The sequence below is a fragment of the Gracilibacillus sp. D59 genome (assembly GCF_052246695.1).
Classification (GTDB): domain Bacteria; phylum Bacillota; class Bacilli; order Bacillales; family Amphibacillaceae; genus Gracilibacillus.
In genome coordinates, this window is the sequence record NZ_JBQQCK010000018.1 from 1 (window position 1) to 57,671 (window position 57,671).

Annotated in this window: 54 protein-coding genes, 1 pseudogene, 1 riboswitch and 1 other annotated feature; of the genes and pseudogenes, 49 read left to right on the forward strand and 6 right to left on the reverse strand. The window is 35.5% G+C overall.

Going from position 1 to position 57,671, the window contains the following annotated elements; genetic code table 11:
- The 4 genes from ACTWP4_RS21045 to ACTWP4_RS21060 all read left to right on the forward strand — a co-directional run.
- On the forward strand, positions 1–97 hold a 97-nt coding region (locus ACTWP4_RS21045; RefSeq protein ID WP_443128304.1), incomplete at its 5' end, for an IS3 family transposase.
- A 798-nt stretch (positions 98–895) separates the two neighbouring features.
- Positions 896–984: riboswitch (SAM riboswitch) on the forward strand.
- Between the two features lie 102 nt (positions 985–1,086).
- Positions 1,087–2,193 (forward strand): 5-methyltetrahydropteroyltriglutamate--homocysteine S-methyltransferase, encoded by a 1,107-nt coding sequence (locus ACTWP4_RS21050; RefSeq protein ID WP_443130750.1) that lies wholly within the window; start codon positions 1,087–1,089, stop codon positions 2,191–2,193.
- A gap of 247 nt (positions 2,194–2,440) precedes the next feature.
- Complete coding sequence (locus ACTWP4_RS21055; protein ID WP_443130751.1) at positions 2,441–3,271, forward strand: metallophosphoesterase; 831 nt, start codon at positions 2,441–2,443, stop codon at positions 3,269–3,271.
- The gene (locus ACTWP4_RS21060) at positions 3,268–3,927 is read left to right on the forward strand and encodes a CPBP family intramembrane glutamic endopeptidase (RefSeq protein WP_443130752.1); all 660 of its coding nucleotides are present in this window, start codon (positions 3,268–3,270) and stop codon (positions 3,925–3,927) included. Before ACTWP4_RS21055 ends, ACTWP4_RS21060 begins: the two co-directional genes overlap by 4 nt.
- A gap of 55 nt (positions 3,928–3,982) precedes the next feature.
- Here ACTWP4_RS21060 and ligD read toward each other — a convergent pair whose 3' ends face one another.
- Positions 3,983–5,716, reverse strand: a complete 1,734-nt coding sequence (gene ligD, locus ACTWP4_RS21065; protein WP_443130753.1) for a DNA ligase D — start codon at positions 5,714–5,716, stop codon at positions 3,983–3,985.
- A gap of 103 nt (positions 5,717–5,819) precedes the next feature.
- On the opposite strand from ligD, the gene ku reads away from it, so the two are divergent.
- The 4 genes from ku (at position 5,820) to ACTWP4_RS21085 (ending at position 9,515) form a co-directional block, all read left to right on the forward strand.
- Positions 5,820–6,668 (forward strand): non-homologous end joining protein Ku, encoded by an 849-nt coding sequence (gene ku, locus ACTWP4_RS21070; RefSeq protein WP_443130754.1) that lies wholly within the window; start codon positions 5,820–5,822, stop codon positions 6,666–6,668.
- Between the two features lie 524 nt (positions 6,669–7,192).
- A complete protein-coding gene (locus tag ACTWP4_RS21075) occupies positions 7,193–7,384 on the forward strand; it encodes a hypothetical protein (RefSeq protein ID WP_443130755.1) in 192 nt (63 codons plus the stop codon).
- 64 nt (positions 7,385–7,448) lie between these two features.
- Complete coding sequence (locus ACTWP4_RS21080) at positions 7,449–7,628, forward strand: H-type small acid-soluble spore protein (protein ID WP_443130756.1); 180 nt, start codon at positions 7,449–7,451, stop codon at positions 7,626–7,628.
- Between the two features lie 342 nt (positions 7,629–7,970).
- Positions 7,971–9,515: a diguanylate cyclase gene (locus ACTWP4_RS21085; protein ID WP_443130757.1), complete on the forward strand. Its 1,545-nt coding sequence runs from the start codon at positions 7,971–7,973 to the stop codon at positions 9,513–9,515.
- Positions 9,516–9,776: 261 nt separating this feature from the next.
- On the opposite strand, the gene comER is transcribed toward ACTWP4_RS21085, so the two are convergent.
- Complete coding sequence (gene comER / locus ACTWP4_RS21090) at positions 9,777–10,598, reverse strand: late competence protein ComER (RefSeq protein WP_443130758.1); 822 nt, start codon at positions 10,596–10,598, stop codon at positions 9,777–9,779.
- 77 nt (positions 10,599–10,675) lie between these two features.
- Here comER and ACTWP4_RS21095 point away from each other — a divergent pair, with 77 nt between their 5' ends.
- The 3 genes and pseudogenes from ACTWP4_RS21095 (at position 10,676) to ACTWP4_RS21105 (ending at position 14,089) form a co-directional block, all read left to right on the forward strand.
- Positions 10,676–11,263, forward strand: coding sequence for a helix-hairpin-helix domain-containing protein (locus tag ACTWP4_RS21095; protein ID WP_443130759.1), 588 nt, complete (start codon positions 10,676–10,678; stop codon positions 11,261–11,263).
- 67 nt (positions 11,264–11,330) lie between these two features.
- A pseudogene (locus tag ACTWP4_RS21100) lies at positions 11,331–11,777 on the forward strand (ComE operon protein 2); the annotation flags it as partial.
- A gap of 38 nt (positions 11,778–11,815) precedes the next feature.
- Positions 11,816–14,089, forward strand: coding sequence for a DNA internalization-related competence protein ComEC/Rec2 (locus tag ACTWP4_RS21105; RefSeq protein WP_443130760.1), 2,274 nt, complete (start codon positions 11,816–11,818; stop codon positions 14,087–14,089).
- Positions 14,090–14,140: 51 nt separating this feature from the next.
- On the opposite strand, the gene ACTWP4_RS21110 is transcribed toward ACTWP4_RS21105, so the two are convergent.
- Positions 14,141–14,275, reverse strand: coding sequence for a YqzM family protein (locus tag ACTWP4_RS21110; RefSeq protein ID WP_443130761.1), 135 nt, complete (start codon positions 14,273–14,275; stop codon positions 14,141–14,143).
- Positions 14,276–14,697: 422 nt separating this feature from the next.
- Between ACTWP4_RS21110 and holA the strand changes: the two genes are divergently transcribed.
- On the forward strand, positions 14,698–15,735 hold the full coding sequence (gene holA / locus ACTWP4_RS21115; protein ID WP_443130762.1) for a DNA polymerase III subunit delta: 1,038 nt from the start codon (positions 14,698–14,700) through the stop codon (positions 15,733–15,735).
- A 150-nt stretch (positions 15,736–15,885) separates the two neighbouring features.
- On the opposite strand, the gene rpsT is transcribed toward holA, so the two are convergent.
- Positions 15,886–16,152, reverse strand: a complete 267-nt coding sequence (gene rpsT, locus ACTWP4_RS21120; protein ID WP_443130763.1) for a 30S ribosomal protein S20 — start codon at positions 16,150–16,152, stop codon at positions 15,886–15,888.
- A 173-nt stretch (positions 16,153–16,325) separates the two neighbouring features.
- On the opposite strand from rpsT, the gene gpr reads away from it, so the two are divergent.
- The 35 genes from gpr to ACTWP4_RS21295 all read left to right on the forward strand — a co-directional run bounded on the left by gpr (position 16,326) and on the right by ACTWP4_RS21295 (position 53,889).
- Positions 16,326–17,417 carry a GPR endopeptidase gene (gene gpr / locus ACTWP4_RS21125; RefSeq protein ID WP_443130764.1) on the forward strand — a complete coding sequence of 364 codons (1,092 nt, stop codon included), beginning with the start codon at positions 16,326–16,328 and terminating at the stop codon, positions 17,415–17,417.
- Positions 17,418–17,493: 76 nt separating this feature from the next.
- On the forward strand, positions 17,494–18,681 hold the full coding sequence (spoIIP, locus tag ACTWP4_RS21130; RefSeq protein WP_443130765.1) for a stage II sporulation protein P: 1,188 nt from the start codon (positions 17,494–17,496) through the stop codon (positions 18,679–18,681).
- Between the two features lies 1 nt (position 18,682).
- Positions 18,683–19,000, forward strand: coding sequence for a hypothetical protein (locus ACTWP4_RS21135; protein ID WP_443130766.1), 318 nt, complete (start codon positions 18,683–18,685; stop codon positions 18,998–19,000).
- 115 nt (positions 19,001–19,115) lie between these two features.
- On the forward strand, positions 19,116–20,936 hold the full coding sequence (lepA, locus tag ACTWP4_RS21140) for a translation elongation factor 4 (protein ID WP_443130767.1): 1,821 nt from the start codon (positions 19,116–19,118) through the stop codon (positions 20,934–20,936).
- Between the two features lie 158 nt (positions 20,937–21,094).
- Entirely contained in the window at positions 21,095–22,237 is a 1,143-nt protein-coding gene (gene hemW, locus ACTWP4_RS21145) for a radical SAM family heme chaperone HemW (RefSeq protein WP_443130768.1), read from the forward strand.
- A 154-nt stretch (positions 22,238–22,391) separates the two neighbouring features.
- A complete protein-coding gene (gene hrcA / locus ACTWP4_RS21150) occupies positions 22,392–23,414 on the forward strand; it encodes a heat-inducible transcriptional repressor HrcA (protein WP_443130769.1) in 1,023 nt (340 codons plus the stop codon).
- A 113-nt stretch (positions 23,415–23,527) separates the two neighbouring features.
- Positions 23,528–24,097 carry a nucleotide exchange factor GrpE gene (gene grpE / locus ACTWP4_RS21155; protein WP_443130770.1) on the forward strand — a complete coding sequence of 190 codons (570 nt, stop codon included), beginning with the start codon at positions 23,528–23,530 and terminating at the stop codon, positions 24,095–24,097.
- Positions 24,098–24,126: 29 nt separating this feature from the next.
- Positions 24,127–25,962, forward strand: coding sequence for a molecular chaperone DnaK (dnaK, locus tag ACTWP4_RS21160; protein ID WP_443130771.1), 1,836 nt, complete (start codon positions 24,127–24,129; stop codon positions 25,960–25,962).
- 230 nt (positions 25,963–26,192) lie between these two features.
- Positions 26,193–27,317, forward strand: coding sequence for a molecular chaperone DnaJ (gene dnaJ, locus ACTWP4_RS21165; protein ID WP_443130772.1), 1,125 nt, complete (start codon positions 26,193–26,195; stop codon positions 27,315–27,317).
- 44 nt (positions 27,318–27,361) lie between these two features.
- Positions 27,362–28,312 (forward strand): 50S ribosomal protein L11 methyltransferase, encoded by a 951-nt coding sequence (gene prmA / locus ACTWP4_RS21170; protein WP_443130773.1) that lies wholly within the window; start codon positions 27,362–27,364, stop codon positions 28,310–28,312.
- A 4-nt stretch (positions 28,313–28,316) separates the two neighbouring features.
- Positions 28,317–29,069 carry a 16S rRNA (uracil(1498)-N(3))-methyltransferase gene (locus ACTWP4_RS21175; protein WP_443130774.1) on the forward strand — a complete coding sequence of 251 codons (753 nt, stop codon included), beginning with the start codon at positions 28,317–28,319 and terminating at the stop codon, positions 29,067–29,069.
- A gap of 4 nt (positions 29,070–29,073) precedes the next feature.
- Positions 29,074–30,411: a tRNA (N(6)-L-threonylcarbamoyladenosine(37)-C(2))-methylthiotransferase MtaB gene (gene mtaB, locus ACTWP4_RS21180; RefSeq protein WP_443130775.1), complete on the forward strand. Its 1,338-nt coding sequence runs from the start codon at positions 29,074–29,076 to the stop codon at positions 30,409–30,411.
- A gap of 337 nt (positions 30,412–30,748) precedes the next feature.
- On the forward strand, positions 30,749–30,925 hold the full coding sequence (gene rpsU, locus ACTWP4_RS21185; protein ID WP_018931586.1) for a 30S ribosomal protein S21: 177 nt from the start codon (positions 30,749–30,751) through the stop codon (positions 30,923–30,925).
- A gap of 18 nt (positions 30,926–30,943) precedes the next feature.
- Positions 30,944–31,390, forward strand: a complete 447-nt coding sequence (locus ACTWP4_RS21190) for a GatB/YqeY domain-containing protein (protein ID WP_443130776.1) — start codon at positions 30,944–30,946, stop codon at positions 31,388–31,390.
- Positions 31,391–31,855: 465 nt separating this feature from the next.
- Positions 31,856–33,193 carry an NfeD family protein gene (locus tag ACTWP4_RS21195; protein WP_443130777.1) on the forward strand — a complete coding sequence of 446 codons (1,338 nt, stop codon included), beginning with the start codon at positions 31,856–31,858 and terminating at the stop codon, positions 33,191–33,193.
- 19 nt (positions 33,194–33,212) lie between these two features.
- A complete protein-coding gene (gene floA / locus ACTWP4_RS21200; protein ID WP_443130778.1) occupies positions 33,213–34,214 on the forward strand; it encodes a flotillin-like protein FloA in 1,002 nt (333 codons plus the stop codon).
- Positions 34,215–34,358: 144 nt separating this feature from the next.
- Positions 34,359–34,850, forward strand: a complete 492-nt coding sequence (locus tag ACTWP4_RS21205) for a hypothetical protein (protein ID WP_443130779.1) — start codon at positions 34,359–34,361, stop codon at positions 34,848–34,850.
- 547 nt (positions 34,851–35,397) lie between these two features.
- Positions 35,398–35,679, forward strand: coding sequence for a sporulation protein YqfC (gene yqfC, locus ACTWP4_RS21210; RefSeq protein ID WP_443130780.1), 282 nt, complete (start codon positions 35,398–35,400; stop codon positions 35,677–35,679).
- Positions 35,680–35,704: 25 nt separating this feature from the next.
- Positions 35,705–36,907, forward strand: a complete 1,203-nt coding sequence (gene yqfD, locus ACTWP4_RS21215) for a sporulation protein YqfD (RefSeq protein ID WP_443130781.1) — start codon at positions 35,705–35,707, stop codon at positions 36,905–36,907.
- Between the two features lie 2 nt (positions 36,908–36,909).
- Positions 36,910–37,863, forward strand: coding sequence for a PhoH family protein (locus ACTWP4_RS21220; RefSeq protein ID WP_443130782.1), 954 nt, complete (start codon positions 36,910–36,912; stop codon positions 37,861–37,863).
- Positions 37,864–38,008: 145 nt separating this feature from the next.
- Positions 38,009–40,150 (forward strand): HD family phosphohydrolase, encoded by a 2,142-nt coding sequence (locus ACTWP4_RS21225; protein WP_443130783.1) that lies wholly within the window; start codon positions 38,009–38,011, stop codon positions 40,148–40,150.
- A gap of 2 nt (positions 40,151–40,152) precedes the next feature.
- A complete protein-coding gene (gene ybeY, locus ACTWP4_RS21230; RefSeq protein ID WP_443130784.1) occupies positions 40,153–40,623 on the forward strand; it encodes an rRNA maturation RNase YbeY in 471 nt (156 codons plus the stop codon).
- Complete coding sequence (locus tag ACTWP4_RS21235) at positions 40,595–40,966, forward strand: diacylglycerol kinase (protein ID WP_443130785.1); 372 nt, start codon at positions 40,595–40,597, stop codon at positions 40,964–40,966. Before ybeY ends, ACTWP4_RS21235 begins: the two co-directional genes overlap by 29 nt.
- A gap of 123 nt (positions 40,967–41,089) precedes the next feature.
- Entirely contained in the window at positions 41,090–41,995 is a 906-nt protein-coding gene (era, locus tag ACTWP4_RS21240) for a GTPase Era (protein ID WP_443130786.1), read from the forward strand.
- A gap of 159 nt (positions 41,996–42,154) precedes the next feature.
- Positions 42,155–42,295: a YqzL family protein gene (locus ACTWP4_RS21245; RefSeq protein WP_443130787.1), complete on the forward strand. Its 141-nt coding sequence runs from the start codon at positions 42,155–42,157 to the stop codon at positions 42,293–42,295.
- Between the two features lie 24 nt (positions 42,296–42,319).
- Entirely contained in the window at positions 42,320–43,072 is a 753-nt protein-coding gene (gene recO, locus ACTWP4_RS21250; RefSeq protein ID WP_443130788.1) for a DNA repair protein RecO, read from the forward strand.
- 48 nt (positions 43,073–43,120) lie between these two features.
- Positions 43,121–43,294: a binding site (T-box leader), on the forward strand.
- 344 nt (positions 43,295–43,638) lie between these two features.
- Entirely contained in the window at positions 43,639–44,532 is an 894-nt protein-coding gene (gene glyQ / locus ACTWP4_RS21255) for a glycine--tRNA ligase subunit alpha (RefSeq protein ID WP_443130805.1), read from the forward strand.
- On the forward strand, positions 44,519–46,606 hold the full coding sequence (glyS, locus tag ACTWP4_RS21260) for a glycine--tRNA ligase subunit beta (RefSeq protein ID WP_443130789.1): 2,088 nt from the start codon (positions 44,519–44,521) through the stop codon (positions 46,604–46,606). Before glyQ ends, glyS begins: the two co-directional genes overlap by 14 nt.
- Positions 46,607–46,637: 31 nt before the next feature.
- Entirely contained in the window at positions 46,638–47,477 is an 840-nt protein-coding gene (locus tag ACTWP4_RS21265) for a pyruvate, water dikinase regulatory protein (protein WP_443130790.1), read from the forward strand.
- Between the two features lie 413 nt (positions 47,478–47,890).
- Positions 47,891–49,714, forward strand: a complete 1,824-nt coding sequence (gene dnaG, locus ACTWP4_RS21270; RefSeq protein ID WP_443130791.1) for a DNA primase — start codon at positions 47,891–47,893, stop codon at positions 49,712–49,714.
- 20 nt (positions 49,715–49,734) lie between these two features.
- The gene (gene rpoD, locus ACTWP4_RS21275) at positions 49,735–50,850 is read left to right on the forward strand and encodes an RNA polymerase sigma factor RpoD (protein ID WP_443130792.1); all 1,116 of its coding nucleotides are present in this window, start codon (positions 49,735–49,737) and stop codon (positions 50,848–50,850) included.
- A 136-nt stretch (positions 50,851–50,986) separates the two neighbouring features.
- A complete protein-coding gene (locus ACTWP4_RS21280) occupies positions 50,987–51,526 on the forward strand; it encodes a hypothetical protein (protein ID WP_443130793.1) in 540 nt (179 codons plus the stop codon).
- 144 nt (positions 51,527–51,670) lie between these two features.
- Positions 51,671–52,030, forward strand: coding sequence for a cytochrome c550 (gene cccA, locus ACTWP4_RS21285; protein ID WP_443130794.1), 360 nt, complete (start codon positions 51,671–51,673; stop codon positions 52,028–52,030).
- Between the two features lie 67 nt (positions 52,031–52,097).
- Positions 52,098–52,790, forward strand: coding sequence for a tRNA (adenine(22)-N(1))-methyltransferase (locus ACTWP4_RS21290; protein WP_443130795.1), 693 nt, complete (start codon positions 52,098–52,100; stop codon positions 52,788–52,790).
- The gene (locus ACTWP4_RS21295) at positions 52,777–53,889 is read left to right on the forward strand and encodes a Nif3-like dinuclear metal center hexameric protein (protein ID WP_443130796.1); all 1,113 of its coding nucleotides are present in this window, start codon (positions 52,777–52,779) and stop codon (positions 53,887–53,889) included. Before ACTWP4_RS21290 ends, ACTWP4_RS21295 begins: the two co-directional genes overlap by 14 nt.
- Positions 53,890–53,925: 36 nt before the next feature.
- Here ACTWP4_RS21295 and ACTWP4_RS21300 read toward each other — a convergent pair whose 3' ends face one another.
- Positions 53,926–54,870 (reverse strand): 4-hydroxy-3-methylbut-2-enyl diphosphate reductase, encoded by a 945-nt coding sequence (locus tag ACTWP4_RS21300; RefSeq protein WP_443130797.1) that lies wholly within the window; start codon positions 54,868–54,870, stop codon positions 53,926–53,928.
- Positions 54,871–55,005: 135 nt separating this feature from the next.
- On the opposite strand from ACTWP4_RS21300, the gene ACTWP4_RS21305 reads away from it, so the two are divergent.
- Positions 55,006–56,319 carry a DEAD/DEAH box helicase gene (locus ACTWP4_RS21305; RefSeq protein WP_443130798.1) on the forward strand — a complete coding sequence of 438 codons (1,314 nt, stop codon included), beginning with the start codon at positions 55,006–55,008 and terminating at the stop codon, positions 56,317–56,319.
- Between the two features lie 18 nt (positions 56,320–56,337).
- The gene (locus ACTWP4_RS21310; RefSeq protein ID WP_443130799.1) at positions 56,338–57,231 is read left to right on the forward strand and encodes a deoxyribonuclease IV; all 894 of its coding nucleotides are present in this window, start codon (positions 56,338–56,340) and stop codon (positions 57,229–57,231) included.
- A gap of 116 nt (positions 57,232–57,347) precedes the next feature.
- On the opposite strand, the gene ACTWP4_RS21315 is transcribed toward ACTWP4_RS21310, so the two are convergent.
- Positions 57,348–57,632, reverse strand: a complete 285-nt coding sequence (locus tag ACTWP4_RS21315; RefSeq protein ID WP_443130800.1) for a DUF2624 family protein — start codon at positions 57,630–57,632, stop codon at positions 57,348–57,350.
- Positions 57,633–57,671 lie beyond the last annotated feature (39 nt).

The following is a 57,671-nucleotide window of genomic DNA, read 5'->3' on the forward strand; positions in this document are numbered from 1 at the left end:
ATATATCTACTGGTATAACAATGAACGTTCAAAATCAAAATTGACTGGATTGAGTCCAGTCGAATACCGAACTCAGTCCAGCCAATTAGCTGCATAATAAAAACTCTAACTTTTGGGGGTAACCACCATCCCCAAGCGTTTTTGTATGCTTTTTGTACTGTTATTGATGTTGCTAAAGTGACTGCGATTTAGTGTGATAATTTAACTGTTATTTAACATTTTCTCCACAGTATCAGAACTACTTAGTCACAGACATCTCTTCTTTTATAAGGTAGGAAAGTATATAAACATTGATATCACAGCGTTTTGGTATCCTATTAACGTTTAAAAATGTGTACTTAATAAAGATATCGTTGACTAGTGATGTTATTTATTATAAATGTTATTGTGTGCAAGGAAACCGTTTCGGCTGCCCACTTCAACTCCTGTGGGACTCGTTTGCCCTGAAGATCCACTTTTTTGAGCGGTTTTTGCTCGAAAAAGTTAGCTGAAGGGCAAACCCCACGGAAAGGGGAATGGGCAGCCGGAGTGGTGGTCATTCTGTTGTTATATTTCAAAATGGCTACTAATAGCAATCGCCACGTATTTACTTAGCATAAAGTTAAGGCTGGGCGGGTTTTGCTCAGTTTTTCTTAGGTTACACAGTAGAAATGCGCATAGGGAGAATAGTTGTACTGGGTACAATTTTGCTGAGAAAGCAGCCTATAAAACAGAGGTGAAAGTATTAGGTGATTAGGTGGTCATCTGATGTTTGGGGGCCATGGTGAAAAACTTATTATAGATTTTTGCTGTAATTCCCAGCTTGCCTCATAGGTCAACCTAAACTCTTCCAAAAATAGGGTTGTATTTTCCAATTGGTTGGTGTATGATTAAAACATGGTAAAAATTGCATATATTCTTATCCAGAGAGACGGAGGGATTTGGCCTTATGATGTCTCAGCAACCAGTCATTTTTGACACGGTGCTAATTCCAATAGATAAGAGGATTGACTTTCGTTCATGGTAAAGGCCTTCTTCTTAGAAGGTCTTTTTTTACTGGGTAAGATATGCTAACCAAAAATTATTTTCATTATAAGGAGAGGTAGTATGACAACAAAAACAGTAACAGCACCATTTAGAGCAGATCATGTAGGTAGTTTATTACGCCCGGATAATTTATTGAAGGCGAGAAAGGATTATCAGGAAGGTAATATCACAAGAGATCAATTACGTGAAGTGGAAAATAAAGAAATTGCTCGCATTGTTGACAAGCAGATTGAAGTAGGATTGGACCTCGTATCAGACGGCGAATTCCGCCGTCGTTTCTGGCACACAGACTTCTTAGAACATTTAAATGGAGTTGAAGGATACGTACCAGAAGTAGGTTATATTTTTAATGGGAATGAAGAAACAGAACGATATAATATTCGAAACAATGGTAAAATTTCATTTAATCCCAATCATCCATTTATCCAGGACTTTAAAGAATTTAATGCATTTGTAGATGGTCGTGCGGTAGCCAAGCAAACTATTCCAAGTCCTAATCAGTTATTCAATGAAGGAATTCGTGATGTTAGCATTTACCCGGATATTGAGGACTTTGCTGAAGACGTAATCCAAGCATATCGTGATGCGGTTAAAGCCTTTTATGATGCAGGTGTGCGTTATTTACAGTTTGATGATGTCTATATTGCAGGATTGTCTTCACCTGATATTCCGTTTAACGATGGTGATTTTTCACGCGAGTTTTTAATTGATCTTGCATTAAGAGTAGTTAATGGAGTCTTAGAAGATAAACCAAGTGATCTTGTTGTCACTACTCATTTATGCCGAGGAAACTATCGTTCGAATTGGGCCTTTGAAGGAAGCTATGATTTAATTGCTCCAACCCTTTTTGCAAAGGAAAAAGTGGATGGCTTTTTCTTAGAATATGATGATGATCGTTCTGGCGGATTCAAGCCATTGGAACATATCCCAAATAACGGAGCACGTGTTGTTCTTGGATTAATAACATCAAAAAATGGTGAACTAGAAGACAAAGAACAAATTAAAGCACGAGTGGAAGAAGCATCAAAATACGTACCACTTGAACAACTATGCCTAAGCCCACAATGTGGTTTTGCATCTACCCATCATGGAAATAAATTAACCGAACAAGACCAATGGAACAAACTTCAATATATCGTCCAAATCACAAAAGAAATTTGGGGTTAATGAGATACAGCATATTCTACTTTATCTAGTTTAATTTCTTTTTCGTTCGATATCTGTAGACGAGATTTTGAGAGTAAACAATTATAAAAATTAGAATCAAAAAGGAATCAGAAAGAATAAAGTAAGAAGCCATTGGCCTTAGTGCTGATGGCTTTTTACTATGATATAATGGCTTTTCCTAACGATTACATTTTTATACAGCTGTGTTAAAATGATGGTACAATAACCATAAAAAAGAGGTAGTAAGATGAGGCGAATCCGTATGTATTTAATGATTTTTTTGTTTTTGGTTGTTTCAGGCTTAATTGCAAAAGCATATTACGATACGAATTTTTTTAAGGTTGAAGAACTTACTATAACGACATCAAAGCTGGGAACAAATCAGTCTTTTACTGTTTTGCAATTAACTGATTTACATAATAAACAATTTGGAAATCATAATGAGCAACTGTTGCATGAGATCGAACAATTAGATGCTGATGTCATTGTTATTACAGGAGACTTAATTGACAGAAAAACGGATGATTTAAAAAATACTTTTGAATTTGTGGAAAAATTAACAGCGATTAATAACAGTGTCTACTTTGTATCTGGAAACCATGAATGGGAAAATCCGTTGCAAGAATCTTTTTTTCAAGGACTTACTGCTAAGGGAATTGAAATAATCGATAATCAAAACCGTTTCATGGAAATTGGCGAGATTCCTTTCCAATTGATCGGTGTAGGAGATCCTTCCACTGAACATGACAATCTCGACCATGCTATGGAAGGGCTGAACAAGGATTATGTTACATTTCTGTTATCTCATGCACCCGATCTATCTCGTACTTCTTATCCAGATCCGATTGATTTAATATTAAGCGGTCATACTCATGGAGGACAAATACGTTTTCCATTAATCGGTGCTATTGCCGCTCCTGGACAAGGTTTTTTCCCGAAATTTGATAAAGGGTTATTTGAATTGAAAGAACGTCAACAGTTATACATTGATAGTGGATTGGGTACGAGTGTGATTGATGTGAGAATGTTTAATCAAAGTCAGATGACGCTGATTACAGTAAAGGGTGTTGATAAATGAAGCGATTAATGTTGTTCGTCGTGCTTGCATGTATCTCGATGGCAGCAATTGAACTATACATTGCTCCTAATTATCTGGTTAAATCAATTTGTAAATTGTTACTTTACTTGTTAGTCCCTTATCTATATATTCGGTTTGTTGCCCATTTATCGTTTAAAGACATATTTTCCTTTAAAATGAAATACATGCAACTACCGATTATTCTCGCAAGTGGTGTGGCTATTATTATTTTATCGGCGTATTGGATCATCGGTGGTTTCTTTGACTTTTCCAATGTGACCGTTATGTTGAAGGACAATATGGCAGTTAATAAAAGTAACTTCCTTTTTGTTGCGATCTATATTGCACTCGTTAATTCGTTGCTAGAGGAATTTTTCTTTCGTGGCTTTGCATTTTTAGCATTGTTAAAAATGACCACTAGACGAATAGCATATCTGTTTAGTGCGGGGGTTTTTGCTCTTTATCATGTTGCGATGATGACAGATTGGTTTTCTATTTACTTATTTGTCCTCATCCTATTTAGCTTATTTGTTGCCGGCCTGCTATTTAATAAACTGGATGAAAAGGCAGACAGTATCTTGCCTTCCTGGCTTGTTCACATCAGTGCAAATATTTCTATCAACTTGATTGGGATGATGTTATTCGGAGTCATTTAAAGTAAAGTTGTAATCAAGCAAAGGTAATAATAACCGCAGAAAATTTGAATTAAAGTTAAATCATTAAGTTAAACGGACATCCTTTTTCCTTAATTCGTGCTGGTACAGTTTGAATCGTAAATTTCCTAGGGTCTAATGTTTCATTTACTTCATTCCAATATAATGGTGTAGCGACAGTTGCTTCTTTTGTTGCTCTTGTAGAATAAGGAGCAATGATCGTCTTTCCTGCTGCGTGCTGTACATAATCTATATAAAGACGGTTACCACGATTTTTCTTTAAGCGCTCAATTGTAAAAAGATCCGGGTTAGAGTCAACTAATACTTTTGCAGTCGCTTCCATCAATGTTCTCGTTTCATTGTAGGTCATATTATTAATTGGTATATGAATTTGCAAACCAGTTCTTCCTGATGTTTTGACGAAAGGTGTAAAGCCTTGATGCTCCATCATTTCTTTAATTAAACGAGCAGCTTGCACAGCAATAGGAAACTGATTCAACGATGGTGGATCAAGATCAAAGACAATTTCTTCGGGATCCGATTTATTCATTTTATTAAATGGAACATGAAATTCTAAACCACCATGATTTCCAAACCAGATTAAGCTTTGCAGATCCTGACAGACTATATCCATTTCTTCATCATCACCTGGGATGGTTTGAATAAAAGATGGCGCATAATCTGGTAAGTGTTTTTGATAAAACGAGTGCTCATGAATGCCATCCGGATAACGGATTAATGTCAGCCTGCGATCTCTTAGTCCTGGTAACATAAGAGGTGCGATCCATCTTAGGTAACACAAGTAATCCAATTTGGTGACAGCAGGAAATAATTCTTTTTCTAATCGGGACAGGTTAACCGTTGCTGGGAATTGTGCCAATCCCTGATCAACAGTATTTTGATTACAATCTGTCGGTTCGATATCAAAACGAAATTGATGAAAAACTGGTTCGCGAAGTTCTTGATCTTTAGCATTCAGACAATTGATATCCATACAAATAGAAGGATCGATTTTCCAAGTTGTTCCGTTTACCTTCTGACCATAGCGTTTAAAAAAAGTTGTTAACGTTACTTTTTCTTGTTGTTCCAAACCATTTTTACATTTTCCAAGAACATAGAGTGTTTCGTCCTGAAAATATTGCAATGTAAAATAATCATTTTCGGTATTCCAATTGGTAACGATACTTGGGATAGTCCGGAAATTTTTTATTTTTAGCCACGTTTTGCTGCGTTTTCCATCTGTATAAACAGCTTTCTTTTGTTTGGCAACCACTCCTTCTGCTTGATGTACATCGACGACTTCGTGAATAGCTGCCAGATTTTCAAAGGTAGGAGCCTTTCGAATCCTTCCCGTTACACTGTCCAGAATAGAGGATAACAACTGATCTCGTTTCGAAAAGCTTTTCTTTCGTACATTTTGATTTGCAGATTCTAATATATCAAAGGCTACAAAAGTAGCAGGACGCTTTTGACTATATATTTTTATATTCTTTTTTAACCTGGACCGTGTTTGTATTTGCTCAAAATCCGTGCGATAGTCTGTGATCGAAATGATTAATTCACCATCAAAAAATAATGGTAGGTATGCTTGGAATGTAGAGATGTGTTGTTGACACCATAAAATAATTTCAGGAAATGAACTGTTTAGATTATGGCCGTTTCGACTCCATAAGTTGACTTCTTCATCGGTCCATTGTAAACCACAGCGAAATCCATCGTATTTCACTTGATAGATCCACTCCTTACCTGAGGGTGCTTCGTTAATAAGTGTCGGCAGCATCGGTTTCCACATAGCATAGACTCCTTTTATCGATCATTAGTTAGCAATATTTTTGTCAAACTATTGCATGATTATGTCATAAAAAGAAAAACTACCGATAAAAGAGGTGATAAATATGCATACGATGTGGAAAGGAACCATTAGTTTCGGTCTTGTTAACATACCAGTCAAACTTCATTCAGCAACGGAAAACAAGGATATTAAGCTCAGAAATTTGCATAAGGAATGTCAATCCCCTGTGAAATATGAAAAAGTATGTCCTGTCTGTGAAAAAGAGGTAGAACAAGATGATATTGTGAAAGGGTTTGAATATACGAAAAATAAATTTGTTATACTGGAAGATGAGGATTTAGAAGCGTTAAAGGAAGAAAAAGAGGATAAGGCGGTCGACATTGTTGATTTTGTGAAATTAGAAGAGATTGATCCAATCTATTTTGATCGCAGTTATTATTTGTCCCCAAATGATGGTGGGTCTAAAGCATATGGATTATTACGTAAAGCTCTCGAAGAAACTGGGAAAATAGGTTTGGCAAAAATAACAATCCGTTCTAAGGAACACTTAGCAGTAGTCCGGATTTATCAAAATACGCTAGTGATGGAGACGATCTATTATCCTGATGAAGTCCGGGACTTTCAAGAAGTGCCTAATGTTCCAGAGGAGTCAAATATCGTTGAAAAAGAATTGGAGACCGCTAAGTTATTAATTGATCAATTATCGACAGAATTTGAACCTGAAAAGTATCATGATGAGTATCGAACGGCATTAATAGAACTAATTGAACAGAAGAAAAATGGTGAAGAGATTTCCACAGCAAAAGAACCTGCAAAAAAAGACAATGTTACAGACCTGATGGAAGCTCTCGAAAAATCATTAAACAAAACGCAAAAAGGGAAAAAGAAAACGACAACGAAGCGGAAGAAAACAACCAAAAAAACAGCTTCACAAAAAGCAAAGGCAAACTAAAACCCGGACAAAGTCCGGGTTTTCTTACATTAAAATAAAGATAAAATGGCACTGAATTCATAAACTGCGAAGTTTTTACTTTTATATTTTGCTTCTTCCATTTTTTATTGATGAGTGCTTGATCGTCGCCGTGGAAAAAATACTCTCTTTCACCCAAGTGCAACATCTACTCAACCAAAGGTCGCTTTCTTTGTGTTTTCTATGCGTCAGCCTCCTCAGAAGCCCAAAAGCTTCTTGCGGTGTCTTCAGTTGCTGTTCCGCAGGAGTGTCGCATTATCCGAAGCGGTTATTCTAGCGCTCCATATGGAAAAGAAAGGAAGAAAGTCTTGCTCTGAGAATTCCCATATCTAATTCGAATCAAATAACTAGCGAAGCATCGTCTGGTTTTTTCGTTTTAAAAATACATATTTGTATTTCTTTCACCACATTTATTTTTTTCGAGTTATGGGAAGGGCCTCATTCTGTTGGTAAATATGAATACATGATATCATAGAAATAAGATATTTAATAAAGGAGAAATAATTATGAGTATGAAACGAATGATTATAATGGAGATCATTTACTCGATTATTTTAGGCATTGTTTTCGGAATCGTATTTAAAAATTTTTGGTTAGGTATGCTTGGAGGTTTAGCTGTAGGAGTAACTATGATCGTGATCATGAGCGTGTTCATTAAGAAAAATAACAATAATCAAGAAAATAATTCCACACAATAAAGTACATAATTTAACGTTAAACATAGAATACTATCCTCAATAAATAGGTAAGGAGGATTTAAAAATGGATGCACAGCGCGCTCAAGAAATTTTGGATTCACCTGATATGCGTAATGTTACGTACAATGGGAATAACGTATATATAGAGCATGTCGATCAAGGTACAGGACATTGCACCGTCCACCCGATCGAAAATCCCGAACAAAAATATATGGTGACTGTAGAACAATTACAGGAGCATTAAGAAAAGCTTAGTGGCTCTCCTTTAATACGTATGTCTTTCACACGTATACACGACGAAGATTAGACATCTTCATTTATACTTATTTTGCTATAATAAAAACAACACCTCATTTATTAGAATAACTTAATGTAATGAGGTGTTGTTTCCTTACGAGTTAATATAATTATAAAATAATTTATATTTTATAATTATATTGCAGGAATTAGCCGATTCATATCGAATATTATATAGTATAACGAGCAAAATTTTGCACTAGTGAAAATTTATCCCGTTTATTTGTGTCTATATTAGTGTCTAGTTAGTTTGAATTCAAAAGGTTATTTTCTACTCGGGGGATGCGTAATGCAATGGTTTGAACCTTATCCACTCTATCTATTAATAATGGCTTTTTTTATTTTGTTTCTATCAATTGTACTTTTAAAAAAGCCAAACAATCTTGTGCGAATATTTTTATCTGTTAGTTTAATCTTTTCAAGTTTATTTATGATTTCTACTGCCTTTGAGTTATACATCGATGATTTAGATGCAATGCAATGGTTAAGGAATATCCAGCAAATTGCATTATTTTTATGTCCAGTTTTTCTCTTTGGGTTTGCTAGAGAAATAGCTGAGCCAAATGCTGAAAAGAATATAATGTATATGACTTATTTAAGTGTTCCGGCAGTAACTGGCATTATTTTATTATTAACTAATCCGATTCACCATTGGATGAGATCAAGTGTAACAACACATACCGTCTGGGGTTTAAGCGAAATCATCATAAAGCCAACACCAATAGGAATTATTTTTATTTCTTATTTGCTATTTCTTACTCTGCTAGCGGTTTTTACTTTTATAAGAAATATGCACGATTTGCCATCACATCTTAGAACTAGTCATCTTTTATCCTCGGTTGCTATTTTACTTCCATTAGTATCTTTATGCGTATTACCTTTTTTGTCTGTGAAAATTCCTGGGCAAGTCGCTTTAGCATTTTCATTGATGAGTGTCCTACTAATTTTTATTTTCAAACGTTATGATTTTAATTCGATTTGGCCTGTGTCCCGTAATAAAATTTTAGAATCACTGGATGAAGGGATTATATTATTCGGCCCAAAATATACACTTCTAGAAATTAATCAGGCTGGTTATAGGCTGCTGAAAAGATGGATGCCCCGTCAACAGGAGAATTTAATGGTGGGACAGAAAGTGGATCAATTATTTACTAATAAAAGGATTTTGGAAGGGATTTATCAACATTTATCGATATCTTTTGAATGGAAGGTAGAGTTGGATGAAGAACTTTATCTACAGGTTAACATCGTGCCAATTGGATATTACGGACGTGACATAATGCTTGTAGTATTAACGGATATTACGGAAAAAAAATTAATAGAAAATCGTTTGTATACATTGGCTCATTATGATTCACTGACCAGTATATGTAATCGACATTCTTTCATTGAAAAGTATAATACTATGATGGAATCTAAAGAATTTCCTGTTTCCTTTTTATTAATGGACATTGATCATTTTAAGCAATTTAATGATCAGTACGGCCATATCATTGGTGATCAGGTGCTAAAGGAATTTGCTATTGCTTTAACTGAATTTTTTATGCCAACGAAATATTGTAGTATTGTTGGAAGAATTGGTGGAGAAGAGTTTGGCGTATTGTTACATAAGGATGCTGTCCAGGCAGGTGAACAAGCAAACCGCTTTCAACAAAAACTAACTGAACATTCTATATTTGTAAATGGTGAGCAACAAGAAAAAATTACTGTAAGTATTGGATTAAGCACTACTGACGAACCAATTAGCTTTGAAAAAATTTATAAAGAAGCAGATAAAGCACTTTACCAGGCGAAAAGAGCTGGAAGGGACCGAGTGGAAATGATTAATGCTTAAGGCAGCATTTATCAATGACAGATATAGTAAAAATTATGAAATGGGCATTATATGATGAAGTAAGTGTCTGATAACATACATTATCATATAAAAGTTAAACTTCAGAAAAATAGTCGATGAGCAAAAATAAGACAAAATTATTACTTAACTTATCTTATGGTCATGAAATATTACTTTTTACGACACGAAGAAGTCGTAATTTGCGGTTTCCCGGGTAATATTTTCGGGCACCGATTAAGTTCAATCGGTGCCCAGTCAATATCAATTATTTAATTTATTTGCGATCATTTCTTTATCTTCTTTAAATTTATGATGCGTTTGGTTAATCAACTCTTTAAATATTCCATTCATATTTTCCTCAAGTGAAGCAATGCCAACTCCAGTTATTCCACCTTTGACACAAACTTTTTCAATCAATTCATTCAAGGTGAAATGATCTTCGGATAACAGTTTTCCATACCCAATAAACATTTTTTCCATCAATTGAGTCGCTTGTTCTGCTGTGATTTCTGTCTGTTTGACAGCATCCTTGATATAATTTTCTGCTAAAAACGAAAAAAAGGCAGGTCCACAAGACACAATATCTGATGCAATTCTCATGATGTTTTCCTCGATTTCCACTGGCTCTGAAAAGTAATGACACCTTTTGATAAGTAATTCTTTTCTGAAAGAGTCTACTCTATTACCGAACGTTAATAGTGTGACACCTGCCAGAGCATAATTTGTAATACTCGGAACCATTCGAGCTACCTGGCAATCGACAAGTGATTCAATTTCTTCTACTGACATTGCACTTGTTATCGATACTAATAATTGTTTTTCATCCAATAATGGTTTGATTTCTCTTAATACATCTATCATTTCTACTGGTTTTACGCATAAAAAAATCGTATCGACATTTTCAATTAACTCAAATATATTTTCTTTTACGTGAATATGTGGATAGTTTTGTTGGATTGCATATGCTTTTTCTGCTGTGCGATTAGTGATATAAAGACTTTCCTGATCAATTACGTTCGATTCAAGAAAGGCAGTTACTAAAACTGCTCCCATATTACCGGTCCCAATTAAACCCCATTTCATTTCATCTCGCCTCCTGGATAGTTTCTAAGACTATCCTATGAACAACTTTACTATTCTATGATAAAGGAATGATAATCATGTCTTGGATATTAAAAAATTGGTATATAGTATTAGTAGTTGCAGCCATCATTATCTGGTTAATCATTGACCCTTCAATAACAGAAAAAAAAGAGGTAGCTAATCAAATAGTCGAAGAAAATAATCTTGAGCTTCCAGATGATAAGGAAAAAGTTCCGACTGAATATAAGATCGATATTAAAGGTGAAATTAAAAGTCCAGGGGTTTATCCAGTTACGGAAAATGACCGAGTTGAGGATGCGATCCAGTTAGCTGGAGGTTTTACTAAGGAAGCAAATAAACAATCGATTAATTTAGCTGAAAGAGTATATGATGAAATGGTAATATATGTACCTGCGAAAGGGGAGACTCCAGAAAAAACAAATGTGGTGCAGGGGGTGCAAGATGAAGATCCAAAAGTAAAGGTTAATATAGCATCTGCTGAAGAAATGCAAGCCATACCAGGGATTGGGGAAGTTAAAGCAAATGCTATCATTGAATACAGAGAAACCAATGGGCCGTATGAAAAGCTGGAGGATTTAACTAAAGTATCAGGAATAGGTGATAAAACAGTAGAGAGAATGAAAGAATATATCAGAATTCCATAATGTTATTGACGCTTTCCCGCCAGATCGGTACACTTCTATATATGAGTAAAAAGAAAGGGTGTTTTAAATGGAAAGAATTTCCTGGCATCAATATTTTATGGCCCAAAGTCATCTGTTAGCTCTGCGAAGCACTTGTCAGCGTTTAATGGTAGGTGCAACAATTGTAAGGGACAAGCGTATTATTGCTGGAGGGTATAATGGAAGTGTTTCTGGTAGTGTTCATTGCATTGATGAAGGATGTTATGTAATTGACGGTCATTGTGTGCGTACTATTCATGCAGAAATGAATGCTCTTTTACAATGCGCAAAATTTGGTGCTTCAACAGAAAATGCAGAGATTTATGTTACACATTTCCCTTGTTTGAATTGTTGTAAAGCAATAATTCAAAGTGGAATTAAAACGGTTTATTATGCAGAAGATTATAAAAATCATCCATATGCAGTGGAATTGTTTGAGGAAGTTGGTGTCCATGTTGAAAAAGTGGAATTAGATCAGCATTATATTTCATTGAAACCATAATAGTAAGTTTAGGAGAGGGAGGTGATGATTGCTTGTATCAGCGATTACATTGGTTTGTATTATTATATGTGATCTGTTTTGTGATGAAAGATGTTAGTGTGAAATGGTTTGTGGTTATTTTAGGAATGATTACTGTTTATTTGATTTACTTGCTTCGATTTCCTAAATTGCTTATTACCTCGCTCATCGTATTTGGGCTATTTTCTTTTTATCAAATACCTTCCTTAAATCCGCATGATGATACAATAGAAACCTCCAATACTAAAATTCAAGGGAATATTTCATCCTTAGTAGAACAAAAAAGTCAATTTTTACGCTTTAATTTTCGATCTTCTGCTCATCAGCTTATCGAAGTGTATTATTTTACTGAATCTGAAGATAATTCAGACAAGTTATCCTCATTTCTCACCGGCGCTTCATGTACATTATATGGAACATTTCAAAAAATCCCCACTGCTCGTAATCCTGGACAATTTGATTATAAGAACTATTTAGCTTCACAAGGCATTGAAAAACAATTTGTTATCGAATCGTTGGATCAAAGCAAATGTGAAGGCCAATCGTCTTGGCAAAAGATATATGACGTACGGAATCAAGTATTAGATCATATTGAAAATAATGTGAGTATTTTTACATATGCCTGGTTTTCTGCGTTGCTATTTGGGGATCGGGATCACTTAGAAGATGATGTCATAACCTTATTTCAAAATTGGAATCTCACCCATTTACTAGCTATCTCAGGTTTACATGTAGGGTTAATTCTGGCAATTGTCTACTTTATATTATTATGTATATGTCGAATTACTATCGAAAAAATTCAAATTTTAATAGTGTGTTTATTGTTTATCTATCCAGCAATGGCAGGTGGAGCACCGTCTGTCTGGCGAGCAAGTCTGTTAGCGATCATCATAATAGTACTTTCTAAGTCACCTATTCGTCTAGCTACAACTGATATGTTAAGTTTAGTTTTTATCATTCTAGTGATATTGGATAAATTCGTAATTTATTCGATTGCTTTCCAATTTAGTTTCATTGTTACATTTGGAATAATTTTATCAAGGAAAATGTTGGACGATGATGTTGGTTATATATGGGTACTACTTAGAATTTCTCTAATAAGTATGCTTGTTATATTGCCTATTCAGCTTTATCACTTTTATCAGTTTCAACCATTATCTGTATTTCTAAATCTGATTGTGATTCCATATTTTACAGTATTTGTGTTGCCGTTTTTATTTTTAATATTACTTGCTTCATTAATACCTTCCATCTTACCAATATTAGATATCATTTTTGTGCATCTCCATAGGGCAGTATTATCGGCTTTATCAGCAATTGATCATATGTTACAAACTCCATGGATGACCGGCGAATTTCCTATTTATTTTTTTCTACCTTTTTATATTGTACTATGGTTATTTTTTTATTATTTTGAAAAAAAACAATTGCGAAAAGCCCTTCAATTCGGAGTGTTATTAGTTAGTATACTAGTACTGACTAGTTTAAAGCCTTATTTTGATCCTAATGGATATATTACGGTACTGGATATTGGTCAGGGAGACGCTATTATTGTTGAATTACCCTACAGAAAAGGAGTATTTATATTTGATGCCGCTGGGAAAATGGCAGAAGACTTTTCTGATGCATCATCTGAAACCTTTGATCAGGTAATTGATCCATTTATGAAATTTAAAGGTATTAATAAAATAGATGCAATCATATTGTCGCATGCTGATCATGATCACGTAGGCAGTGTACCATATATTTTAGCTGATTATCAGGTCGATTATGTGATCACAAGTCCTTATTTTGATACGGAATTAATTCAACAATACAAGAACTTAGATACTGAAGCACAATTTTTCACTGTAAAGGCAGGAGATACGTTTGAGCTTCAACAGCAAACATTTGACGTCTATTATCCGGAGCGGAATCAATTTGATAAAAATGAAAACTCTCTTGTCATTAGTAGTACATTTGGGGAAGATACATGGTTATTCACAGGGGATTTAGGAGAAGTAGGAGAAGCAGAAATTATAAAAAAGAATCCAACGCTAAAAGCAGATGTGTTAAAAGTTGCCCATCATGGTAGTAATACATCAACTTCTATATCTTTTTTGAAAGCGATTGAAGCAAATTTAGCCTTGATATCGGTAGGTGAAAACAATAGCTATGGTCATCCACATAAAGAAGTATTGGAAAATTTGGAAAGAAATAAAGTAAAAGTAATGAGAACAGATCAGCATGGTGCGATAATTTATAAATTCACGGAAGAAAGAGGAACAGTTTTTCCTTTTTTACCATAACATACAGTAGAAAATAAAAAACGAGACTAAATCATTAGCCTCGTTCCCTATTTATGAACCAATTGCATCGAAAATAACACCAATAAAGAAAATAATCATAAAGAATAAAAACGAGAATACAAAACCAAAACCAGCATCAAAAATGTCGTGTCGTTTCGACTGAACTTCTTTTTCAAATTCATTCATTGCTTATTACCTCCTTAAAATATTGAGTTGAAATAAATTTCAATACTTCTGATTGTAAGTAATATCAACGATTACCCGTTGTAATTACTTAAATTTTTTCATCCATATCTCAGGATTCCCTTACTTAGCAAGAGTTAACACCTATATATTTCGGGGTATCAGGTCAATCTATATATAAGAAAATATCGCAGCTTGATTAGATGCCTAGGGCTAATGAAGTTGCGTTGATATAGATTGCAGAGGGAAGGATGATTACTCCTCCCTCTTTTTTATTCTTATGTATTATATAGGTATTTACAGTCTGACATCTTTTCATCAGTTAAATCTTATTATACAATAAAACATATTCAGTTTTTTTTCAACTTTTTATCATGATTGAGACATTATTTTAAGAAAAATGATACATATTTGGGGATGAGTAAATGAGTTATTTAGCTTGTATTGAAGAAATGAAGAAGGGGAAAATTGAACCCGTATATTATTTTTATGGTACTGAGACATATATGATTGAAGCCTTAAAACAGTCATTAATTTCTAATGGTATGGCCCAGGATGAACAAGATACCAATTTGTCTATATATGATTTGGAAGAAATGCCGATACAGGAAGTAGTTACGGATGCAGAAACATTTCCTTTCCTTGGGGAAAGAAAGATTATTATTGCTACAAATGCAGATTTTTTAAGGGCAAAAACAGTGAAAACGGAAATCGAGCATCAGCCACAAGTGCTAATTGATTACATACAAAATCCTGCTCCATATTCTGTTTTAGTGATGATAGCTCCTTACGAAAAAGTCGATGAACGAAAAAAAGTAGTCAAACAACTGAAAAAGGCGGCAAAAACAGTTGCATGTGAACCATTAAAGGAATGGAATATGCAAGAAGTGATCGGTACAATTGCCAAAGAACATGGAGTAAGCATTTCGGAAGAAGTAATGACATATTTTATTAACGAAATCGGAACAAATTTAATGATTATTCATTCTGAAATGGAAAAGCTTGCATTATATGTGGGTGAAGGAAATGAAATTAGACTGGAAGATGCAGAACTATTATTATCTAGTCAGGAAAATAGTTCGGCGTTAAAATTAATGGATGCTATTATGGCAAATGATTTGGCGAAAGCAATGGATATCACCAAAGATTTAGAAAAAATGAATGAGGATCCGATAGCTTTGATAGCGCTTGTGGCATCACAATTCAGGACATTGCTACATGTGAAGTTATTGAAGCAAAAAGGGTACACACAACAACAAATGGCTAGTCAGTTAAAGATTCACCCATATGTTGCTAAGTTGTCGATTCAGCGTCAAAATAAGTTTCAAGTTAAAGAATTAAAAGAAGCGATTGATCTTTTAACCGAAACAGATGCTCAAATAAAATCCGGCCGAATGGATAAGTCACTCGCCTTCGAGTTGTTACTATATCGATTGATTTCCAAACGGAAGATAGTGTCTTAGTGGAATGATCTTATTTAAAAAAGATAAACTGCGAACCAGTGAAAAGTCATATTGAGTGAGACAACCCTAGTAAGAAGAAATCCATAGAATATAATTTCGAAGAGTTCTGATAATAAAAACCACAACAGCTTTGTCTGTTGTGGTTTTTTATTATGCGCTTAGTCCGTTTACTTTCTGTGCTAAGCGAGATTTTTGACGGTTACCTTTGTTTTGGTGAATAAGTCCTTTTTGTACGGCTTTGTCAATTTTTTTCACTGCAGTTTCTAATGCAGTTTTTGCATTTTCAACATCATTGTTTGCTACTAATGCTTCCACTTTCTTAATATGTGAACGCATATCTGCTTTTACGGTTTGATTTTGTTGACGGTGATCTTCATTCACACGAACACGTTTAATTGCTGATTTAATATTTGCCAATGTCTTCACCTCCATCTTGCTTCTTACCCTATCTTAAGTTAGGTCAAATGACATTTTACCAAAGCTTAAGCAAGTTTTCAATAAAAATTGTTGTTTCATCAGAAATAACTCACCGTGTATCTTTTCAGAACTACTCGGTAAAACTATAAAAAATGTCTGAGGAGGATGATACTGTGAAAGATCAATCATTTGAAGTAAGAACAGATTTAGCAGTGGAAGCAAAAGATATGTATGTCGAAAAAGATGAAAACAAAGAACAGCAAATAGCCGGTGTAACAATAAATGAAAAGCGAATCGGAAATATAGAAGTAACCAATGTCGAAGTAGATGAGCAAGGTGCAAAAAATATTGGGAAAAGTCCTGGTTCTTATCATACGATTTATTCCAATGCAATAAAAAAACAAGATACAAAATCCCAGGAAGAAACAGCAAAAGTAATAGCCCAACAATTACTTGAATTAATGGATAAAAATCAAGTGGCAAAGGATGCTTCAGGGTTAATCGTCGGTTTAGGAAATCGAAACGTAACACCCGATGCTTTAGGCCCGCTAGCGATTGATAAAGTACTTGTTACAAATCATTTGTTTGTTCACGAACCTCAGTATGTACAGGAAGGTTATCGCAAAGTAGCAACGATTAACCCTGGTGTAATGGGAGTTACTGGTATTGAAACGAGTGACATTATTAAAGGTGTCATTGAGAAATATAAACCAGGTTTCGTAATTGCTATTGACGCTCTCGCTTCTCGTTCTATTGAAAGAGTGAATGCAACCATACAATTATCAGACTCTGGAATTCACCCTGGTTCAGGAGTTGGTAACAAACGAAAAGAATTAAGTAAAGAGACATTAGGTGTACCTGTTTTCGCTATCGGTGTGCCTACGGTGGTAGACGCTGTTACGATTACAAGTGATGCGATTGACTATGTGTTCAAACACATCGGTAAAGAATGGCGTGAAAAAGATAAACCATCTAAATCCCTGACACCAGCAGGATTAAATTTTGGCGATCATTCTCTATCGGAAGAAGATCTACCACCAATTGAAAAAAGAGAGAAAATATTTGGAATGATCGGCTCTTTAAATGATCAAGAGAAACGTGCATTAATGAAAGAAGTACTGACACCTCTTGGACATAACTTAATGGTAACGCCTAAGGAAATTGATGGATACATTAAAGATATGGCTGATTTATTGGCTAAAGCCCTGAATGCAGCAATGCACGAAAACGTCAATATTAATAACTTTTCACAATATACAAGGTGAAAACAGGTTCTACTTTCTATTGAATCATCATAGTATCTACTAGATATGATAGAGGAGATAGAAAGGAGAACACACTATGCGACGTCCTAATCGATTTCAAAAACGTGTCTATTTGTTTTCGAAACATAAATTACTAATGATTATATCAGGGTTTGTTGCTGCGTTTTTTGCGATGTTTATTTTAGTCGGTATTTTAACGAGTATAGACCCGAATTATCGTGTTGCCTCTAATACGGTTAAGAAATGGACAAATAATGTAACTGAAGTCCATTTCTTATCTTTGATGATGATGGAAAATAGAATGTTTAAAGAAGCACTTCCGGAAGATCAACCACCAATTGATTTGTGGAAAGTGATCTTTGAATTAGGGACAAATGTCAGAATGCATGATGTTAGAAGTTTATTAGGAAGAGAACTTCCAGGATTCGAAATGTATGATCGTCAGATATTAATTGCAGGTGAGGGGACAGACTATACAAATCTAACTGTAGAGTCGACGCCACCACTAGACATCGTATTAGAAGAGAGAGAAGCGACCCCACCTGAAGAGAAAGATGAGGAAAAGTCTGTAGAGAAACAAGAAAAAACAACTGGTGACAGGAATGTTGTATTTATATATAACACACATAATCGTGAATCCTTTTTACCTTATTTACCTGGAACAAATGATCCGAATGATGCCTTTCATCCAGAAGTGAATATTACGAATGTCAGTGAACAGCTCGCAAAAGATTTAAATCGTTATGGTATTGGTGCGGAAGTGGACAATACAGATATAGGTTCCATTTTAAATAAAAGAGGCTGGGATTACTCTTCAGATTCTTATAAAGCCTCTAAAGAAGTAGTTGAAGCAGCATTAACAAACAATAAAGATGTGAATTTCGTGTTTGATCTACACCGTGACAGTATTCGTAAAGATTTAACGACAATAGATATTGACGGAAAATCATATGCCAAAATTATGTTTGTGATTGGCGGAGATAATCCGAATTATGAAAAAAATTACGCGTTAGCAGAGAAATTACATGCTTTATTTGATGAAAAATATTTAGGGTTAAGTCGTGGAGTAGAAATGTATGGCGGTGCAGGAAGAAACGGTGTCTACAATCAAGATATCTCAGAAAATGCCTTAACTATTGAAATTGGTGGGGTTGATAACACAATGGAAGAGTTGTATAACACCACAGAAGCTTTTGCAGAGGTATTCAGTGAATATTACTGGAATGCAGAAAGAGTCTCAGGATCTAATAAGGAGGATAAATAAGGTGAAGTACTTCTTTTATCTATTGTTGTTAACGTTGGTTTTTTCGCTAGGAATGTATATCGGAATAGATCGATCTGAAGGGCGTGTAGCAGTCGGTCAGGCTCAAGAAGAAGTGGTTAGTGAATCAGAGCAATTGGATGATGTTGAGGTAGTGAACCGAGATAAAATCATAGAGGAAATAGAAAGAGAAGTAAAGGTGAACGAGGAGATCAAACCTACTTTTTTACATTCAATTGCAGGTGAGGGCGAAAAAGTCGTCAAAGTTATTTTCGATCAGATTGTGGATGTTACGTATTCAGTAGTGGATGGTATTTTTTAAATACAGAGGAGGTCAAACAGTTGATTGGAGAAATACCTGACGCATATTTCTGTTGAACATCCACGTTTTCACTGCTATAATCAATGCTAGTATTGTGGTCGAATTTAGGAGTTGAATGACATTGACGAACATTAGAAATCAAAGCAAAGTACGTAATTTTTCAATAATTGCACATATTGATCACGGGAAATCAACGCTCGCTGACCGTATATTAGAAAAAACAAAAGCGCTGACGTCCCGTGAGATGAAAGAGCAATTTCTAGATGCAATGGACTTAGAGCGTGAACGTGGTATTACGATTAAATTAAATGCTGTTCAATTAAAATATGATCGAGGTGAGGGAGATGAATATCTTTTTCACTTAATTGATACACCTGGACACGTCGATTTTACATACGAAGTTTCACGAAGTCTTGCAGCGTGTGAGGGTGCAATTTTAGTGGTGGATGCGGCACAAGGTATTGAAGCACAAACACTTGCAAATGTTTATCTCGCTCTGGATAATGATCTTGAAATTATTCCGGTTATTAATAAAATTGACTTACCGAGTGCAGATCCGGAACGAGTCAAACAAGAAATAACGGATGTAATCGGTATTGATGGAGAAGAAGCGATTTTAGCAAGTGCGAAGTCCGGTATCGGTATTGATGAGATTTTAGATCAGATCGTCGAGAGAATCCCGGCGCCTGAAGGTGACCCTAATGAACCTCTAAAAGCACTTATTTTTGATTCACTGTATGACCCATATCGTGGTGTCATCGCATATGTTTGTGTTAAAGAGGGTTCGGTCAAAGTCGGCGACAAAATTAAAATGATGGCTACAGGAAAAGAATTTGAAGTTAATGAAGTCGGAGTTTTTAATCCGAAGCCAGTCGCACAAGAAGAATTAACAGTTGGTGATGTAGGATACATGACTGCATCGATTAAAAATGTAGGGGATAGTCGTGTTGGGGATACTATTACATTAGCAAATAATCCGGCACTAGAGCCTTTACCAGGGTATCGTAGATTAAATCCGATGGTGTTCTGTGGACTTTACCCCGTTGATGCAGATAAGTATAATGATTTGCGTGAAGCACTTGAACGTCTGGAGTTAAATGACTCCTCTTTACAATATGAAGCGGAAACCTCTCAAGCATTAGGATTTGGTTTTCGCTGTGGATTCCTTGGATTGTTGCACATGGAAATTATCCAAGAGCGAATTGAACGTGAGTTTGGTATTGACTTAATCACAACAGCGCCAAGTGTTATTTATAATGTAGTAAAGACAGATGGAGAAAGGGTCGATATCGATAACCCGTCATTTATGCCGGACAATCAATCAATCCAAGAAGTTCAAGAGCCTTACGTAAGGGCAACAATAATGGTACCTAATGACTTTGTTGGACCAGTAATGGAAATCTGTCAGAAAAAACGTGGAGATTTTCTAGATATGCAATATTTGGATGATAATCGTGTGAATGTTGTCTATGAAATTCCGTTATCCGAGATTGTCTATGACTTTTTTGATCAATTAAAGTCCCAGACGAAAGGCTATGCATCGTTTGATTATGAAATGATTGGTTATAAGACATCAGATCTTGTTAAAATGGATATTTTATTAAATGGTGATACAATTGATGCATTATCCTTTATTGTTCACCGTGATTTTGCTTTCGAACGAGGAAAGCAAATTGCAGACAAATTAAAGACGTTGATACCTAGACAGCAGTTCGAGGTGCCAATTCAGGCGGCAATTGGTAACAAGATTGTTGCTAGAACGAATATTAAAGCAATGCGCAAAAACGTATTAAGTAAATGTTATGGTGGGGACATCTCACGTAAACGTAAGCTATTAGAGAAACAAAAAGAAGGTAAAAAACGTATGAAAATGGTCGGTTCAGTCGAAGTTCCACAGGAAGCCTTTATGGCAGTCCTTAAAATGGATGATGACTAGAATAGGGGCTATATGTATGGACTGCGCCCATGCCAACACAGGTGGATGGTTGTTGCGGCGCTGGAGTTAGACAATGTTGGATATACTTTCTTAAAGAACTGTGATAAAACCCTTGTCAGACGGCAGGGGTTTTTATCGATGTGGAAGGAGGAGAAGGAATGGTATCGTCTGTCTATATTCACATTCCTTTTTGTGAAAAGATTTGCCATTATTGTGATTTCACTAAATTCTTTTATGAAGAGAAAATGGCAGATGATTATTTAGTTGCATTAGAGAATGAGATGAAAACTAATTTACAAGAACCGAAAAAGAAAATGAAAACTATATTTGTGGGCGGCGGGACGCCAACCGCACTGAATAACCGCCAACTGACGAAATTGGTGAAAATGATTGATCATTTTTTTGATGTGAATAGTGTAGAAGAATATACATTTGAAGCAAATCCCGGTGATTTAACAGAAGACAAAATACGCATTTTAAAAGAGCATGGCGTAAACAGGATTTCGATGGGGGTCCAAGTGTTTGATGATAAGATGTTAGAACAATTGGGCAGACTGCACCGTGTAAACGATGTATATCAGAATGTCAATGATTTAGTGAAGATTGGAATCGACAATATTAGTATCGATTTAATGTACAGCTTGCCAAATCAGACAATTGAGCATTTTGAGAAAACATTGGATGAGGCATTACAGTTTGATTTACCTCATTATTCTGCTTATTCATTACAAATTGAACCGAAAACCATCTTTTATCAACGCTATAAGAAAGGGACATTAAGCAAGCCGCCGGAAGAAATAGAGGCGGATATGTATGAATTACTTCGAAGGGAAATGAAAAACAAAGGCATTCAGCAGTATGAAATTAGTAATTTTGCCAAACCTGGATTTGAAAGTAAGCATAACTTAACCTACTGGAACAATGATTATTATTATGGTTTTGGCGCCGGTTCACACGGGTATTTACCTGGAGAACGGATCATAAATATTCGTCCATTCCCGACTTATGTTGAAGCAGCGAATGACACAGGAAAGCCTGTCCTTCATGTTGAAAAAATCGGCAGAAAGGAACAAATCGAAGAAGAAATGTTTCTAGGATTAAGAAAAAGCGAAGGCATATCGATTCCTCGGTTTGAGGAAAAATATCAAGTGAACCTAGAGGCATTGTACGGGGAGGAATTAATGCAGCTAGAAAAAAGAGGGTGGATTGATCGTGATCCTCGATTTATTAAATTGACGGAAGCAGGAAAGCCGTTTGGGAATGAAGTTTTTCAATCCTTCTTATTGGACAAGGAACTATAATATATGAACTAAACAATTAACATGGTAATACTGGTAACGATCCCCGACCCTTAAATTAATATGTGTTTCTTGATTGACATTTTGTGTTGGATTTGATAATTTATTATTAGATTTAGCACTCAAGGTTTTAGAGTGCTAACAGAGGTGATCATCGATGCTTACAGAGAGACAGGTACAAGTTTTACAGGTTATTATTGATGAGTTCATCCAGACGGCACAACCGATTGGATCTAGGGCTATCGCTAAAAAAGAAGAGGTTTCATTTAGTCCTGCTACAATTCGCAATGAAATGGCCGACTTAGAGGAGTCCGGTTTTATTGAAAAAACTCATACTTCCTCAGGACGTGTACCTTCAGAAAAAGGATATCGTTTTTATGTCGATAACTTAATGTCACCATTTCGTTTATCAAATCAAGATATGAGCATTATTCAAAAGACATTTGAGCGTGAAATGATCGAATTTGAAAAAGTAGTTCAAAAATCTGCACGTGTTTTATCCGATTTGACGAACTATACATCCATTATCTTGGGACCAGAAGTATTTGAAACTACATTAAAACAAATTCAAATTATCAGTTTATCTGAACATGCTGCAGTTGCGATACTAGTAACCAGTACAGGACATGTAGAACACCGCTATTTCAATGTACCAACGACATTGCATACATCTGATTTAGAAAAATTGGTAAACATTTTAAATGATCGCTTGGTTGGTGTACCAATCGTCCACTTGCAGCAGAAACTGTATGGCGAAGTTGCACAAATGCTGCAACGCTATAGTTCAGATTTTGAAACAACTTATGCGTACTTAAAAGAAGCTTTATTAGAGAAACAACCTGTAAAGCTCTATATGGATGGAAAAACAAATATCATGTTACAACCAGAGTTTCATGACATACACAAGATTCAATCTCTTTATTCCGTAATGGAAAAAGAAGATGAGATTGCGAAATTGCTCAGGACATCTGGTAAAGGTATAAAAGTGTCGATAGGGCAGGAAAATGAGTTGGATGCGATGCAGGATTGTACCCTAATTACTGCAACTTACTCTTTAGGCGACGAACAGCTAGGAACCATTGCATTACTTGGACCAACAAGAATGGAATATTCAAGAGTTGTGTCGATATTGAATGTGTTGTCAAACAGGTTAACTAATAAATTTAATTCATGGTACTAAGACGAGAAGGGTATGGTGCAATCCCGTACTCTTTTCTCGTGTGTGTATAATATTTGATTGTTTAGCAAAAATGTGTTTAGCTATACAATGGTTTTATTTAGGAGGTGACAGGAATGGAAGATAAAGACGTACAACAGCAAGAACAAGAAGATGTGAAAGAAGAAGTAGTAGAAGATGCTGAACAAGAGCTGGTCTCTGAAGGATCCACTAAGGAAGAGGAAGAAGTTGTAACAAAAGAAGAGTATGAAAAATTACAACAAGAAAAAAATGATTTGCAAGACAAACTTCTTCGTGTGCAAGCAGAGTACGATAACTTTAGAAAACGTACGAAGAAAGAAAAAGAAGCAGACCTAAAATACAAATCACAATCGGTAGTAACAGAACTATTACCGGTTTTAGATAATTTTGAGCGTGCACTTCAAGTAGAAATTGAAGATAAAGCCGCACAAGGTGTTGTCGAAGGTCTGGAAATGGTCTATCGACAACTGAAGACAGTATTGGAAAACGAAGGTGTAGTGGAGATTGAAACAGATGGTCAAACATTTGATCCAAACTTACACCAAGCAATTATGCAAGTAGAAGAAGAAGGTTATGAATCAAACCAAATTGTTGAGACGATGCAAAAAGGATACCAATTAAAAGATCGTGTAATCAGACCAGCAATGGTAAAAGTAAATCAGTAATTACATAAGTTGTAAGGAGGATGTTGAAAATGGGAAAAATTATTGGTATTGATTTAGGTACAACTAACTCATGTGTAGCAGTAATGGAAGGTGGCGAATCAAAGGTAATTCCAAATCCGGAAGGAAACCGTACTACCCCTTCTGTTGTATCCTTTAAAAATGGTGAGCGTCAAATTGGGGAAGTAGCAAAGCGTCAAGCTATTACTAACCCAAATACGATTCAATCTATCAAACGTCATATGGGTACAGATTATAAAGTGGAAATCGAAGGAAAAGAGTATACTCCACAAGAAATTTCTGCGATTATTTTGCAACATTTAAAATCTTATGCAGAAGATTACTTAGGAGATACAGTTGATAAAGCAGTTATCACTGTACCTGCTTATTTTAACGATGCAGAGCGTCAAGCGACAAAAGATGCTGGGAAAATTGCTGGCCTTGAAGTTGAACGTATCATTAACGAGCCTACTGCTGCAGCATTAGCATATGGTATCGATAAAGCAGAACAAGATCAGACTGTTCTTGTATATGACCTTGGTGGTGGTACATTTGACGTATCTATCCTAGATATCGGTGAAGGTACGTTTGAAGTAGTTTCCACTGCAGGTGACAATCGACTTGGTGGGGATGACTTTGACCAAGTATTAATCGACCATATGGTTGAAGAATTCAAGAAAGAAAATGGTATCGATCTTGCTCAAGATAAAATGGCACTTCAGCGTTTGAAAGATGCTGCAGAAAAAGCGAAAAAAGATCTTTCTGGTGTTGCTCAAACACAAGTATCTCTTCCATTTATTACAGCTGGAGATGCTGGTCCGTTACACTTAGAAATGAACGTTACTCGCGCGAAGTTTGATGAGCTGTCTGCAGGACTTGTGGAAAAAACAATGGGGCCAACTCGTCAAGCATTAAAAGATGCTGATCTTACTGCAAGTGAAATTGATAAAGTATTGCTTGTTGGTGGTTCAACACGTATTCCAGCAGTACAAGAAGCAATTAAAAAAGAAATTGGTAAAGACCCGTCTAAAGGTGTAAATCCTGATGAAGTTGTAGCACTTGGAGCGGCTATCCAAGGTGGGGTATTACAAGGCGACGTAAAAGACGTAGTATTACTAGACGTTACTCCATTATCACTAGGTATCGAAACAATGGGTGGTGTAACAACAAAACTTATTGAACGTAATACAACGATCCCAACAAGTGCACAACAAGTATTCTCAACTGCAGCGGATAATCAAACAGCAGTGGATATTCACGTACTGCAGGGTGAACGTGAAATGGCACAAGATAACAAAACACTTGGTCGTTTCCAATTAACTGATATTCCACCAGCACCACGTGGAGTACCACAAATCGAAGTATCATTCGATATCGACGCTAATGGTATTGTTAATGTTCGAGCGAAAGATTTAGGTACAAATAAAGAACAGTCTATTACGATTAAATCTTCTTCCGGTCTTTCTGATGAAGAGGTTGAAAAAATGGTACAGGAAGCAGAAGAAAATGCCGAAGAAGATAAAAAACGTCGTGAAGAAATAGAATTGCGTAATGAAGCAGATCAATTGGTTTTCCAAACGGATAAAACGTTAAAAGATCTTGGCGACAATGTTTCTGACGAAGAAAAACAAAAAGCAGAAGCGGCAAAAGACGAGTTGAAAAAGGCATTAGAGGACAATGATCAGGAACAAATTAAAGCGAAAAAAGAAGCTCTAGAACAAGAGGTTCAAGCTCTTTCCATGAAGCTTTATGAGCAAGCACAGCAACAAGCACAGGCTAACGGTGATGCAGCAGGAGCAGAAGAACAGCAAGCAGACGATGTAGTAGATGCAGACTACGAAGAAATGGATGACGAAGATAAAAAATAAGAAATAGATTTTAAATCTATGTTTGGAAAGTCAAAGTCAGTAATACATGGCTTTGACTTTTTCCATGAAATAGTCAACATTATTAATTTATGCAATTGTGTGCATTACTGACGCTGCTCCAAACTGCTTTGGCGTCAGGTGAGCACTACACATATTAATGTTTGCTTATCTTTATCAATCAATGTTATGATAATGTTTATGCAATAAACGAGCGGGAGCGTGATCAGTCAGTGAGTAAAAGAGATTATTATGAAGTACTTGGTTTATCCAAAGATGCTTCAAAAGAAGAGATAAAAAAAGCATACCGTAAACTTGCAAGAAAATATCACCCAGACGTTAACCAAGAGGAAGGAACGGACCAAAAATTTAAAGAAGTAAAAGAAGCTTACGAAGTATTAGGGAACGAACAAAAGAGAGCACAATACGACCAATTTGGTCATGCCGGCCCACAAAGTCAAGGTGGATTTGGCGGATTCGGTGGTGCAGAAGACTTTGGTGGATTCGGAGATATCTTTGATATGTTCTTTGGTGGTGGCAGAAGACGAGACCCTAATGCCCCACGTCAAGGAAATGACCTTCAATATTCGATGACATTAGATTTTGAAGATGCGATTTTTGGAAAAGAAACAGATATCCATATTCCGAAAGAGGAAGACTGTGAAACATGTAACGGATCAGGTGCAAAACCAGGTACTACTCCGGAAACATGTACTCATTGTAATGGTAGCGGTCAGTTAAATGTAGAACAGAATACACCTTTTGGCAGAGTAGTCAATAGACGTGTGTGTCACCATTGTCAAGGTAGCGGTAAAATGATTAAAGATAAATGTACTACTTGTGGTGGTCAAGGTAAGGTTAAAACTCGTAAGACAATTCATATCAGCATTCCAGCGGGTATTGATGATGGTCAGCAAATTCGTGTTGCAGGTCAAGGTGAACCTGGTGTGAACGGTGGTCCAGCCGGAGATTTATATGTTATTATTCAGGTAAAAGAACATGAATTCTATGAACGTGAAGGCGATCATATATTCTGTGAAATGCCTGTTACATTTGCTCAAGCAGCTCTTGGAGACGAAATTGAGGTACCAACTCTACATGGAAAAGTAAAACTTAAAGTTCCAGCTGGTACGCAAACAGGCAAAACATTCCGGTTAAAAGGGAAAGGTGCACCAAATGTCAGAGGATATGGTCAAGGGGATCAACATATCAAAATCCGTGTCATTACACCGACTAACTTGAGTGAACGTCAGAAAGAGTTGTTAAGAGAATTTAATGAAATTAGTGGTAACCAACCGACTGACGAGCATGAGAATTCTTTCTTTCAAAGAGTAAAGCGTGCGTTTAAAGGAGAATAAATAATCATTGTTTTTAAAATATTTAATAAAGTGAGTTGATCTGCGTGAAGTGGACAGAGCTGTGTATATATACGACAAATGAAGCGATTGAGCCTATTTCGAACATTATCCATGAAGCAGGTGCCAGCGGTGTCGTAATTGAAGATCGCCAGGATTTAGAAAAAGAACGTGAAAGTATTTATGGAGAAATCTATGACTTGAATCCTGAAGATTATCCAGAAGAGGGAGTACGTTTGAAAGCATATCTTCCTGTTAATAGTTTCTTAGGTGAAACGGTATCTGAGATTAAACAAGCGATTAATAACTTGCTCTTATATGATATTGATATTGGTTTAAATAAGATAACACTAAGCGAAGTTAATGAAGAGGAATGGGCAACAGCATGGAAAAAGTACTATAAACCTGCGAAAATCTCAGAGCGTGTAACCATAACACCAACATGGGAAGATTATCAGCCTGTCTCCACAGATGAACTCATCATAGAATTAGACCCAGGTATGGCGTTTGGTACAGGTACGCATCCAACTACTGTATTAAGCATTCAGGCACTTGAGAGGTTCGTTAAAAAAAGTGACACTGTACTAGATGTTGGATGTGGTTCCGGTGTTTTAAGTGTTGCTTCCGTATTATTAGGCGCAGAGAATGTTTATGCCTACGACTTAGATGAAGTAGCCGTTCAAAGCACTAAGTTAAACGTCAAAGTAAATAAAGTGGATAACAAAGTCAAAGTAAAGCAAAATAATTTACTAGAGAATATAAATGAAGAAGCTGATATCATAGTAGCGAATATCTTAGCTGAGATCATTTTACGTTTTGAGAGAGACGCTTTTGAACGATTAAAGCCAGGTGGAGTATTTATTACCTCTGGCATCATTCAAAAGAAAAAAATGGATGTAAAAGAAGGATTAGAAAAAGCGGGATTTGACATTTTAGAAATCAATCAGATGGAAGATTGGATTTCAATCATTGCCCAAAAGCCTGAAGAAAGTAGGTAATGGGATGCAACGTTATTTTATAGAACAAGATAATTGGCATGATGATAAAATAAAAATTGTAGCTGATGATTACCACCATATTGTTCATGTAATGCGTATGGAAGTAGGAGATACATTTATTGCTAATCGTCATGATGGACAATCAGCAATATGTCGTGTCAATATAATTCAAGATACAGTTGTGGAAGCTGTGGTTGAGGAGTGGCTTCAAGAAAAAGTGGAATCGCCGATTGACATTACGATTGTGCAAGGCTTGCCAAAGGGGGATAAATGGGAGTTAATCTTGCAAAAAGGGACAGAACTTGGGGCATCTCATTTTATCCCTTTTCAAGCTGATCGTTCTGTCGTAAAATGGGATCATAAAAAATTAAAGAAGAAACTACCCAGATGGCAAAAGATCGTTAAAGAAGCAAGTGAGCAGTCACATCGCACGAAAATCCCTACAGTTGACTCCGTTTTAACAACGGATGAATTAATCAACAATAGTGCGACATATAATTGGAAATTCTTTGCCTACGAAGAAGCCACACGTGAACACCAATCATTAAAATTACATAATTATTTTTCACAAATAAAAGTAGCTCAATCGGTAATGGTTTGTATTGGTCCAGAAGGTGGTTTTAGTGAGAAAGAAGCAACCGATTTAAAAAATGCAGGCTTTCAAGCGATTCGTCTCGGACCAAGAATTTTGCGAACGGAAACAGCTTCCTTATACGTGCTTGCTAACTTATCTTACTACTTTGAAGAAATGAGGTGATGAAATGCCTACCGTGGCTTTTCATACATTAGGCTGTAAAGTAAACCATTATGAAACAGAAGGCATATGGCAGAAATTCAAAAATGAAGGTTATGAGCGAGTGGATTTCGATCATCATGCTGACGTTTATGTTATAAATACTTGTACTGTAACCAATACAGGTGATAAAAAAAGCCGACAAGTAATTCGTCGAGCGATTCGTAGCAATCCTGAAGCAGTAGTTTGTGTCACAGGTTGCTATGCTCAAACATCTCCTGGTGAGATTATGGAGATACCAGGTGTTGATATTGTTGTAGGTACACAAGATCGTGGGAAGATGATTCAATACATTGAAGAACATCAAGAACATCGTCAACCGATCAATGGTGTATCTAATATTATGAAAAATCGTGTCTTTGAAGAGATGGATGTACCACAATTCTCAGATCGCACACGTGCATCGTTAAAAATTCAAGAAGGTTGTAATAACTTCTGTACATTCTGTATTATTCCATGGTCACGTGGATTACTTCGCTCTAGAGAACCAGAGAATGTATTGAAGCAAGCCTACCAACTAGTGGAAGCTGGTTATAAAGAAATAGTGTTAACTGGTATTCATACTGCTGGATATGGGGAAGACATGAAAGATTATAACTTTGCACAACTATTACGCGATCTTGAATCTAAAGTAGATGGATTAAAACGTATCCGTATTTCATCGATTGAAGCGAGTCAGATTACGGATGAAGTGATCGAAGTGTTGGATGCTTCCGAAAAAGTAGTTCCACATCTGCATATTCCGTTACAATCTGGTTCAGATACTGTATTAGAAAGAATGCGGAGGAAATATACCACAGACTTCTATAAAAAACGTGTAGCTAAAATTCAAAAAGCTTTACCACATTTAGCAATAACATCTGATGTAATTGTCGGTTTCCCTGGTGAAACAGAAGAAGAGTTCCAGGAAACAATGGATTTTGTTAAAGAAATTGGCTATTCTGAATTGCATGTTTTTCCTTTTTCAAGAAGAACTGGTACGCCAGCTGCACGGATGGATAATCAAGTAGACGATGAAATCAAGAATCGTCGTGTACAAGCATTAATTGACCAATCTAACGAACAGGCATTGGCCTATGCGAAAGCTTATGAAAATGAGGTTGTTGAGGTTATTCCAGAAGAAACATTTGATGCTGACCAACCAAATATGCTAGTAGGTTATTCCGATAACTACTTGAAAGTAAAATTTGAAGGAACAAAAGATATGATTGGTGAGATCGTTCGTGTAAAAATAACAAAATCAGGTTATCCATATAATGAAGGGCAATTTGTCCGAGTAATGGATGACGCCGCGTTATCTGTTTAAAATGTAAACCATAGCAGGTATTCTGTTATGGTTTTTCTGATTGAAATAACCATTTCTACGATGTTACTTTTAACTAATTAGAAGCGATGGAATCTTTATCATGGTGCTAATCGTCCGTAAGACCCCACTTTAGGGTTCAAATAAACTAAGTGAGGGGCTAATCGCTGGGACTAGCGGGCATTAGAATACATACTGATGGAAGTCTTACTTTATCTAGTTTTTCTATTTAAAACGGTTGACCTATATTAATTGGTATATTATAATTGCAAAGAGACATATGTATGTATACATATGTTGGATTAATTTTGTTGTATGCTTCGGAGGGAGGGAAATTAGCATGTCTAACACAACTCGCGTTCGTAAAAACGAGTCACTTGAAGATGCTCTTCGTCGCTTTAAACGTAGTGTATCAAAATCTGGTACATTATCTGAATATCGTAAGCGTGAATTTTATGAAAAACCTAGTGTTCGCCGTAAGAAAAAATCGGAGGCAGCTAGAAAGCGTAAATTTTAAAGAGGGTGTAATAAAATAATGGCAATCGTTGAACTTTTGAACCAGGATATGAAACAGGCGATGAAGGACAAAGATAAGGTAAAATTAGGTGTAATTCGAATGGTCAAAGCATCGATGCAAAATGAAGCCATTAAATTACAGAAAGATGCATTATCTGAAGAAGAAGAATTAACCGTTTTAGCTAGAGAGCTAAAGCAAAGAAAAGATTCCCTCCACGAATTTAAAGAAGCTGAACGCGAAGATCTTGTAAGCAAGTTAGAAGATGAAATCAAAATAATACAAGCTTATATGCCTGAACAACTGTCTGATGAAGAGTTGGAAGAAGTAGTTGTACAGACGATCGAAGAAGTTCAAGCTCAATCCAAAAAAGATATGGGAAAAGTAATGAGTGCGCTTATGCCTAAAGTAAAGGGTAAAGCAGAAGGCTCACGAGTGAATCAATTGGTTCAAAAGAATTTATCATAAACGAACATAATGAGTTCATTCATCAATAAGGCCCTTGGCTTATCGAATAAGCCAAGGGCCTTTTTAACATTTAATAATCTTCAGTATCTTACTATGCAAAGGACCTATTTGCTTTCACTTTAACAAAGAGAATTGATGCATGAAGTTGTGGAAAACCATTGGGCAAACTTGACCATAATGAAAAAGTAACGGTAAGCTTTGCTAATTACAACATGGTGATAATCAGACTATTGAACAATGGTTAGTACAACTATCGAGCAGTTTGTTATGCTAAAATAGAGTTCGAAATCACCAATAATTGACGGTCTTATAGTTAAATATTGAATGATGAATGTTTTTTCTTTCGGATATAAGTATGATAAACTGTATGCGTTGACAAAGATTTTAGTTCATAAATGAAACTTTTTATACATAATAAACGTATGAATTTAATATGTAAAATTACTAGTGAAGGGAGGTCGGGTTTTGAGAAAACACGTAACTTTGTTGTTGCTCTGGATTTCGGTCATTGCAGCAGTTTTTTCTTTCACCACTGGTTTTCAAACACAAGTTCTTGCTGAAGAGAATGGAAAAGGTAAACTTGTTTACGTTATACCAATAGAAAATGAAGTTGAGCGAGGTTTAGAAGCTTTTATTAGAAGGACTACTACCGAGGCAACAGAAGCTAATGCAGATCACATTATTTTCGAAATTAATACCCCAGGAGGACGTGTAGATGCTGCTCAAAACATTGGGGAAATTTTACAGGATCTAAAAATCGAAACGACTTCTTTTATTACAGTCAAAGCACTATCAGCAGGGTCTTATATTGCATTAAATACCGATAATATTTATATGAAGCCGCAAACTAGCATGGGAGCAAGCGGTGTCATAAATTCCGATGGTACAGCGGCAGATAAAAAAGCACAATCAGCCTGGGTTGCAAGTATGAGAGGAGCAGCCAGCTCTAAGGGAAGAGATCCGTTATATGCTGAAGCAATGGCTAATGCCGCACTTGATTTGCCTGATTATGGAGCACCTGAGGGAGAGTATCTCACTTTAGATGCTAATTATGCAGTAGAAGTTGAGTATGCTCGAGGGATCGTAAGTCATCGGACAGAGCTTTTAAACGAATTGTCGTTATCTGAGGCAGAAATTATAGAAAACGAACCTACTGCAGCAGAGAAAATAGCGCGATTTTTAACTAATCCGGTGGTAGTACCGATATTATTATCGTTAGCAAGTGTCGGTTTAATAGTGGAACTATATTCTCCTGGTTTTGGCATTCCTGGGTCAATTGGATTAGCTTCATTAATATTATATTTTTATGGTCATATCGTAGCCGGATTAGCCGGGTATGAAGCTATAGTACTACTGATAATAGGTATTGTTTTAATTATTATTGAGATATTTGCACCTGGTGGTATTCTTGGTTTCATTGGAATAGGTGCGATAGTTGGGGCGTTATTTATGTCCACGAACAATGCTGGACATATGGCTATGAGTATAGCTATCGCACTTATTTCAAGTATTATTGTGTCTGTTATCTTATTCAAAACAATTGGATTGGAAAAAGGAGTCTTTCGACATGTGATTTTACAAGACTCTACAACGACAGAGCAAGGATACGTTTCTACTGTAAACCGATTAGATTTAATTGGCAAGGAAGGCATTACTGCTACACCACTAAGACCTGCAGGAACTGCAGAGTTTGAAGAGGAAAGACTGGATGTGGTGTCAGAAGGGTCTTTTATTAACGTGAACACTCCGATTAAAATTATAAAAGTCGAGGGTTCGCGAATAGTAGTAAGAGAAATAAAATAATTTTTAGGAGGAATAGAACATGGACGAATTTCAAACATTGTTACCCATAATTGGAATTGGGTTAATAGTCATTGCTGTAGCTATTCTATTTACTTTTATACCGGTAATGCTATGGATTAGTGCACTTGCAGCAGGTGTAAAAGTTAGTATTTTTACTTTAGTTGGTATGCGATTGAGAAGGGTTGTTCCTTCACGTGTTATTAATCCATTAATTAAAGCACACAAAGCAGGGATAGATGTAACGACAAACCAATTAGAGAGCCACTTTTTAGCTGGTGGTAATGTTGACCGTGTTGTAAATGCGTTAATTGCAGCACAACGAGCAAATATTGAATTAAGCTTTGAACGCTGTGCGGCGATCGATTTAGCTGGTCGTGACGTGTTAGAAGCTGTACAAATGAGTGTGAATCCGAAAGTAATTGAAACACCATTTATTGCTGGTATTTCTATGGATGGTATAGAAGTAAAAGCAAAAGCAAGAATTACTGTTCGAGCAAACATCGATCGACTTGTCGGTGGTGCTGGTGAAGATACTGTAATTGCCCGTGTTGGTGAAGGTGTTGTAAGTACCATTGGTAGTTCAGAAGCACATACGAAAGTGCTAGAAAATCCAGATTCTATTTCTCATAACGTATTGAACCGTGGTTTAGATGCTGGAACAGCCTTTGAAATTTTATCCATTGATATTGCTGATGTTGATATCGGTAAAAACATTGGTGCGATCTTACAAACAGATCAAGCTGAAGCAGATAAAAACATTGCCCAAGCAAAAGCAGAAGAGCGTCGAGCAATGGCGGTTGCGCAGGAACAAGAAATGGTTGCCAAAGTTCAAGAAATGCGTGCCAAAGTGGTCGAAGCGGAAGCAGAAGTACCAAAAGCACTTGCAGAAGCATTGCGTTCCGGTAACATGGGTGTAATGGATTATATGAATTATAAGAATATTGATGCTGATACAGATATGCGTGATTCTATCGGTAAATTAACAGAGACTGACAATGAGGAAGACGATAATAAAAAGTAAGAATCCTCATAAGGGCTTTTCAGTTAAGTTCGTTTCATGGTACAGCATCTGTAATAGTAGATTTCTTTTTAAAGATATATTTCAGATTGCATAAATGTAGATAGTGAAATAACTACTGTATAAGTCCCTGAAAGGAAGATGTAAATGGATGAATTGTTAAGTTTCATTGTCCCTATAATAGCTATTGTGTTTTGGCTGTTTGGTCTGTCAAAATCAAAAGATGAACAGCAAAATCAGCAGAGGGAACAAAGACCGCAACGAACTACTCAGCAAACAACCAACCATAACCAACAACCAAAAACAGAAACTGTACCTGATTTTCGAACAATGGATACTAATGTAGGTTCAGGGGAAGAGACATTTGCTCAACAAAAAGAAGGGCAAATGGAAAAATTAAAAGAAAAAATCAATCGTGCAGAAAATATTCGTGATAAAACACGAAATGAACAGCTTGGCAAACACGACGCCATTAAAGATGGTCCGACGCCAAAGGCATATCGTAAAGAGAATGAAAATGAAATTTCCCTATCAATTGGAAAAAACTTAACGTCAAAAGGAATAGCGCAGGGAATTATTATGTCCGAAGTGTTGGGACCACCACGCGCATACCAAAAAAGAAAATATTATCGAAACTAGCGATAAATCAAAGCCGAATGGGAAAACCATTCGGCTGTTTTGCTGTGTGGAGAATTAATTTCTTCCATGCTTTCGATAAGGATTGACTAGCCATGTTGTTTATGATGAAAGTTATCGTGTGCAGGAAAATCGCTTCGGCTGGCCATATCCCTTTCCACGGGATTTTCGCCGAAGCTAACTTTTCCAAGCAAAGATCTTCTTTGCAAAGTTAGCTGAAGACGTGCCCCTCTGAAAACGGAGTGGGTAAGCTAGAGCAGATGTAAAACCCTGTTATTCCTTTCAAAATGACTACTTTGATTCTTCGTTATACATTTAATGCGTATCCCCCATATGTGTCAACAACTAATCTTTATCTGCCTTTCTCGGTTTTTCTTATTGGAAGAAAGTTTTTCTGATCTAAACTTCATTTCTTTGCCATTCACCCTACCTCCGAAGGTCAATTTTGCTGTATTTCTGTTCTTTAATCTTCTAGCGCCTAACTTTACGTATAACTGTTCTTAATTTCGTATATTTTCATAGAATGAAGTTGAGGGGAGGCATATGCACAGTGAAAAAGATAAAAGAAAAATTTATGACTGCCTTTACACGTACATTTGATTTGCCTTCTGAAGTAACGCTCGAATTACCTCGGATTACAACGATCGGATCTATTCATGCGTACATAGAAAATCATCAAGGTCTAGTCATCTTTTCTTCAACTGAATTACTTTTAAAGGTTCACCAAGGACATGTTCGAATAAAAGGGGAAGATTTTGTACTGAAAACAATGATAGATAAAGACATTTTATTAGAAGGAGATATAAAAGATGTTTCCTTTGAGAAATCGTAAAGTCTGAATTCGGAGGGAAAGGCTTATGTTTTTCAACCGCAAAAATTGGTTATCAGGATACATTACTATAGAAATAAAAGGGCAATATCCAGAACATTTTTTCGATCTATGTGCAAAATATCATATTCCATCATGGGATATTAAAAAAAAGAATGAAACAATAGCAATAGGGAAAATAAAATTGTCTGATTTGCCTAAACTAAGGGTGGTAAAAAGAAAAACCATATATAAAGTATATTTTAAAGGACGAAATGGACTGCCTTTTTTCCTTCGTCACTTGATCTACCAAAAACCACTACTGATTGGTTTCTTTATTGCCATAGCAGTTATTTTCTTCTTGTCAAATATCGTTTGGCGAATTGATGTATCTGGGTTAGATGAAGAAATCGAAACAAAAGTCATGCAACAATTGGAAGAGTATGGTATAGAAGAGGGCAGCTTTCAGTGGAATATAGATTCACCAGCTACTATCCAAAAACAGTTATTAACTGATATTCCAGAATTATTATGGATTGGTGTTAAAAAGAATGGATCTGCTTTTCATCTGGAAGGTGTAGAAAAAACAATAGTAGAAAAGGAAGAAGAGGAAGAAGCAGGACATCTTGTAGCCAAAAAGGAAGGCGTTATTGAAGATTTATTCGTTTCAAAAGGACAACCTCTTGTCAGCACGAATGATGTCGTCTATCAAGGAGATATTCTAGTATCAGCTTATCTTAATGAATCAGAAGAAGATGATGATGAAAAAGGAAGACCTGTGGCGGCTGAAGGGGAGGTAATTGCAAAGGTTTGGTATAAAAGTGAAGTTACCGTGCCATTGGACAACCAGTACCTTGTACTTAATGGAAATATGGAAAAGAAACGTTATTTACACGCTTCCAAATTTTTAATTCCGATTTGGAACTTTAAAAATCCTGAATACGATCATTATCAAGTAGATGTTGAGGAAAAAAATTTTTATTTTTTGAAATGGAAACTTCCGATCAGTTATGTAAACCAAACAATCTATGAAGCAGAGTTAAAAAAGGAGAAAATAACAGAAGAACAAGCAAAAAATATTGCAATAGAACAAGGGAAAAGACAATTAATGAGAGAAATTCCACATGATGCAGAAATTACGGGAGAAAAAGTTTTGCACGAAAGTGTAGAGAATGGTAAAGTAAAATTAACCTTATATTATACTGTACTAGAAGATATTGCAAAGAAACAACCAATTACTCAAGGAGATTGATTATGACAGAAGATCTAAAGATGATTGATTTACAATTAGAAAATCCTAATGAAGCATTAACACTTTTCGGTACAGAAGATCGGCACTTAAAGCAATTAGAAGAACAATTGCCAGTATCGATTACTTCTCGTGGTGAGCAAATAAGTGTTTCTGGAAATAATACAGATGTAAAAGTGATTCAAGAAGTATTAAATGGACTGTTGGCTATCATTAGAAAAGGTATAACGATCACAGAGCGGGATGTAATTTATGCTGTAGACCTTGCCAAAAAAGGTAAAATTAATCAATTAGAGACGTTATTCGAGGACGAGATCACAAAGAATGCAAACGGTAAATCAATTCGTGTAAAAACACTAGGACAACGCCACTATTTGCAGACAATGAAACAGAATGATCTCGTATTTGGGATTGGGCCAGCTGGTACTGGTAAAACGTACTTAGCTGTAGTAATGGCTGTCCACGCTCTTAAAAATGGAAAAGTAAAACGAATTATTCTTACGAGACCAGCAGTAGAGGCTGGAGAAAGTTTAGGTTTTTTACCTGGAGATTTAAAAGAGAAAGTAGATCCATACTTACGCCCATTATATGACGCCTTACATGATGTACTAGGTACAGAACATACGATGCGTTTAATTGAGAGAGGTACAATCGAGATTGCTCCTCTTGCCTATATGCGTGGTAGAACTTTAGACGACGCTTTTGTGATTTTAGATGAAGCTCAAAACACAACAAATGCACAAATGAAAATGTTTTTAACCCGTTTAGGTTTTGGATCGAAAATGGTTATTACCGGTGATGTTACGCAAATTGATTTACCAAATGGTGTTCAGTCAGGTTTAACTGAGGCGAAAGATAAGTTATCTAATTTGAAAGGTATCGGTATCGTCTATTTATCGCAATCTGATGTTGTACGACATCCTATTGTCCAAAAAATTATTGAAGCATATGAAAACTAAATAAACCGCTTTGAATAATCCCACTGGAGTTGTCTCAAAAAGTGATGTATGTTTTACCCGAAGAAGGGGGTATGCGAAAACTTTTCGAGCAACTCCTTTGTAGAGCTAAATTTTAGAGGTAAGCCCAAAGGATGGGGGAATCAAAATGAAAAAGTTTTGGTTGATTAAGCAAAAATTTGTTTCTTTTTTTCAATATAATAATCTGATTCAATTAGTCACAGCCTGTTTCTTTATTATTAGTATCTTTTTTGTTGTAAGTTTCCAAAATGTTTATACGGAAACCTATGATATTGAAAAATTCTCTACCGCTAAAGAAACGATTCGTTCCCCTATTACGATTGAGAATTCAAAAGAAACGGAGCGCAGAATTCGAGAAGTTGTTCAAGCAGTAGAAGATCATTTTGAAATTTCAGAAGAAGTAACGGAAGAACAAATTACATATATAAATGAGGTCTTTGAAGCTGTTGACAAAATTGAAACAGGGAATATTGAATTAGAAGAAGAAAAACCCCTCACCTCTGTATCTGATAAAGTAGCTTATCTAGAAAATTTAGTTCACGATGAATTATTGTTCGAAGTGGGTACGGAGACATTTAGAGCATTATTTCAAGCCACTAATGAAGAGAGAGTGTTAGCGAAAGAATTGATTACAACTGCGCTTTATGATGCGTATTATCATGGTATTAAAGTAGAAGAAGTTGATCAAGCCATACGGACAGCAAAGCAAAAGCTAACCTATTCTACACTGGATAATTCCTTTGTTCAGGCTTTGCATCCTCTTTTAGTATTTAGTATACAACCTAATTCGTTTTTCTCTGCTGATCAAACGAATGAAGCACAGCAACAAGCAAGAAATAGTGTGGAACCTGTAATGATACGTGCAGGTGAAGTCATTGTTGAAGAAGGTCAATTGATAACTAATGAAATATACGAAGAACTAGAGCTTACCGGACTGTTAAACGAAGAACGAAATATTTATCCAACGGTAGGTTTATTGATGTTAGTTACTTTAATTGGTTTATTTCTATTTTTTGAATTACGTCATCATATGAAATATTCGGATTTTCATTTTCGTAAATTAATGGCTGTCAGTGTGTTAAGTATTTTTATTGTGTTAATGATGAAAGTAGTTAGCCTTTATACGACATCAGTTAATCCTTTATATTTAGTTACTCCAGTAGCTACTGTATCTATGTTATTAAAAATTTTAGTTAATGAAAGAATGGCAATTGTGATGTCGTTATTTTATTCGGTCATTGGCAGCGTCATTTTTAATGCGAATATACCAGGACTGTTAAATATGGAAGCAGGAATATTTATCATGTTCTCCCAGTTAGCTAGTATTTTCTTCTTATCAGTAATCAAAGACAGAGGATCCATCATAAAGAGTGGTTTAGCTACATCTATCATTAACATGGTTACAATCTGTTTATTTTTATTCTTATCATTTGAGAAATATTCATGGTTAGATTATTTATCTTTAAGCGGATATGGATTTCTATCTGCTATTATTTCTACTGTGCTCACGATTGGCATGTTACCTTTTTTTGAATCGGGATTGCGTATTTTATCCGATACTAAGCTTTTAGCTTTATCAAGTCCCAATCAACCACTATTACGAAAATTGCTAATTGAAGCTCCAGGTACCTATCATCATAGTATCATGGTAGCTAATTTAAGTGAGGCTTCCTGTGAAGCGATTGGTGCAAATGGATTACTAGCTCGTGTGGCAGCCTATTATCATGATCTCGGAAAAACAGTTAGACCTCACTATTTTATTGAAAACCAGATGGGAATGAAAAATCCACATGATTATCTGGACCCACATCAAAGTGCAGAAATCATATTGCAACATCCTGCAGACAGTGCGAAGTTATTAAAAAAAGAAAAGATTCCTAATGAGATTATTGAAATTGCAATGCAACATCATGGTACGACTTTACTTAAATATTTTTATTTCAAAGCGAAAGATCGTAGTGATAAAGTAAATGAAGAAGCTTTTCGGTATGAGGGACCAAAGCCAAAGTCGAAAGAAGCTGCTGTTGTATCGATTTGTGATTCTATTGAAGCGGCTGCACGCTCATTGGCGAACCCTACTCAAGAAGAAATTGAAAAAGTGGTATCTTCTATTTTTGAAGATCGCTTATTAGATGGGCAATTAAACGACAGTACGTTAACGTTTAAGGAATTAGAACAAATGAAATTAGTTATTTGTGAGACATTAAAAGGTATCTACCACTCTCGAATCCAGTATCCAAAGGAATCCAACATGAAAGAGGCGAAATAAGCATGAAAATAGATTTTTATGATGAAACTAAAAAAGTATCTCAGGAGCATTATGATTTAATAAATGAGCTACTTTCTTACGCTGCAAAACAGGAAAATACTACAGCAAATTCAGAATTGTCAATATCATTTGTAGATAATGAGGAAATTCAATTGTTAAATAAACAATATCGAGGACTAGATCGACCTACAGATGTCTTATCATTTGCTCTTGAAGAAGAAGCAGATGATGAGATTAAAATAACAGGTACTGATATTCCTGTAGCGTTAGGAGATATTGTTATTTCTGTGGATAAAGCAAATGAACAGGCTTCTGAATACAATCATTCTTTTTCAAGAGAATTAGGTTTTTTAGCGCTACACGGTTATTTACATTTGCTAGGTTATGACCATATGAATGAAGAGGATGAGAAGATAATGTTTTCAAGACAAGAGGAGATATTAAATGGGTTCGGATTATCGCGGGAAAAATAAGTTACATTTCGGTTTGCGATATGCTTTAAACGGTCTTAAAGTTGCCATTGGAACGGAACGGAATGTTGCCATTCATATTATTGCGGCGATAATTGTATTCATTGCAGGTATTTTTTATTCGATATCAACGATTGAATGGGCGATTTTATCATTAACAGTTGGAGCTGTTATCAGTATGGAAATGATGAATACTGCTTTAGAAAGAGCTTTAGACTATTTGGAACCTAAACATCGGTCTCAGGTAGGAATTGCAAAAGACATGTCTGCTGGTGCAGTCTTAGTCACTGCTATTGTAGCAATCATCATCGCTATTCTCATTTTTGTGCCAAAGATTTTATCATAAAAACAATAAGAGCACATATTTTTAAACTTTACCACTAGTTTTGTCGAAAGTATGAAATCTCAGAGTAGATATAGTATTATTATGGTATAGATAAGCAACAGGAATTAAAGCGGAGGAAAAGTTATGCATAACAATTTCAAATCAGGATTTGTAGCCATTATTGGTAGACCAAATGTAGGAAAATCGACCTTTATGAATCATGTTATTGGTCAAAAAATTGCTATTATGAGTGACAAAGCACAAACAACTAGAAATAAGATTCAAGGTGTATACACGGATGATCTTAAACAAATTGTATTTATTGATACGCCGGGAATTCATAAACCTAAGCATAAACTAGGAGATTTCATGGTGAAAATAGCTGAAAACACGTTAAATGAAGTAGATGCTATTATGTTTATGATTAATGCTGATGAAGGTTATGGTATGGGTGATCAATATATTATGGATCGATTAGAATCAATTAAAAAACCGGTTTTTTTAGTTATTAATAAAATTGATCTTGTTCATCCAGATCAGCTGTTGCCACTTATAGACCAATATAAGGACAAGTATCCGTTTAAAGAGATTATTCCCATCTCGGCACTGGAAGGAAATAATGTTAATCACCTAATGGATGTTTTCACAGACCATCTCCCAGAGGGGCCCCAATATTATCCAGAGGATCAAATTACTGACCATCCGGAACGATTTATTATTGGTGAATTAATACGAGAAAAGGTCTTACAATTAACGAGAGAAGAAGTACCGCATTCAGTTGCCGTAGTAATTGACGACATTAACAATCGCGGTGAAGGTGAAAAAGTTTTAGTACAGGCAACCATTGTGGTTGAAAGGAAATCACAAAAAGGCATTATTATTGGTAAACAAGGTCAAATGTTAAAAGAAATCGGAAAACGAGCTAGACAGGACATTGAACGATTATTAGGATCGAAAGTGTATTTGGAATTGTGGGTGAAAGTACAAGAAAATTGGCGGAATAAACCACATCAATTACAAGAATTCGGTTTTAAACAGGATGAATATTAGAAGGTATATATATTATATAATCCCTCAGCTGAAAATATGATTGAGTTGTTGTTTGTAGTTTGATACATGGTAAATATTTTTACTAATTGAATGAACATTTCAGGAAAATCTAATATTGAACACAATGAAAGATTACCATAAGGAAAGGTGAGGTTTATTGTGATCGATGTACCATGGAAAATATTTAGTCAAACAGGCAATATTGAAGCGTACTTATGGATGAAACAAGTTGAGTCAGATGATTATGAGGAACAAGAAGAAGAATTGGACAATACGTTTTTTGAGGATACACATTTTTAGAACTGAAAGGGAAAGGTGAAGCTTGTGTTTGAAAAAGTAGAAGGCTTCATTTTGAAAACACAGGATTATGGGGAAACACATAAAATTGTGACTATACTAACTCCTACATTAGGAAAAGTTGGTGCTATAGCAAGAGGTTCAAAAAAAACAAAAAGTAGAATGGCTGCTATTACGCAGCCATTTATTCATGGGTCATATTTAATACAACCTGGATCGGGTCTTGCAACCATACAGCAAGGTGAAGTGATTACTTCTTTTCGTAAAATAAGGGAAGATATATTTAAAACGGCCTATACTAGCTATTTAGCAGAATTAACGGATAAACTAATCGATTCCAAAAAATATAACCCTTTTATCTATAAACAATTATTAGATACGGTTGAACGGATAAATGATGATAAAGATGCTGAGATATTAACGATGATTTATGAATGGAAAATGTATAAAGAAGCTGGTTTTGCTCCAGTAGTGACAAAATGTGTTTCATGCGGAAATCCAAATAATCTAAAAGCATTTTCTATCTCGAATGGCGGTTTATTATGTAGGAATTGCTTACAATTAGATCAGCACGCCATCTCTATTCCCGAAAAAGTTGCGAAACTAATGGCATTATTTGCTTGGCTAGAAGTAGAGCGAATTGGAAATATATCAGTGAAACCTGAGAATAAATTGATTATTCAAAAAATCATGGATCAATATTATGAAGAACATGGCGGCTATTATTTGAAATCAAAAAGATTTTTGAAACAAATGAATCAGTTAAACGATAAATTATAATTGACAATTGACAGAATGTTGCGTATGATGTAAAAATGAAATGAATAGCGGTTAGCAAAGAAAGAGAGTAGTACTGATTAGATTGTCTTTAGAGCGAATTCAGGATGGTGGAAGCTGAATAAGGTCAAAATCAGGAAGGCACTCTGGAGCAACGTTTATGAAAGTGGTCATCTTTTCATAGGTGACAAATAGGGTGGAACCGCGGGTAAACCCGTCCCTATGCTTTATCGATCCGATAAGGCATAGGGACGGGTTTTTCGATTTATTACTTAGCAGTAGTACTGGATTTGCTTTCTTCCGTTCTGCATTTGAATGAGTGCGTTGCTACGCTACGGCAAGATACTTCGCTTTATGTGGCGTTCTGATATTTGAAAGAATGAACCCTTGAAATTAATTCCTATGAATTTCTATTTTCAAGAGAGGAACAACTTTAAATAGCGCAGTATTCTGCCAAAGCGGTATTCTAGCACTCTCTATGGGAAGAATGGAAGAAAGCTACACTACAGTGAATTTTCAAGTTCGCAGTTTTTATCTATACGTTCTATACATAGGAGGATGAATTATTGATGAATATTCAAGAGATGATATTAACATTACAAAAGCATTGGTCAGATCAAAACTGTATATTAATGCAAGCATATGATGTTGAAAAAGGGGCAGGCACGATGTCGCCAATGACACTTTTACGTAGCCTTGGACCTGAACCATGGAACGTTGCATATGTTGAACCATCACGACGTCCTGCTGATGGCCGTTATGGACAAAATCCCAACAGATTATATCAGCATCATCAATTCCAGGTAATTATGAAACCATCTCCAGATAATATTCAGGAACTATATTTGGAATCATTAGAAAAGTTAGGCATAGATCCAGCACAACATGATATTCGTTTTGTCGAAGATAACTGGGAAAACCCAACATTAGGTGCAGCTGGTCTTGGATGGGAAGTTTGGTTAGATGGTATGGAAATTACACAATTCACGTATTTTCAGCAAATTGGTGGACTGGAGGCAAAACCGGTAGCGGTGGAAATTACTTATGGTATTGAACGATTAGCTTCCTATATTCAAGATAAAGAAAATGTATTTGATTTAGAATGGACAGAGGGGGTAACTGTTGGAGATATTTTCTATCAGCCAGAATATGAACATTCTAAGTATACATTTGAGGAATCCAATACAGACATGCTTTTTGAATTATTCTCTACGTATGAGAAAGAAGCTAAGCGAGCAATGGAAAAAGATTTGGTCTTCCCTGCGTATGATTACGTTCTTAAATGTTCTCACACCTTTAACTTATTAGATGCTAAAGGAGTTATATCTGTCACAGAACGAACAGGATACATAGGACGTGTCCGTAATTTAGCTAGAGAAATTGCTAAACTGTATGTAGCAGAAAGAGAACGCCTTGGATTCCCCATGTTGAAAGGAGAAGAAAAACGTCATGAAAACAACTAATGTTTTATTTGAAGTAGGTTTAGAAGAAATGCCAGCTCGTTTTATGAATGATACAGAAAAGCAATTAAAGAATAAAACGACTGAGTGGTTAAAAGATATTCGCTTAACTTATCAAAATCTTACAACGTATATAACACCTAGAAGATTTGCTGTATTAATTGAAGGTTTAGACTATAAACAAGCTGATGAAGAAGAAGAAGCAAAAGGACCTGCTTTGAAAATAGCTCAAGATGATGAGGGTAGTTGGACTAAAGCAGCGATCGGTTTTTCTAAAGGGCAAGGGAAGTCTGTAGATGATCTATATGTGAAAGAAGTCAACGGGACAGAATATGTTTATGTCAACAAATTTTTAAAAGGTAAAACACAGGAAGAGTTGTTACCAGATTTTAAAGAAATCATTTTGAGCCTAAACTTCCCTAAAAATATGCGTTGGGCTGATCAAAGCTTACGCTTTATTCGTCCAATAAAATGGCTTGTGGCGTTACAAGATGAAAAAGTTATTCCTTTTGAGATAGCCGGTGTACACACAAGTAATGTTAGTTTCGGACATCGTTTTTTAGGAGGGAAGATAGAAATAACTACTCCATCTTCATACGCAGAAATTTTAAGTAATCAATATGTGATTGCTGAAACAACGACACGACAAAAAATGATTGTTGACGGTATTAAACATCTGGAACAAGAAAAAGGATGGAATATTCCAGTTGATGATGATTTATTAACGGAAGTAACCCATCTAGTGGAGTATCCAACAGTATTTTTTGGTCAATATAGTGAGGAATTTTTGCATATACCAAAAGAAGTTCTTATTACATCTATGAAAGAACATCAACGCTACTTTCCTGTACAAACCGCAGATAATGAATTACTGCCATTCTTTATTGGTGTACGCAATGGTACCAGTGATCATATTGAAACAGTGGCAAGAGGTAATGAAAAGGTATTACGGGCAAGGTTACAGGACGCGCAGTTTTTCTATGAAGAGGATCAAAAACAATCAATTGATCATAACTTAAAACAATTAGAGCGCATGGTATTTCAGGAAAGTCTAGGTACGATTGCAGATAAAGTAAAACGAGTAACGGAAATTAGCGGAATAATCGCAAAAGATTTAAATCTCTCAGATCATGAAAAAACTCAAATTGAAAGAACTGCAAAGATAAGCAAATTTGATCTGGTTACGAACATGGTTAACGAATTTACCGAGCTTCAAGGGATAATGGGAAGAAAATATGCTACTATTTTTGGGGAAGATGAAGTCGTAGCACAAGCAATTGAGGAACATTATATGCCAAGAAATGCACATGATGAATTACCTGCTAGTTCAGTTGGTTCTGTTGTGAGTATTGCTGATAAGATCGATACCATTGTCGGATGTTTTGCAGTAGGCTTGATACCAAGCGGTTCTCAAGATCCATATGCTTTAAGAAGACAAGCGTTGGGTATATTGCAAATCAATCAACATAACAGTTGGGATTTAAATATTAATCAGTTAATTGAAAAAGTTTTCGCGCTATTTGATGCAAGGGATATTTCGTCATCTGAAAAATTTCAAGTATTAACTCAAATAGAATCATTTTTTAAACAACGTGCTGCATATATTATGAAAGAAGCAGACATTGGAGCTGATATCATTGAGGCAGTTCTTGTTAACGAATTATCAGATTTCTCCTTCCTTTTAGAAAAAGCGAAATTATTGAAAGGTAAACGAGCTGATGCTAATTTTAAAGACAAACAAGAGGCTTTTGTTCGAGTTATGAATTTAGCAGCTAAAGCTGAAGAAGATATAGAAGTAAAACCTGGATTATTTGATAAAAAAGAAGAGAAAGAGCTATATAACACATATTTAGATATAAAAAATCAGTATAGAAGTGCCATCGCAAAAAAAGATGCAAATGAAGCGCTAAACCAGTTGACACCATTAGTAGAGCCTATCCATGATTTCTTTGACAACACAATGGTCATGGATAAAGATGAAACTATTCGTAATAATCGTTTAGCTTTACTAAATGTTATTACCAATGAAATTAATCAATTTGCAGATTTAACTAAAGTCCAATGGAAACAATCATAGGTCGTAACGGACTGAGGAGGACATAACGTTAATGGAAAAGGCAATCATTTATGTTGTTTCTGATTCAGTAGGAGAAACAGCAGAATTTGTTACAAAGGCAGCACTCAGTCAATTTATGAGTGAGAATGATTATGATTTATATCGCATACCTTATGTAGAAAATATCGAAGTTTTGCGAGGCGCTGTATATCATGCAAAACAACTGGGTGCAATGATTGGATTTACATTAGTCAATCCGATGTTTAGAGAGTTTTTAATTCAAGAAGCTTCTCATAAAAATGTCGAATGTGTTGATATAATGGGACCAATGTTACAGGCAATGGAAAGAAAATTTCAAAAGGAACCGAAACAAGAACCAGGACTGATTCATAAGTTAGACGAAGATTATTTTAGAAGAGTAGAAGCAATAGAATTTGCAGTGCGTTATGATGATGGTAGAGACCCGAGAGGAGTAGAACAAGCCGATATTGTGTTAATCGGGGTGTCTAGAACGTCCAAAACCCCGTTATCACAATATTTAGCCCATAAACAATTAAAGGTTGCGAATGTGCCAATTGTTCCAGAAGTAGATCCGCCTGCTTCATTATTTACCATTCCAACTCAGAAATGTATCGGCTTGAGAATTAGTCCTGAAAAATTAAATAGCATTAGAAAAGAACGTTTAAAAAGTCTTGGACTGGATGATCAAGCTGCATATGCGAATGTTGACCGTATAGCATCAGAATTAGATTACTTTAATAAGCTTATTCATCAACTTGGTTGTCCGGTTATTGATGTGTCGAATAAAGCTGTCGAAGAAACAGCAAATATTATTTTGAATTTAATTAATCAACCTTATTGGGATTTACATGATAACAAAGCAAGTGAATAAATAAGATAAGATGTTGGAAAATAATATGAATATATATTATAATTATATTTTGTGAAAATGTTTATATTATTAATAAAATGTATATTACTGACTAATACATTAAATTTTTTGTTAGCCTTTAATTGTTGATAATTATAAAAAAAATGCAACATTTTTTCAAAAAAACTTTGATTCAAGCAGGAATTTGCGGTTTTGTGTAGAATTATGTATCCATAAGCATCTTTTATTATTCGACATTTTATAACTCTGTGTCATGAAATAGCGTATTTATTACGGTGTTTACATGTTCCTTGTTAGAGGTATTATGTAAATAAGAGGCTATTTTTTATTGTGCAGTGAAAGGTATAGCATACCGATGATGAGAAAATTGTCGAACTTTTAATTTAAGTAGTAGTGAGAAATGGTGATAAATAATGGCCTATCAAGTGTCTGATGAAACGATTGGGTCGCTTCGTCAAGCTAATGATGTTGTCGATATTGTTGGAGAATATGTTCAATTAAAAAAACAAGGCCGAAATTATTTTGGACTCTGTCCATTTCACTCAGAAAATACGCCTTCTTTTTCTGTAAACCAAGATAAACAAATTTATCATTGCTTTGGGTGTGGCAAAGGTGGCAATGTTATTACGTTTATTATGGAAATGGAAGGATATACTTTTCAACGAGCAATCCGTTATTTAGCTGAAAAATCTGGTCAGTCTATTCCTGAATTAAAAGAACCAGCAAATGAAAAGGTTAATAGCGAGGAACAGACTATTTTAGATGCTTATCAATGGCTAGTAAAGCTTTACCATCATTTATTACGACATTCAAAAGATGGAAAAAAAGCTTTGGAATATCTTTATAAAAGAGGCTTTTCTGATGAAGCAATCGATCAGTTCCAAATAGGATATTCGCCAACATCAAAAGATTTTATAGCACAATTTTTAGAAAAAAAAGGCTTCCATAAGCAAGTAATGGCAAATGCTGGGTTATTAACTGCAGGAAATGAAGGGAATTATTACGACCGATTTCAAGCAAGAGTTATTTTTCCAATCCGTAATCATTTAGGTAAAACCATTGGATTTGTAGGAAGAACTGTTACAGATCAGGAACCTAAGTATTTAAACAGTCCTGAAACATCTTTGTTTAAAAAAAGTAAATTACTTTATAACTTTGATTTAGCTAGAAGTGAAATCAGAAAAAAGGGAGAAGTAATTCTGTTTGAAGGATCCGCAGACGTTATAGCCGCTCATCAGGCTGGTGTTACGAATGGTGTAGCATCATTAGGGACTTCTTTAACAGAAACACATGCAAGTCTTTTAAGAAGGTATGTTGATACAGTATTAATCTGTTATGACGGAGATAACGCTGGTCAAAATGCAACTTATAAAGCCATTCAATTATTGAAAAAAGTTGGCTGTAACATAAAAGTAGCTACATTACCTTATAATTATGATCCAGATCAGTATATACAAGAGTACGGAAAAGAAAAATTCCGAACACAAGTTATTGAAACTGCTGATACAGAAATGGCTTTCTTAATGAAGTTTTTAAAAAAGAATTTTAATTTAAAACTTGAAGGAGATCGACTGCAATATGTAGAAAGAGTAATTGGGGAAGTTGCACAACTAAATAGTTCGATTGAACAAGACCATTACATTCGAGAGTTAGCAGAAGAATTTAATCTCGCTTATGAGGTATTATCACAAGAATTAAACTCTCGAATACGAAATATCAAAAAAAATGATGATAACCGCGAGAGGTTTGGTAATACTAATGGTGGAAATCAACAGAAATATGTACCGAAAAAATTAAATGTTTTACCACCAGCTTATCAGAATGCAGAACGTCGGTTAATCGCATTTATGCTACAAAATACTCACATTGCAGAAAAAGTCAGAGAAACGATTGGATCTAAGTTTAATTTAGAACAACATCAAATTATTGTAACCCATCTGTACGGATATTATGAAGAAGGGAACCAACCCGATCCCAGTCATTTCTTAACATATCTGGATGATGCAAAGCTTCAACAAACTGTTGTAGAACTATCGATGATGGATTATTCTTGGGAAATGTCAGAAAAGGAGCTTCAAGATTATATCCATCTAATTCAATCAGAACAGACAGATAATGAAGAAATTAAGCAACTACAACAAAAAATGAAACAGTTAGAGAAATCAGATCCAAAGGAAGCAGCTAAAGTAGCAATGGAGATCATAAAGATAAAACAACAATCGAAAAATTGGAGTTAGTTTTGGAAGGAGGGGCACTCATGGCAGAAAACAAGCCATCACGTTCAAAAGAAGCTGAATTAACAATTGAGCAGGCCAAAGACCAGTTATTGGAATTAGGTAAAAAACGTGGTGTATTAGCATATGAGGAAGTAGCAGAAAGATTAGCAAATTTTGATTTAGAATCTGATCAAATGGATGAATTCTATGAGTACCTAAATGAACAAGGTGTAGAAGTAATAGGGGATTCGGATGAAGATCCTACCATGCAACAGCTTTCTAAAGAGGAAGAATTCGACCTAAATGATTTAAGTGTACCGTTAGGAATTAAAATAAATGATCCGGTTCGAATGTATTTAAAGGAAATTGGTCGAGTAGATTTATTATCAGCAACAGAAGAAATTGATCTTGCAAAAAGAATTGAAGAAGGCGACGAATACGCTAAAAAAAGATTAGCTGAAGCAAACCTTCGTCTAGTTGTAAGTATTGCAAAACGTTATGTTGGACGCGGTATGCTATTTTTAGATCTAATTCAAGAAGGAAACATGGGTCTGATTAAAGCTGTCGAGAAATTCGATTTCCGTAAAGGATTTAAGTTCAGTACCTATGCAACATGGTGGATTCGACAAGCCATCACAAGAGCTATTGCAGATCAGGCAAGAACGATCAGAATTCCTGTTCATATGGTTGAAACAATAAATAAACTCATTCGGGTTCAACGACAATTATTACAAGACCTAGGGAGAGAACCAACACCAGAAGAAATTGCTAAGGACATGGAATTAACACCAGATAAGGTAAGAGAAATCTTGAAAATTGCTCAAGAGCCTGTATCGTTAGAAACACCTATTGGAGAGGAAGATGACTCGCACCTTGGTGATTTTATCGAAGACCAAGAAGCTACTTCGCCTTCTGATCACGCAGCATATGAATTATTGAAAGAACAATTAGAAGATGTTTTAGATACACTAACAGATCGTGAAGAAAACGTATTACGGTTACGTTTTGGTTTAGATGATGGCAGAACGAGAACATTAGAAGAAGTCGGTAAAGTATTTGGCGTAACTCGTGAAAGAATTCGTCAAATTGAAGCGAAAGCATTACGTAAATTACGTCATCCAAGTCGTAGTAAACGATTAAAAGATTTCTTGGAATAAATTCTCTAAGTGTGATGAATGAACTATCTTCTTATCAGAGAAGATAGTTCATTTTGAATTTTCACTAAGACTATCAACGTTTTATATTATTAGCCGATATAATGGTTAAAGTGGATTAGACTTGGAGATGGTATTAATGGATGAAGAACGTAAGCACATAATTATTAACGAAATTAATTACTGGAAGACACATCACTTATTACCAAATCAGTATTGTGATTTTTTACTAGCTCTTTATACGGAAGGGGAAGGAACGAAAGAAAATAAAATTAGTGAAAGCAGACAAACACCGTATTATTTGCTTTTATATTTTTTGGATACATTATTGATATTATTCCCTATTTTAATTTTCCAGTTTACAGATAATAAACTTTTTTATATAATTGGTATCGCTCTCACTATAATTTGTTCACTTGGCATGATAAAGGCTTTTTCGCGAAATGATCAATTAAAAGACTCTTATGCTGTGATGATATTCTTCTTAGTTTTTTTATTTTCCACGATGTTATGGATTAATGAGTACTTTCGGGTATATTGGATCACTTATACATGGATTTTAATTAATAGTATTTCTTGGATAATATTTGGTAAAATAAGAAGGCAGTTTTTCTTACAAATTGCAGGGGTATTTATTTTGATTATTTTGGCAATCATGTTTGGTTTCCATTATTTTTAGACAATTTCATGAATTTTAATGAGTATTACTTTTCTATTTGCCTATTTTGAAGTAAAATAAAGATGGTTTTCCATAATACATATAAGAAAAATTTGTTGAGGATTGTAAACCTAGTTTGATGCGTAATTGAAGGAGGAAAAAACGATGAAGAAAAATCCAATTATACCTTTTGCACTTATTGCTGTTCTTGGGATTTTAGCTATGATCATTTTAGCCGTAGTGGGATTAAATGAACAAGAAAGAATAGCAAATGGTGGAGAAGAAGGAGAAACTACACAAGCAGATCCAGAAGCATTAATTCAAAGCTGTATTGGATGTCATGGTGGTGACTTAGAAGGTGGAAGTGGACCATCTCTTAATGATGTTCATGAGAGATTAAGTGTAGAGGAAATTGAAAGGACAATTATTGAAGGTAGACCTGATAAAGGTATGCCCGCTGGCCTAGTAAGTAATGAGGAAGCCGCAATATTAGCTGAATGGTTGGCTGCAAAAGGGGAAGAATAGAGTTTCAAAAGCTTTCTGTATCGACAGAAGGCTTTTTTCATCTTTAAAAAGTGAAAGGAAAAAAATCATGTTATCAAAAAGACTAGAACAGGTAGCAGAATACTTAAAGGAACCGATTCATTTTGCCGATATTGGTTCTGATCATGCCTACTTACCATGTTATGTTTGTTTACGGCATGAACATGCAACTGCCATCGCAGGGGAGGTTAATCAAGGACCGCTTGAAAGAGCAAAGCAAACTGTTAGAGAACATGGCCTTAGCGATCGAATTCAAGTAAGAAAAGGGAATGGCTTAGAAGTTATTAAAAAAGAAGAAGTGAATCAGATAACTATTGCCGGTATGGGGGGCAAGCTAATCCGAACTATTCTTGAGGAGGGTAAATCTAAATTACATGGTGTCTCACGATTAATTTTACAGCCTAATATTGATGCCCAAATCGTTCGTGAGTGGTTAATGGATCATCAATATAAAATTGTGGCAGAAGATATAATTTTAGAAGATGGCTATATTTATGAGATCATTGTCAGCGAATATTGGAATGAGCCACTTGATCTTTCTGAAAAGGATCTATTTTTTGGTCCATATCTTCTTAAAGAAAAAAGTCAAGTTTTTTACAAGAAATGGTTCCATGAGAAAGAGAAACGTCTGAAGCTGATTAATCAGATGAAACAAGCCAAACATTTACCAGTTGAAAAAATCAACAAGTTAGAAACTGAAATGGAATGGATTAGGGAGGTAATAGCAGATGACGACCGTTAAGGATGTAATTCGTTTATTCGAGAACTGGGTTCCTAAGCATTATGCAGAGTCCTGGGATAATGTTGGCCTACAAGTGGGGTCAGAGGATCAAAAGGTTAATAAACTAATGATAACCTTGGACGTGATAGACACTGTCGTAGATGAAGCGATAGATAAAAACGTGGACCTTATTATTGCTCATCATCCACTATTATTCAAAGGCTTAAAGCATATTGACTTCCAAGATCCTAAAGGGCGAGTAGTAAAAAAGTTAATCCAGCATAATATCACCGTTTATGCAGCCCACACCAATCTTGATGTAGTAGAAGGTGGTGTGAACGACATGTTGTCAGAACGACTAGAACTTACAAACACAAAGGTATTAGTACCAACAGTGGAGGAACCATTATTTAAATTTATCGTTTATGTCCCTCAAACGCACTTGAATGTGATGGTCAATGCTTTAGGAGACGCTGGTGCAGGACATATTGGTAACTATAGCCATTGTACTTTCCGAGTTGCGGGAACCGGTGCATTTAAACCGTTAGAAGGAACCAACCCTTTCCTTGGCAGACAAGATGAAATAGAAGAAGTTAATGAATATAAAGTAGAAACAATTATTAAAAAATCACAATTGTCACGTATATTGCAAGTAGCAGAAAAGAAACACCCATATGAAGAAATGGCGTATGATGTAATACCGCTTGCCAATAAAGGTAATCAGATTGGTCTAGGGCGTATTGGTAAGCTATCTCAGCCGATGAAATTAGCAGAGTATGCTGAAGTAGTTAAACGTAATTTACATATTCCGGCATTACGTTATGTTGGAAATCAAAACCAAATCATTAAGAAAGTTGCTATATTAGGAGGCAGCGGCAAAGGGTATATTGATATAGCTCGGTACGCTGGTGCCGAGCTATACATAACTGGCGATTTAACTTTTCATGAAGCACAAGATGCTGAAGAGGCGGGTCTCTGCCTAATTGATCCAGGTCACCATGTCGAGGAAGTAATGAAACAAGGAGTAAAAGATTATTTCTTAGCAAACCTTGATGCATTACCAGAAAAAATTGAGGTAGAAATATCAAGATTGTCAACAGATCCATTTCGTTATCAATAATAGAGAAGAAGCAAGCACCACAACGGCGCTTGCTTCTTATTTTTTGGCTTTTACTTTTGGTAGGATCTTGTCTTTTTTTACTTTTGATGTACGATCCCATGTTTCAGGATTATTTGCATCATATTGTTCAATAAATTTAATTACTTCTTTAGCAATTGGTGTTGGGGTGGAAGCACCAGCAGTCACAGCAACTTTTGAAACACCTTCTAACCACTCAAATTGAATTTCAGATACATCAGCAATTCGATATGCTGGAGTGTCTGCTTTTTCAATTGAAACTTGTGCTAAACGGTTGGAGTTATTACTGCGTGGATCTCCAACTACTAAAGTTAGATCGGCATCTTTTGCCTGTTCTGCTACTGCTTCCTGGCGAACTTGAGTTGCCATGCAGATTTCTTGTTCCATCTCTGTTTGCGGATATTTCTCTTGTACTTTTAACATCACATCATGAACGTCCCATTGACTCATCGTCGTTTGATTCGTCACTAATACTTTTGCTGAATGAATGTTAAGTTTTTCAACGTCTTCTTGGTTTTGTATTAAATGAACATGATCAGGAGCTACACCTACAGCACCCTCAGGTTCTGGATGTCCTTTCTTGCCAATATAGACAATTTCATAATTTTCTTTTACTTTTTCACGAATCAAATCATGTGTTCTCGTAACATCTGGGCACGTTGCGTCAAGAACAGTTAACCCTTTTTCTTCTGCTCGTTTTTTAACTTCTGGTGATACACCATGAGCAGTGAAAATAACTGTTCCATCTTCAATTTCATCTAGAAGCTCTTCACGATTTCTTCCATCTAATGTATAAACACCTTGTTCTTTGAAGGCGTTGGTTACATGCGAATTATGAACAATCATACCAAGTATATAAATAGGGCGAGGTAGATTGGGATCCTTCACTGCATTTTGAGCAATTACCATTGCATCGACAACTCCATAGCAATATCCTCTAGGAGCAATCTTAATTACGTCCATCCTGGTTCCCCCTCTGTACTTTCTACTAGAGATCAAGTAAAATGTTAATAGCGGACTTGAATTTGTCCAATACTTATATTATAAAGGTATTTGCTACAATTGACAAAGATATTTGTTAACTAGAAGGAGATTAACATGGAAAAGCATTTATTTAAACAATATGCATTGAATGATTGGATGAATGAAGTGATTGGCAAGTTAGGATTTTATGAGCCCACTGCTATTCAAGCCAAGGTCATTCCAGAAGCTTTAAAAGGAAAAGACATTATCGGTCAATCGGAAACTGGATCAGGCAAAACCCATGCCTTTTTAATTCCATTACTGAATAAAATCGATTCGAATCAATCTGAAACACAGATTGTTTTAACTGCACCAACAAGGGAACTTGCTACCCAAATATATGATGAAGTAAAAAAAATTATGCAGCTTTCCGAAAATGAGGATAATTGGCGGGCAAAGTTAATCATCGGTGGAACGGATAAAAAACGAATGGTTGAAAAAATGAAGCAGAATCCACATATCGTAGTAGGTACACCTGGGCGTATTTTAGATTTAGTACAAGAAGGTGTATTAGATATTTATTCCGCACGTTCCTTTGTCATGGATGAAACAGATTTAATGTTAGAATTAGGACTTATTGAAGAAATTGATCGGATCCTTATAAATGCAAATTCTGACATTCAAGTGATGGTGTTTTCGGCAACCATTCCCGAAAAACTACAGCCATTTCTTAAGAAATATTTACATGCACCTCTTTATGTCAATATTGATGACCGATTAGCTCCAGAGAAGCTAGAACATCGTTTAATTGATCTTAGACATCGCGAACAAGATGATGTGATTTTTGAAATTTCCAAGGTAATTCAACCATATTTAGCTATTATTTTTACGAATGGAAAGGAAAATGCCAACCAATTAGCGGAAAAGTTACAGACTAAAGGCTTAGATGTCGGGCTGATTCATGGTGGACTTAATCAAAGGGAACGAAAAAGAGTCCTTAAAGAAATTCAGCAGCTGAAATATCAATATATTGTCGCTACTGATCTCGCTGCCCGTGGTATCGATATTAAGGGTGTTAGCCATGTGATTAATGCGGAATTACCGAAAGAAGAATCATTCTATTTACATCGAGTTGGTAGAACCGCTCGCGCAGGTATGGAAGGTACGGCTATTAGCCTTTATCAGGAAGAAGATATATCACTAATTAAGAAACTAGAGAAAAAAGGATTAAGCTTTATGTTTTACGATGTCGTAAAAGGAGAATGGCGAGAAGCCAAAGCATGGAACATAAGGCAAAAGCGGGAAAGACAAGAAAATGAAGTTGAGAAAAAAGCATGGCAACAAATAAGAAAACCGAAAAAAGTGAAGCCAGGATATAAGAAAAAAATGAAAAAACAACAGCAAAAAGTAAAGAAGAAAATAGAAAGAAATCAATATAAGAAAAAATAGAAAAGGTGAGAGGGAATTATGTTAAAAATTGGATCACATGTGTCAATGAGTGGGAAGAAAATGCTTTTAGGTTCAAGTGAAGAAGCAGTCTCATACGGTTCTACAGCGTTTATGATTTATACAGGAGCTCCTCAAAATACGAGAAGAAAGCCAATTGAAGAGTTAAATATTGAAGCAGGTCGTCAACATATGGAGGATAACGGTATTTTGGATGTTGTTGTCCATGCGCCATATATTATCAATATTGGCAATGCGAAAAAGAAAGAAACATTCGAACTAGGGGTAACGTTTTTAAAGAATGAAATTGATCGTACAGAAGCTATCGGTGCTAAACAAATTGTACTACACCCAGGGGCACATGTTGGTGAAGGTGTTGATACAGGAATCGCCAAAATTATTGAAGGATTAAATGAAGTATTAGATCCAAAACAAGATGTTCAGATTGCTTTGGAAACAATGGCTGGTAAGGGATCAGAAATTGGTCGTAGTTTTGATGAATTAGCAAGAATTATTGACGGTGTAACACATAACGATAGACTTTCTATCTGTATGGATACTTGTCACATTCATGATGCAGGATATCCTATTGTTGATGATTTTGACAGCGTATTAAATGATTTTGATAAAATAATTGGGCTTGATCGTTTGAAAGTAGTTCATATTAATGACAGTAAAAATGTACAGGGTGCAGGAAAAGACCGTCATGAAAATATCGGATTTGGACATATCGGTTTTGAAACGATTCATAACATTGTCTATCATGATCAGTTAACAGAATTGCCGAAGATTTTGGAAACTCCTTACGTTGGAGAAGATAAGAAAAATAAAAAACCTCCATATAAATTTGAGATCGAAATGCTGAAAAATGGATCTTTTGTTACAGATTTAAAAGAACAAATAGTAAATCAATAATTTTAATGCAACTGGAATATTCTCACTCCACAGAATTGTATATTCCAGTTGCGGATGTAATTAGCCCGTTTCATGAATGATGAAATGGGTTATTTTGTATTTGTAATGTTTATCTATTATTGGAAGTAATCTTCTACTCCATAGTCTTTAATCATTTTATGAAATAGTTGCTGGCAAGCTTTGGCTGTTTTGATGTCAGTGATTTGGGCTAATTTTTTTAGCATTTTTGCTCGATCTTCAGCAATTGTTGGGTCATAAGTAGTGCTTTGTAAATGGCTAGATATTAATTTAGCTTGGTCTTTAGTAATGGAAATATGATATTTGCTTGCATACTCCATTATTTCCCTGGCACTGATTTTTTTCAATTTACTAATTATAATTCGTTTTGTTAAACCGTTCATTCTAAAACTCCTTTATATTCGTTTCATTATTTTATGCAT

Bases quoted from the DNA above. Each gene is read 5' to 3' on its own strand.
- ACTWP4_RS21050 (WP_443130750.1), top strand. From the start codon at position 1,087: ATGACAACAAAAACAGTAACAGCACCATTTAGAGCAGATCATGTAGGT.
- ACTWP4_RS21055 (WP_443130751.1), top strand. From the start codon at position 2,441: ATGAGGCGAATCCGTATGTATTTAATGATTTTTTTGTTTTTGGTTGTT.
- ACTWP4_RS21060 (WP_443130752.1), top strand. From the start codon at position 3,268: ATGAAGCGATTAATGTTGTTCGTCGTGCTTGCATGTATCTCGATGGCA.
- ligD (WP_443130753.1), bottom strand. From the start codon at position 5,716: ATGTGGAAACCGATGCTGCCGACACTTATTAACGAAGCACCCTCAGGT.
- ku (WP_443130754.1), top strand. From the start codon at position 5,820: ATGCATACGATGTGGAAAGGAACCATTAGTTTCGGTCTTGTTAACATA.
- ACTWP4_RS21075 (WP_443130755.1), top strand. From the start codon at position 7,193: ATGAGTATGAAACGAATGATTATAATGGAGATCATTTACTCGATTATT.
- ACTWP4_RS21080 (WP_443130756.1), top strand. From the start codon at position 7,449: ATGGATGCACAGCGCGCTCAAGAAATTTTGGATTCACCTGATATGCGT.
- ACTWP4_RS21085 (WP_443130757.1), top strand. From the start codon at position 7,971: ATGCAATGGTTTGAACCTTATCCACTCTATCTATTAATAATGGCTTTT.
- comER (WP_443130758.1), bottom strand. From the start codon at position 10,598: ATGAAATGGGGTTTAATTGGGACCGGTAATATGGGAGCAGTTTTAGTA.
- ACTWP4_RS21095 (WP_443130759.1), top strand. From the start codon at position 10,676: ATGTCTTGGATATTAAAAAATTGGTATATAGTATTAGTAGTTGCAGCC.
- ACTWP4_RS21110 (WP_443130761.1), bottom strand. From the start codon at position 14,275: ATGAATGAATTTGAAAAAGAAGTTCAGTCGAAACGACACGACATTTTT.
- holA (WP_443130762.1), top strand. From the start codon at position 14,698: ATGAGTTATTTAGCTTGTATTGAAGAAATGAAGAAGGGGAAAATTGAA.
- spoIIP (WP_443130765.1), top strand. From the start codon at position 17,494: ATGCGACGTCCTAATCGATTTCAAAAACGTGTCTATTTGTTTTCGAAA.
- lepA (WP_443130767.1), top strand. From the start codon at position 19,116: ATGACATTGACGAACATTAGAAATCAAAGCAAAGTACGTAATTTTTCA.
- hemW (WP_443130768.1), top strand. From the start codon at position 21,095: ATGGTATCGTCTGTCTATATTCACATTCCTTTTTGTGAAAAGATTTGC.
- hrcA (WP_443130769.1), top strand. From the start codon at position 22,392: ATGCTTACAGAGAGACAGGTACAAGTTTTACAGGTTATTATTGATGAG.
- grpE (WP_443130770.1), top strand. From the start codon at position 23,528: ATGGAAGATAAAGACGTACAACAGCAAGAACAAGAAGATGTGAAAGAA.
- dnaK (WP_443130771.1), top strand. From the start codon at position 24,127: ATGGGAAAAATTATTGGTATTGATTTAGGTACAACTAACTCATGTGTA.
- ACTWP4_RS21175 (WP_443130774.1), top strand. From the start codon at position 28,317: ATGCAACGTTATTTTATAGAACAAGATAATTGGCATGATGATAAAATA.
- mtaB (WP_443130775.1), top strand. From the start codon at position 29,074: ATGCCTACCGTGGCTTTTCATACATTAGGCTGTAAAGTAAACCATTAT.
- rpsU (WP_018931586.1), top strand. From the start codon at position 30,749: ATGTCTAACACAACTCGCGTTCGTAAAAACGAGTCACTTGAAGATGCT.
- ACTWP4_RS21190 (WP_443130776.1), top strand. From the start codon at position 30,944: ATGGCAATCGTTGAACTTTTGAACCAGGATATGAAACAGGCGATGAAG.
- floA (WP_443130778.1), top strand. From the start codon at position 33,213: ATGGACGAATTTCAAACATTGTTACCCATAATTGGAATTGGGTTAATA.
- ACTWP4_RS21205 (WP_443130779.1), top strand. From the start codon at position 34,359: ATGGATGAATTGTTAAGTTTCATTGTCCCTATAATAGCTATTGTGTTT.
- yqfD (WP_443130781.1), top strand. From the start codon at position 35,705: ATGTTTTTCAACCGCAAAAATTGGTTATCAGGATACATTACTATAGAA.
- ACTWP4_RS21220 (WP_443130782.1), top strand. From the start codon at position 36,910: ATGACAGAAGATCTAAAGATGATTGATTTACAATTAGAAAATCCTAAT.
- ACTWP4_RS21225 (WP_443130783.1), top strand. From the start codon at position 38,009: ATGAAAAAGTTTTGGTTGATTAAGCAAAAATTTGTTTCTTTTTTTCAA.
- ybeY (WP_443130784.1), top strand. From the start codon at position 40,153: ATGAAAATAGATTTTTATGATGAAACTAAAAAAGTATCTCAGGAGCAT.
- ACTWP4_RS21235 (WP_443130785.1), top strand. From the start codon at position 40,595: ATGGGTTCGGATTATCGCGGGAAAAATAAGTTACATTTCGGTTTGCGA.
- era (WP_443130786.1), top strand. From the start codon at position 41,090: ATGCATAACAATTTCAAATCAGGATTTGTAGCCATTATTGGTAGACCA.
- glyQ (WP_443130805.1), top strand. From the start codon at position 43,639: ATGAATATTCAAGAGATGATATTAACATTACAAAAGCATTGGTCAGAT.
- glyS (WP_443130789.1), top strand. From the start codon at position 44,519: ATGAAAACAACTAATGTTTTATTTGAAGTAGGTTTAGAAGAAATGCCA.
- ACTWP4_RS21265 (WP_443130790.1), top strand. From the start codon at position 46,638: ATGGAAAAGGCAATCATTTATGTTGTTTCTGATTCAGTAGGAGAAACA.
- dnaG (WP_443130791.1), top strand. From the start codon at position 47,891: ATGGCCTATCAAGTGTCTGATGAAACGATTGGGTCGCTTCGTCAAGCT.
- rpoD (WP_443130792.1), top strand. From the start codon at position 49,735: ATGGCAGAAAACAAGCCATCACGTTCAAAAGAAGCTGAATTAACAATT.
- ACTWP4_RS21280 (WP_443130793.1), top strand. From the start codon at position 50,987: ATGGATGAAGAACGTAAGCACATAATTATTAACGAAATTAATTACTGG.
- cccA (WP_443130794.1), top strand. From the start codon at position 51,671: ATGAAGAAAAATCCAATTATACCTTTTGCACTTATTGCTGTTCTTGGG.
- ACTWP4_RS21290 (WP_443130795.1), top strand. From the start codon at position 52,098: ATGTTATCAAAAAGACTAGAACAGGTAGCAGAATACTTAAAGGAACCG.
- ACTWP4_RS21295 (WP_443130796.1), top strand. From the start codon at position 52,777: ATGACGACCGTTAAGGATGTAATTCGTTTATTCGAGAACTGGGTTCCT.
- ACTWP4_RS21300 (WP_443130797.1), bottom strand. From the start codon at position 54,870: ATGGACGTAATTAAGATTGCTCCTAGAGGATATTGCTATGGAGTTGTC.
- ACTWP4_RS21305 (WP_443130798.1), top strand. From the start codon at position 55,006: ATGGAAAAGCATTTATTTAAACAATATGCATTGAATGATTGGATGAAT.
- ACTWP4_RS21310 (WP_443130799.1), top strand. From the start codon at position 56,338: ATGTTAAAAATTGGATCACATGTGTCAATGAGTGGGAAGAAAATGCTT.
- ACTWP4_RS21315 (WP_443130800.1), bottom strand. From the start codon at position 57,632: ATGAACGGTTTAACAAAACGAATTATAATTAGTAAATTGAAAAAAATC.